The sequence below is a fragment of the Alcanivorax xiamenensis genome (assembly GCF_009846745.1).
Lineage (GTDB): Bacteria > Pseudomonadota > Gammaproteobacteria > Pseudomonadales > Alcanivoracaceae > Alloalcanivorax > Alloalcanivorax xiamenensis.
Window position 1 is genome coordinate 1 of sequence record NZ_AQPF01000019.1, and the last position, 57438, is coordinate 57438.

The following is a 57438-nucleotide window of genomic DNA, read 5'->3' on the forward strand; positions in this document are numbered from 1 at the left end:
CGGGTTTTGACTTTAGCGTCTGGCGTCCGGCTCATTTACTGAACCGTCACGCTCTCGCTGCCTTCTTTCTGCTGTTCACGCTGCTGCTGGTACAGAGCATCGAAATTCAGCGGCTGCAATACCATTTGCGGGAAAGACGCCTTGGATACCAGATCCGACACCACTTCGCGCACGTACGGGAACAGCAGGTTGGGGCAATAAGCGCCGAGCAACTGGTTGCGTTCCTCACCTTCGATACCGACCAGAGTGAAGATGCCGGACTGTTTTACTTCCACCAGGTAAAACGTCTTTTCTTCCGCCTCGTCCTTGGCGGTCACGGTTACCGTCACTTCCACTTCATACTCATTGGAGTCACCGAGCCGGCGGGCGTTGTTATTCAGTTGAACATTGACCTTCGGCTTCCACTCCTGCAGGAAAATCTCCGGCGCGCCCGGGCACTCGAAGGAAGCATCCTTCAGGTACACACGCTGCAGTTGAAATACTTTTTCCTGTTGATCCGCCATCATTATCTCCATGGTTTGCAGGGCCACCCCCGGCGACCCGTGTTATTCGGCATGCCCGGCATCGCCTGGCCAACCCTTACCCTTCTAGCGACTATTGGTTAAGCAATGCGTCCAACTCGCCCGCCCGTTCCAGGGCGAAAAGCTCATCGCAGCCTCCGACGTGACGCGTCCCGATCCAGATTTGCGGCACGGTACGCCGGCCGCTGCGTTCCATCATCTCCTGGCGCCCTCCGGCGACATGGTCCACGTCGATTTCATGAAGCCGCGCCGCCTTCGACACCAGTAAACTTTTGGCCCGCCGGCAGAAAGGACACCAGGAAGTGGTGTACATTGTCACCTCGGTCATAGTGTCACCCCGGCCATCAGGCTTTCACCACCGGCAGGTTATCATTGCGCCAGGCGTTGATGCCGCCCTGAATACGGTAGAGGTTGGGAATCCCCTTGCCGCGCAGTTGACGCCCCAGGTGTGACGACTGATTGCCCATTTTGCAGGCCAGAATCACCGGCCGGTCCTTGTAGGCCTGCAGCTGCGAGAGCTGGTCCATGACCTGACCGGCGGGGATATTGACACTACCAGCGATGTGGCCGGCGCGGAACTCCTCGCTGTCACGCAAGTCGATGATCACGCCCTTTTGCTGGTTGATCAGATTGGTGGCCAACTGCGGGCTGATGGGCTTGCCGCCGCGCCGGGACTCAATCGTGAAGAAAACAGCCCACAATAGAAAGAAGGCGGAGACCAGAAGGTAATGGTTGCTGGCGAACTCGATCAAACGATCCATGGTTACGTTCCTGCCGAGGTAAAATCGGCGCCAAGTATACACATCGGGGGCCGGTTACGGTAAAACCCGCTGCCATGAGACGTCTTTTTCCCCTGCTCCTGCTGTTGAGCCTGGTGGCCCGGGCGGACGATCCGTCCCCCGAGCAACTGGAAGCCCTGAAGGAGCGCATCCGCGAGCTGACCTCGGCTCAGAATCAGGACCTGGAGCGCCGCGACGATCTGCAGGCGAAGCTGCGCGACACCGAAAAACGCATCGGCACCCTGGGCCGCGAACAACGCCACCTGGACCGGGAAGTTCAGGACGCGGAACAGCGCCTGGCCGAGACCGAACAGCGCCAAGCCGAACTGGCGGCGGAGAAAAAGGTGCAATTATCATGGCTGGCCCGCACCGTGCGGACCAGCTACCAGGCCGGCCGGGAGGAGCGCATCAAGCTGCTCCTCAACCAGGAAGACCCGGAGCGGGTAGCCCGGTTGTTACGCTACCAGGAATACTTCCAGCGCGCGCGGCGGGATCGCCTGGTCAATCTGGAAGGTGAACTGGTCGACCTGCGTCAGGTGGCCCGGGAAGTGGCCGAAGCCCGCGCCGACCTGCTGGACCGGCGTACCGCCCTGGCCCGGCATCGCGAGGAGCTGGAGGCCGCCGGCCGTGAACGGGAGAAGGCGCTGGCCGCCCTTGGTCAGTCATTGGAGAACCGCGGCGGCCAGTTGAGCAGCCTGCGCGCGGATCAACAACGCCTGGAGCGTCTGCTGGAGCAGATGCGCCAAGCCGCCGAACAGGCGGCACGGGAGAGCGCCCCAAGCGGGCCTAGCCGCCCCGCCGCGAGCAGCGGCACCCCCTTCGGCAAGCTGGCGGGCGGTTTGCCCTGGCCGGTGCACGGCCCGGTGCTGACCAGCTACAACAGCCGCCGGGAAGGGGAACTACGTTGGACCGGCGTGATTCTGGGCGTGGACGAAGGCACTCCGGTGCAGGCCGTACACCCGGGACGAGTGGTATTCGCCGACTGGCTGCGTGGCTTCGGCCTGCTCATTATCCTCGATCACGGTGACGGCTACCTGACACTCTATGGCTACAATCAAAGCCTGCTGCGCCAGGTCGGTGACCAGGTCGCCACCGGCGATGTGCTGGCACTGGCGGGCCGTTCCGGCGGCAACAGCCGCAGCGCGCTGTACTTTGAAATCCGCCATCGCGGCAAGGCGGTGAACCCGGCGCGCTGGTGCGACCGCCGTGTTACACTGCCGCCCATTGCCCGTAACGACTGATCGACCGTAACAACTGATCGCCCGCGCCAACTGACGCCAGGATTAGAGCCTCATGTTGAAACTGCCTCACGCTGTTCTGCGCCATACCCTGCTCGCTCTTGCTCTTTCCGTTCCCACCCTGCACGCCGCCACTCCCGAGTCCCTGGACGATCAGGCCCGCGAAGCCGGCGTACCGGTGACCCAGTTGCGGGCCTTCGCCGAAGTGCTGGAACGGGTGCGCGGCGCCTATATCGAGGAAGTGGACGAGAAGGAGCTGCTCAACGCCGCCATCCGCGGCATGCTCTACGAGTTGGATCCGCACTCCGCTTACCTGACGCCGGATCAGTTCGAGGACCTGCAGACCACCACCACCGGCGAATTCGGCGGCCTGGGCCTGGAAGTGACCATGGAAGACGGCTTCGTCAAGGTGGTCACCCCGATTGACGATTCCCCCGCCGCCCGTGCCGGCATCCGCGCTGGCGATCTGATCCTGAAAATCGACGACACTTTCGTCAAGGGCCTGAGCCTGGAAGAGGCGGTGGAGAAAATGCGCGGCGAGCGTGGCTCCAAGGTGTCCCTGTCGATCCTCAGCGAAGGAGAGGAGCAACCGCGCACGGTGGTACTGGAGCGGGACCGCATCAAAGTACAGAGCGTGAAACAGGAAGCCCTGGAGCCCGGCTACGGTTATATCCGCATCTCCCAGTTCCAGAACAACACCGGCATGGAGACCGGCAAGGCGCTGGAGAAGCTACAAAAAGAAGGCAATCTCAAGGGACTGATCCTGGACCTGCGCAATAACCCGGGCGGAGTTCTGGACGGCGCCGTGCAGGTGGCGGATCTGTTCCTCAACAAGGGGCTGATCGTTTACACCCAGGGCCGTGACGAGGCCAGCCGTAACGATTACCGCGCCCACGCCGGTGACCAGCTTCAGGGCCTGCCGCTGGTGGTGCTGGTGAACGGCGGCTCCGCCTCCGCTTCGGAGATCGTCGCCGGCGCCCTGCAGGATCAGGGGCGCGCCGTGATTGTTGGCAATCGCACCTTCGGCAAAGGCTCGGTGCAGACGGTCCTGCCGATCAGCGGCGACAGCGCGCTGAAACTGACCACCGCCCGTTACTACACCCCCGAAGGACGCTCGATCCAGGCGGAAGGCATCGTTCCCGACATCAAAGTGGAAGTGGCCAGCGTCAAATTGCTCAAGGAACACCTGCCACGGGAGGCGGACCTGCCCCACCATCTGATGAACCAGAATGGCGAGAACGGGCCAGCGGAAGAACCGGAAGAAGAACCCCTGGCCAGCCGCGACTATCCACTGTCCCAGGCGCTGTCGATTCTCAAGGGGATTACGCTGGCGGGGAAACGCTAGAGAAGACCCTTCCCACAGACTGGCCTACGAAGCCGCTGTGGGAAGCGGCCTTGGCCGCGAATGCCCCCCCATTCGCTTGCAAGCAAGCTTCCCACAGCGGCTTCGTGGCAAGCTCTGAATTCATCTTTCCAGTCACCCGATATCATTTCAGTGCCAGCCAGCGCACCACCGAATCCGCCCTCCAGGCGTCATCACCGGCCGGCACCCAGGCCAGCACATCGGCGGCCATCAGGTTGGACAGCATATGCGACGCCTGACGCGGTAACGGCGCCAGTGCCGTGGCACCGGTGAGGGGGTCGGTTTGCAACCGCATACGCAGCCACTGATCGCGGCGATCGTCCGGACGCGCGTCTTCGAGTAAGCGGGCATGGCCCCAGGGCGGCCCCGCCGGATCGCCTTCCAGTACCCGCAGCACTTCCGCCACGTGCACCGTCAGCCCCACCAGCACCGCCGCCGGATTGCCCGGCAACCCGATCAGCGCGGTGCCTTCCCGGGTCCCGAACCACAGCGGCTTACCCGGCTTTTGCGCCAGCTTCCAAAAGTGCCGTGTCACCCCGAGCCGTTCCGCCACTTCCGGCACATAATCCCGGTCGCCCACGGACACGCCGCCAGTGGTGATAATCACGTCCGACTCCGCCAGCGCCTGCTCCAACGCCTGGCAAACGTCTTCGAAACGATCCGCCACCGCCTGGCAGCGCACCAGCGGCTGCCCTCGCTGCGCCAGCCAGCCACGCACCAGCGGACCGTTGGCGTCATAGATTTGCCCAGGCCTCAGCCGCTCCCCCACCGGCCTGACTTCGTCGCCGGTCACCAGCACCGTCACCCTGGCTTTCGGATACGCCTTCACGTTCGCCACGCCGGCCATGGCCAGTGCCGCCAGCCGGCCGGCGTCCAGCCGTGTGCCGGCCGCCGCCAATTCGGTACCGACTTGCAGTTCCTCACCCTGGTGTCGCAGATCCGTGTCCGGCGCCACCACGCGATCCACGCGGATGGCGTCCTCCTCACGGACCACCCACTCCTGACGCACGATGGTATCGGCCCCCGGCGGTACCGGCGCGCCGGTCAGAATGCGCATGGCGCAACCCGGCGCCAACGCTGTTTCCGTGCTTTGCCCGGCGGGAATGTCGCCACTGAGGGTCAATCGCACCGGACTATCCTGCGTGGCCACGGCCAGATCGACGCTGCGTGCGGCATAGCCGTCCACCGCGCTCTGATCAAACAACGGCAGGTCCACCACCGCCCTCACCGGGGCCGCCAATACCTGGCCCAACGCCGCCTCGACCGGTTGCTCCCGGGCCGGCAGCGGGGTCAACACGCGCCGGTACGTGGCCAGAGCCTCGGCCACCGGCAGCAGTCCCGGCGTGGTACCGCATCCCATCAGAGTGTCTCCTTCAATCTGGTCTTGGGGATAGGAATTCGGCCATATTCGCTGCCAAGGCAGCTTCCCACAGAGACTGTGGGAAGCTGCCTTGGCAGCGAATATGGCTCTCTTCCAGGAAAAGACCTCGATCTCTTTGCGGCCGGCGTCAAACGTCCCGCGCCGCGTGCCTTAATTACTGATAACCGCCCGGATGCGGGCGGCCGGCCCGGCACACTTCCAGCAGATGCACCAGCCCTGGCAACAGCGCCGCCAGCGTCTCCTCCGCGCCGCGCCGGCTGCCCGGGAAGGTCACCACCACGCTCTCTCCGGCCAGGCCGGCAATGCCTCGGGACATCATGGCGTAGGGAGTGCGACGCTGACCAAAGTCCCGGGCCGCTTCCATTACCCCGGGCAGTTCGGTGGTCAACATGGGTTGCACCGTGTCCACGGTGCAATCGCGGGGACCAACGCCGGTGCCGCCGACAGTCACGACCAGCGCCGTGCCTTCGGCCAGCCGTGCCCGCACCGCCTCGCGCAATTGCTCCGGCTCATCCGGCAACACCTGATAGTGCACCGGCTCAAAACCAGCGGCGGCCAATCCTTCTTCCACCGAGCGCCCGGCGGTATCCGGTTTGCGGCCCGCGGCCACGGTGTCCGACAGCACGATCACCGCGGCGCTCATCGGCGCACGCAGATAGCGACGGAACTGGGACTTGCCACCGGTTTTTTCCAGCAAGCGACCGTCGGTAATTTCCAACTGATCCGGGCGGCAATGTGGCTTGAGCATGTCGTACAAGGTGAGCGCCGCCATCTGCGCGGCGGTAAGCGCTTCCATCTCCACTCCGGTGGGGCCAATGGTTTGCACTTCGGCCAGGACCGTCACCTGCTCCTCACCCAGTTCGAACTCCAGTTCAGCGCGGTGGATCGGTAGCGGGTGGCATAGCGGCAGCAATTCGTCGGTGCGCTTGGCGGCAAGAATGCCGGCGATGCGAGCGGTCTTCAGGGCATCGCCTTTGTCGGTGTCGCCACGGCGCAGGCGCTCGATGCAGTCCTGAGGGGCCCGCAGCCGACATTGGGCGCGGGCGCTGCGAAACGAGTCCGGTTTATTACTGACGTCTTTCAAGAATGGTCTCCATCACAATGGTGGACCCGGTGATGGTCCGGGTGAACGTCACGCTGATTGTCCGAATGAGCATCGGAATGGGTGTCCGGGCGAATGCAGCAACCCTGGACATAGGCGCTGCTGCCGTCGGTATAAAATTCTTCTTTCCAGATCGGCGCCTGATGCTTTACCTCATCGACCAGATAACGGCAGGCCTCGAACGCTTCCGCCCGGTGCGCGGCTCGCGCCACGCAGACGATCGCCACGTCACCGATACGCAGTGCGCCCAGGCGATGCACTACCCGGCAATAGCTCAGCCCAAAACGCTCACGGGCCTGCTGCTCGATCTCGGCGATGCGTTTCTCCGCCAACGGCACGTAGGCGGTATAGCGCAGGCTCTCCACCGGCAATCCCTGATGATGGTCACGCACGGTGCCGGCGAACAGCGCCAAACCGCCGCACTCCGGGTACTGATCCAGCGCCAGCAACGCGTCGATGGCGATCGGCTGTTCGGTCAAGTGCGTCCGGTTACTCGAATCCGTCATGGTCATCCCCCCGCCACCGGCGGCAACAGCACCAGGTGGCCGTTTTCCGGCAGCGGGTCGGAACGCAACAGGACGTCGGTATCGCGCACCGCCGCGCACTGCTCCAGGCGCGGTTGCAGGGCCGGACACTGATCGGCCAACAGCACCAGGGCCTCGGCCACCGTGGCCGGCGCCGTTTCCGCGGCCAGCGTGATACGTTCCCCGCCCGCCAGCGGGATCAGCTCACCGTAAAGTTCAAAGGACAGATTCATCAGCCTCCCATCCCGTGCATGGTGATTGGTCGGTCCACCGGCCCCGGCGTCGCCGAGTAGCCGGCGTCCTTGTACCAGACGCGTTGTTCAATGCGATGCCGCAGCCGCGCCTCGCTCTCCCCGCCGCGCAGCGGCGTCAGCAGATCATGCCCCTGGCGGGCGAACAGGCAAGTGTAAAGGTGCCCGTTGGCGGTCAAACGCAGCCGGTCGCAGTCGGCGCAAAACGGTTTGGTCACCGTCGAGATCACGCCCACGGTGTAGTCGTCATCGAGCCGGTATTCGGTGGCCGGGGCGGCGCCTCGCGCTCGAGCCTGGATCCGATAGTGATCAGCCAGGGTAGCGAGGATCCGGGCCTCGGACACCACCTGGTCCTCACGCCAGCGCCCCGGTTCATCCAAGGGCATATATTCGATGAAGCGTAGCGGCAGGCCCCGGACTTTTGCCCAGTGGGCCAGCGGCAGGATCTGGTCGTCGTTATACCCTTGAATCAGCACCGCGTTCAGTTTCACCGGCAGGCCGCTGTCGCGGGCCTTTTCGATCCCCGCCAGCACCGGCGCCAACCGGCGCCCGGTGAGCGCCTGGAAGCGGCCCTCGTCCACCGCGTCCAGGCTGATGTTCAAATCGTCCAGGCCCGCCTCGATCAGGTCATCAAGCAGCTCCGGCAAACGGGTACCGTTGGTGGTCATCGACAGCCGTTTCAAACCACGCTCACGCAACCCGGACAGTGCCGCCACGCATGCCACCACATCCCTGCGCAGCAGCGGCTCGCCACCAGTCAGGCGCAGTTCTTCAATGCCGTTGTCCACGAACAGGGTCGCCAGCCGCAGCAGCTCCTCCCGGTTCATCAGTTCCCGCCCGGGCAGCCATTGGGGATGTTCCGGCATGCAATACCGGCAACGGAAGTTGCAGCGATCGGTCAAGGACAAGCGCAGCTTGCGTTTGATACGGCCGAAACGGTCCTGCAATGGCTCTTTTACTGACAACGGCTCAAAGGCTACGCCCATGATCAGTCTCCCCGGCTCAGACGGGCACAAGCGTCGGCCACTTCCGCGGGGTTGTTCAAACTCCACAGCGGCTCCGGCTGCACGTCGGAAAAGTCCACCGGCCACGCGCCGATGGTGGCGAACCAGTGACGTGGCGCCCGCTCACCAAGCTCCAGCGCTTCGGCAAGCCCGCTCTCCAGATCGCGATTCAGCAGGCAGCACAAGTACTGCCCCTGACCATGCGCCTCAGCATACGCTGCCCGCAAGCCTTGCAGCTTGGCCTGGATCATTAAACGGGGCAGCAGATCGTCGGGCAAGGTCACCGCATCACAGGGGAGAATAAGAACCCACCGAGTGGAGGCAGTGCGTAACGCGGCCAGAATACCGGCCAGGGGCCCACGAAAATCCGGCCAGGGATCACTGACCACCGGCACACCCAATGCCTGATAGGCACGCAGATTACGATTGGCCACGATCAGTCTCGCCGTTCCGGCGGGCACCGCTTGCAGCACCCGCTCCACCAGGCTGCGACCCAATACCGGAATCAGGCCCTTGTCCACACCACCGAGCCGGCGTCCCTGGCCACCCGCGAGGATCGCAACGGTCACGTCCTCCATCACGCGCCCTCCGCCAATCTTGCCCCTTCGATCAGGGCGCGGATTTCCGGCTGGCAGGAGCCGCAATTGGTGCCCGCCCTGACGCAGCGCCCAACGCCCTCCACCGAGGTTAACCCGTTATCGCGAATGGCGTCGAGGATGGTATTCCGACCCACCGAGTAACAAGAGCAGACCGTGGCACCGACATCGTCGGCCGGATCCACCGACCGTCCCAGCTTGAGCCCGACGACATCCGCCTCGGAGACATCCTGCTTGCCGAAAACACGACTCAGCCAACTGCGTGAAGGCAGCTCCGCGCGCGGTGACAGATAGGCGCAGGCCAGCAAGCGTCCTTGCTCCAGAACCACGGCGCGATAGTCGCCGGCACTGTCCTCACCTACTTCCAGCCACTGCGTCTGCTCACCGAGCCCCAACAGCGCCCGGCTCCACAGATGCGGCGCCTCGAGCCGGCCCCGGCCGGCCAGTTCATAGCGCAGAAAACCGTCACCCTGGATACAAACCCAATAGGCCGGTGCCTCGCGGCCTTCAAATTGGAGCGGGGAACGGCTATGGACCACCCCGTGCCAATCCACCGGGAACGGCGACACCATCACTGGCGTGTGTTTGAATTCCGGTTCTCCGGAGAGCGGATCCACCACCGGGTTGACCAGCGCGCCAACGCGGGCATCCGACGCTCGCTGGTCATTCCAGTGAATCGGCACGAACACCGTCCGGCGAGGCTGGTCAGCGGTGCAACGCAACCGCGCCACCATCGCGCCCCAACGACTGGCCACGCGCACCAGGGCGCCATCCTGCACGCCGCACAACATCGCTTCGTAAGGATGCATTTCCACGAACGGCTCGGGCAGGTGGCTGGCCAGACGCGGGGCGCGGCCGGTGCGCGTCATGGTGTGCCATTGGTCGCGAATACGGCCAGTGTTGAGCACCAGCGGGAACTCGTCATCCACCGCATTGACCGGAGCACGGGGTGCGGTAGGCACCAGCCGGGCCTTGCCATCCCCATGGAAAAAGCGGCGGTCCTGGAACAGCCGGGGGGTATGTTCACCAGCTTGCGGCACCGGCCACTGGCACGGGCGCAGGCGATCATAGCCCTCGGCGTCGAGGCCCGCCAAACCGCCAATATGGAAAGCACGCCGCACGCCATCGTCGTCATTGCGCCAGGCCGACAGCCGCGCGTGTTCATCGAAAATTTGATGGGGTTGCTCATAGGCGAAGCCATCGAACCCCAGCCGCCGGGCCACCTCACTGACCGCCCACCAGTCCGGCTTTGCCTTTCCCGGTGCCGGCAGAAAGGCTTTTTGCCGGGACAGGCAGCGTTCCGAGTTGGTCACGGTACCGTCTTTCTCGCCCCAGCCCAGAGCCGGCAGAACCACGTGGGCCTCGGCGGCGGTGTCGGTATCGGCGAACAAATCGGACACCACCAGCAGCTCGCATCGGCGCAGGGCCTCGCGGACCCGGTCGGCGTCCGGCAGGCTCACCACCGGGTTGGTGGCCATCACCCACAACGCTTTGATACGGCCTTCGTGTACCGCCTCAAACAAGTCCACGGCTTTCAAACCCGGTTCCCGGGCAATGCGCGGACTGCCCCAGAACTCCTGCACCAGTTGCCGGTGCGCCGGTTCATCCAGTTCCAGGTGCGCCGCCAACGTATTGGACAGGCCGCCCACTTCCCGGCCGCCCATGGCATTGGGCTGGCCGGTGATGGAAAACGGCCCCATGCCGGGCTCGCCAAGCCGTCCGGTGAGCAAGTGGCAATTGATGATGCTGTTGACCTTGTCGGTGCCGCTGGACGATTGGTTCACGCCCTGGGAAAACACCGTCACCACTTTACGGGTGCGCGCGAACAGGGCGTAAAACGCCTGCAATTGCGCCACCGGCACCCCGCAGGCCTTGGCGACCGCTTCCAGGCGGCCGCCACTGCCGCGGGCGACGGCCAGCGCTTCGGCGGCACCGCCGGTGTGGTTGGCGACAAACCCGGTGTCCACCACGCCGTGCTCTTCCAGATAGGTGAGCAGCCCGTTGAATAACCAGACGTCGGAGCCGGCTTTCACCGGCAAGTGCAGATCCGCCTGCTCGCAGGTGGCGGTGCGGCGCGGGTCCACCACCACGATGCGTTTCTCCGGCCGCTCGCGCCGGCTGCGCATCAGCCGCTGATAAACGATCGGGTGACACCAAGCGGTATTGGAGCCCACCAACACCACCAGATCCGCCTCTTCCAGATCCTGATAATTGCCGCCCACCAGATCTTCACCGAAGGCGCGTTTGTGGCCGGCCACCGCCGAGGACATGCACAGCCGCGAATTGGTATCGATGTTGGCGGTGCCAAGCCAGCCCTTCACCAGCTTGTTGGCGACATAGTAGTCCTCGGTCAACAGCTGGCCGGAGACGTAGAAGGCCACCGCCTCCGGACCATGCTGGTCGATGATACGGCGTAAGTCCGTGGCTACCCGGCCCAGCGCCCGGTCCCAGGACACGGTTTGCTCCCGTCCGGCCTGATCCCGCATCAGTGGCCGCAACAGGCGCCCTTCCAACCCCACCGTTTCCGCCAACGCCGACCCTTTCACACAAAGACGGCCATGGTTCGCCGGGTGATCCGGATCACCTTCGATGCGTAACCGGTTCGGCGCGCTCTCATCCCCGGGCGTGGCGATCACGCCACAGCCCACACCACAGTAGGGGCAGGTGGTGCAGGTCATGTTCCCACCTCCGCCAGCCCATCCGCCTCGACGCCGAAAGTGTCCAGCAGCGTCTGAACCATGGGCTCGCAACCGCCACAACCGGTGGCGGCGCCAGTACACTGCTTGATCGCCGCCAGATCACAGTGCCCCTCGGCGATGGCCTGGCACAAGGTTCCCTTGGTCACATTCTGGCACTGGCACAGCGTGGCGCTGTCCGGCAACCGGGTGACATCGAGGGCCGGCGCGGCCCCCTGGGCGGCGGGCAGGATCAATTGCTCCGGCGTTTCCGGCAACGCCATGTCATTGAGCATCAGTTGCAACAAGGTGTTGTATTCCCGTGCGTCGCCCACCAGCACGCCGCCCAGCAGGCGACGACCGTCCTCGCTGACCACCAGCTTCTTGTAAATCTGCTTGCGCTCGTCCTCGTAGCGATAACAGCAGGCTCCCGGCGTGCTGGCATGGGCATCCCCCAGGGACGCCACGTCCACGCCCATCAACTTCAATTTGGTGGACATATCGGCGCCGGTGAACGGTAGCGCCCGTGTTTCATCACGCCGATGCCGCAAATGACTGACGGCGGCGCGCGCCATCTCGTAACCGGGCGCCACCAGGCCATAGATGCGCCCGCCCCAGAGCGCGCACTCGCCGATGGCGTAAACATCCGGATCGGAGGTACGGCAGTGATTGTCGATGATGATCCCGCCGCGCTCGCCCACCGCCAGACCGGCGTCGCGGGCCAGCGTGTCCTGGGGGCGAATGCCGGCGGAAAATACCACCAGGTCCGCTTCCAGGTGCTCGCCATCGGCGAAGTTGAGACGGTGACGGTAGAACTCCCCGTCAATGATTTCCGTGGTGTTCATGCCGGTATGCACGAACACGCCGAGCTGTTCGATCTTGCGGCGCAGCAGCGCGCCGCCGCCATCGTCCACCTGCACCGCCATCAGGCGCGGCGCGAATTCCACCACATGGGTTTGCAAGCCGATATCGCGCAGGGCTTTGGCCGCTTCAAGACCGAGCAGGCCACCGCCTATCACCGCGCCCACTTCCGCATCCCGCCCGGATGCCATGATCGCTTCCAGATCCTCGATGGTGCGGTACACCAGGCAACCGGCGCGGCCACGCCCCGGCACCGGCGGCACGAACGGGTAGGACCCGGTGGCCAGCACCAGCTTGTCGTAGTCCAGCGTGGCCCCCTTGGCGGTCCGGATCGTCTTGTTCTGCAGATCGATGCTGTCGGCGCCCTCACTCAAACGCAGCTCAAGGCCGTGGCGTTCAAAAAAACGCTCCGGCACCAGGGACAAGTCCTCGCTGCTGCGTCCGGTGAAAAATTCCGACAGGTGAACCCGGTCGTAGGCCGGGCGCGGTTCCGCGCATAACACCGTGACCTGATAACGGTGATGCAGCCCGTCCGCCACCAGATGGTCCAGATATTTCTGCCCCACCATGCCGTTCCCAATCACCACCAACCGTTCCTGTTTCATCACCACCTCCATCGGATCCGGTGTCTCAGGCGTTACCGCCGACAACCTGGGCGGACCGCTGTGCCAGGGCTTCCTGGTAAAGTTCTTCTTCACGGGCTTTATGCGCGGCGGAGAAACGCACGGCGATGGCGCACAGGGCGCTGACCAGCACCAAAGCGCCAAGGATGAACAGGGTGTGCTGTACTTCCCCCACCCACAGCAGCAGGAAACCGGCGGCCACCGCGCCCACATTACCGCCGGCGCCGATAATGCCAGCCACGCCGCCGAGCGCCTGGCGGTCGATGAACGGCACCAGAGCGTAGGTGGCGCCGCAGGCCGTATGGGTGAACAGGCCGAAGGCGAGCATCGACAGCACCGCCAGTTGGAAATTGTCCATCAGTGAGAACAGCAGCAGCCCCAGCCCCTCGCCAACGATGAGCACGAACAGCACCAGGGCACGGGCATCCAGACCACCCCGGCGTGCCACCTGATCGGAAACCCAGCCGCCGAGCGCGCGGGCGAACAGGGCCAGCAAGCCGAAGCTGCCCGCCACCAGCCCCGCGCTTTTCAAGGACAAGTCGAAGTTATCGAGAAAATAGGTGGCGACCACGTTGTGCATGAAAATTTCGACGCCAAAGCAAGCGCCGTAGGTGACGAACAGCATCCATACACGATAGTTGCCCGCGGCCAGTTTGAAGCTGTCCCAACCGCCTTTCTTCCCCGTATCCGGAACCTTGCCGGCGGCACGCAGATCGCTGTAATTGCCGTCCATGCAATCCTGGGTGAAACGCCAGTAAAGAAACGCCATCACCAACATCAGAACCCCGGGCACCAGCAAGGCCAGACGCCAGCCGAACGCTTCACCAACGCCAAACATCAACACCGCGCCAAGCACCAATGGCATCAGCGCCTGCGCCGCGCCACCACCGGCATTGCCCCAGCCCGCCGCTGCCGCATTGGCGGTGCCCACCACGTTGGGCGCATACATGATCGAAGTGTGGTACTGGGTAATCACGAAGCTGGCGCCCACGGCACCGATGAGAAGGCGAAAGAACAGAAAGCTCTCGTAGCTCTGCGCCGCCGCCACGCCGAACACCGGAATAGCGCCAAGCAACATCAAGCCGGTGTAGGTCTTGCGCGGCCCATACCGGTCACAAAGCGGGCCGATGATCAGCCGGACGAGAATGGTGATCGCCACGGCGGCGATGTTGATGTTGGCGATCTGCTTGGTGGTCAGACCGAATTCACCGCGAATCACCGGCATCAAAGGGGCGCAGGCGAACCACGCGAAGAAGCAGACGAAGAACGCCATCCAGGTCAGATGGAAGACCCGGGTCTGTACCAGGCGCAGATCAAAAAGTTGCAATCGGGTTGCTTTATCAGTGTGCATGGTCTGAATTCCTCACCAGAACACACCGCAACTCGCAAGGACCATGCCACGGCCGCCGACCGCCCGAAAGGGCCACCGTGAGCGGACGTCCGCGCGCCCCGACTCCCGTCTTTTTTATTTATAAAACAAGAAACTAGGGCGGCCGCATCGATAGCCGCCACCCCGACTTATGGTGCCGGTGAGACCACCCGGCGGCGTCAATCCGCCCCGCGCCATGCCCATATCGGGTGCAGATTTAATGCACCCGGTGCGTGCACCCGGTGCATCACCATCCTCTACACCACTGTCCGGGACCGACCGATCCCGGTAAGCCGGCTGTAGCCCAGCATCAGGAAGCCGAACAGGAACATCAGCACGCCATACACCGCCGCCGGTACCGACATCGCCTCGGATTGCAGCAAGGTCAAGGTGATCATCAGCCCCAGGGTCCCGTTCTTGATCCCCAGTTCGATCGCCACGGTGAACGCCTGCGGCCGGTCCAGACCGATCAGGCGGCCTCCCAGCATACCCAGCGCCAGACCAATGATGTTCAGCAAAACCACCGCCGCCCCGCCCTGTTTGAGCAACACCAACGCTTCTTCTCCGAGATCAATCAGCAGCAGGGCAATCACCGCCACCAGCACCAGCAGACCAAACACGCTCACCAGTTTTTCGCCTTTCTCCGCCCAGTCACGACGGAAATGGCGCAAGGTCATGCCCAGAATCACCGGGACCAGGATGATGACGAACAAAGTGATGACGGTACGCAGCACCGGTAATTCCAGCACCTGTTCGCTGTCCTGGAAATGGCCGAGAGCCCAACTGGTGAACATCGGCAGGGTGACAATGGTGATCAGACTCGCCGCCACCGTGAGGACAATGGACAGCGCCACGTCGCCTCGGCCGAGAAAGGCAAACAGATTGGAAGTGGTACCACCAGGACAGGCCGCGATCACCACCAGCCCCACCGCCAGCGCCGGCGACAAGTCCAACCACAGCGCCAGTCCCACACCGACCATCGGCAACAACAGAATCTGGGCCACCAAGCCATACAAGGTGGCCCGGGGCGCCACCAGCACTTCGCGAAAATCCTTGGGGGTAAGGGTCAGCCCCATACCCACCATGATCAGAAACAGGGCAGCCGGCAGCCCCACCGCAATCAATGTCGCCTGGTCCATGCGCTCGTCCTCTTTGTCATTATTAGGACGATCGTACATTGTCTCCACTGATGCGGCTATCGGCCCCATGCACTTCCGTTCACTCAACAGCGAAGGCTGAGAACAGGCTCTAAGTCTTGACCTTGCCGCGCAGCGACTTCACCTGACCGCGATGGCTTTTCTTGTCCATGCGTTTGTTGCGTGCCGATTTCGATGGACGAGTGGGCTTGCGCTTCTTGTGTACCACCGTGGCTTCGAGAATCAGCGCACGTAAGCGCTGCAACGCATCATCCAGATTTTTTTCCTGGGTCCGATACCGCTGAGCCTTGATCACAATGACCCCGTCAGCGGTGATGCGCTGATCGGACAAGGCCAGCAAACGTTCCTTGTAGAACTCGGGCAAGGTCGAGGCACGCACGTCGAAGCGCAGGTGGATGGCGGAAGACACTTTATTGACGTTCTGGCCGCCCGCGCCCTGGGCGCGGATGGCATGCCATTCGATCTCCGCTTCGGGGATAGTCACGTTGTTGGAGATTTTCAGCATGGGAGCGGGCTCTCAATTTGTCTTTGGCGATTACCACGGAAAGGGCGGCGGGCCGCCGCAAGCGAATCTCTTGAAGCCCGAAAACCCACGCTCTTGCAGGCAAGCGCCTACAACAGCCTTATCGCGCGGTGGCCAGGAACCGGTCAAGGGCGTTGGCGAACGCCTGAACCTGACGTTTATCCAACGCCGAGGGGCCGCCGCTGGCGAGGCCGGCGGAGCGCATCTCTTCCATGAAGTCCCGGCGATTCAAATGCTCACGCACGGTTTCCTTGGTGTAAAGGGTGCCGCGCGGATTAAGACCGGTGGCGCCCGCCGCCACGATCCGGTCCGCCAACGGCACATCGGCGGTGATCACCAGATCACCGGGGCTCACTTGGCCGGCGATGTAATCATCGGCGGCATCGAAACCGGAGGGGACCTGGATCAAACGGATAAACGGAGAACGGGGCACGCGCATGGCGTGGTTCGCCACCAGCCGGGTGTGCAAATGGCGGCGCTGGGCGGCACGGAACAACACTTCCTTGATCGCGCCGGGGCAGGCGTCCGCGTCCACCCAGATCGACGGCGCCGTCTCGGTCACAGGCGCATCTCAATGCCGGCTTGCTGCATGTATTGCTTGGCTTCGGCAATGCTGTATTCGCCGAAGTGGAAAATCGACGCCGCCAGCACCGCATCGGCGCCACCCTGGATCACGCCGTCCACAAGATGCTGCAGATTACCGACACCGCCGGAGGCAATCACCGGCACCGGCACGGCATCGGCAATGGCCCGGGTCAGGGCGATATCGAAACCGTTTTTGGTGCCGTCACGGTCCATGCTGGTCAGCAGGATTTCGCCGGCGCCGTAATCAGTCATGCGTCGCGCCCATTCCACCGCATCAAGGCCGGTGGGTTTGCGGCCACCGTGGGTGAAAATCTCCCAGCGATTGTTCTCGCTCTCGCCGCTGACTTTCTTGGCGTCGATGGCCACCACGATGCATTGGGAGCCGAACCGCTGCGCGGCCTCATGGACAAATTCCGGGCTCTTCACCGCCGCCGAGTTGATGCTGACCTTGTCGGCGCCGGCGTTAAGCAGATTGCGGATGTCTTCCAGGGTGCGCACGCCACCGCCCACGGTGAGCGGGATGAACACCTGGCTGGCCATGCGCTCCACGGTTTCCAGGGTGGTGTCCCGCCCTTCGTGGCTGGCGGTAATGTCCAGGAAGGTAATCTCGTCCGCCCCGGCTTCGTTGTAGCGGCGCGCCACTTCCACCGGATCACCGGCATCGCGGATATCAACGAACTGGACGCCCTTGACCACGCGGCCGGCGTCCACGTCGAGGCAGGGGATGATGCGTTTGGCAAGGCTCATGATGGTCTCCGCGCTCAGGCGCCGGTGAGCTGGTCGGACAGCGCCTGGCCTTCGGCGAAGTCCAGGGTGTTCTCGTAAATGGCACGGCCGGTGATGGCGCCGCTGATGCCCTGGTCCGCCACCGCGCACAAGTTGCGCACGTCGTCCAGATTGGTGATGCCACCGGAGGCGATCACCGGGATGCTCATGGACCGGGCCAGCCGTACCGTCGCGTCCACATTCACGCCCTGCAACATGCCGTCCCGGCTGATGTCGGTGTACACGATGGCGGAAACACCGTCGTTCTCGAATTGCCGGGCCAGTTCGATCACATCCACATCGGTGACGTTGGCCCAGCCATCGGTAGCCACCTTCCCGTCCTTGGCATCCAGACCGACAATGATATGGCCCGGAAAACGCTGGCACATTGCCTTGACGAAAGCCGGTTCGTTAACCGCCTTGGTACCGATGATCACCCACCGCACCCCGGCGTCCAGGTAGGCCTGGATGATCTCCGGGGTACGGATGCCACCGCCAATCTGGATCGGCAGGTCCGGGTGGGTCTTGGCGATGGCCTTGACGATCTCGCCATTCACCGGCTCGCCAGCAAAGGCCCCGTTCAGGTCCACCAGGTGCAGGCGGCGGGCGCCCCGTTCCACCCAGTGAGTGGCGACGGCCACCGGGTCTTCGGAGAAGACGGTGTCGTCTTCCATGCGCCCTTGCTTGAGGCGTACGCACTTACCGTCTTTCAGGTCGATGGCGGGAATCAGTTGCATCAAAGTCTCTTTCTATCAACGTGTATCGGCGGTTTGTTCGGCCGGACGACGACCTCAGGGCTGCCAGCGCAGGAAATTTTCCAACAGTTGCAGGCCAGCGTCGGCGCTTTTTTCCGGATGGAACTGCACCGCGAAAACATTCCTTTTGATCACCGCGGCGGCGAAGTCCCGGCCATAGTGGCAGATCCCGGAAATATTCTCTTCCGGCACATCCACGGCACAGTAGCTGTGCACGAAATAAAAGCGGGTGTTGTCGGCGATGCCGGCCCACATCGGGTGCGGGTGCGTCTGGCGCACTTCGTTCCAACCCATGTGCGGCACTTTCAGGCGGTTTCCGGTTTCCCCGTACTGCTCACCGAAATGGGCGACACGGCCCTCGAACACACCGAGGCAGTCGACGCCATCGTTTTCCTCGCTGTGATCCAGCAACGCCTGCATGCCCACGCAGACGCCAAGCAGCGGTTTGCGCGCATCGATCACATCGAGAATGGCCCGGTCCAGCCCGGTCTCGGTGATCACCCGGATACAGTCACGGATGGCGCCGACACCGGGAAACACCACCCGGTCCGCGTGACGGACCTGGTCCGGATCCCCGGTGATCACGATGCGTTGACCGGAAGCCACTTTCTCCAGCGCCTTGCCGGCGGAGTGCAGATTCCCCATGCCGTAATCGACCACGGCGACGGTTTCACTCATACCTGGATTCCTCATTTTGTCCGCCGGTGATGACAATTGATCAATGACCGTCGGATGGCGCGGCCCCGGGAGACCGGGGCGCCCGGGTTGGTCATTCAGGATTACTCGGTTTCCGTCAAGGTGCCCTTGGTGCTCGGGGTGATATCCCCCATGCGCGGGTCCCTCTCCACCGCCACGCGCAGAGCACGGCCAAAGGCCTTGAACACGGTTTCCGCCTGGTGGTGCGCGTTCTTGCCACGCAGGTTATCCACGTGCACGGTGATCATGGCGTGATTCACCAGGCCCTGGAAAAACTCGTGGAACAGGTCCACGTCGAAGCCGCCGATCATGCCACGGGTAAACGGCACATGCATTTCCAGGCCGGGGCGGCCAGACAGGTCGATCACCACCCGGGACAAGGCTTCGTCCAGCGGCACATAGGCGTGGCCGTAACGGCGAATGCCTTTCTTGTCGCCCCAGGCCCGGGACAGCGCCTGCCCCAGGCTAATACCGATATCCTCCACGGTGTGGTGGGCATCGATATGCAAATCCCCATTGGCGACGATGTCCAGGTCGATCAGACCGTGACGTGCCACCTGATCCAGCATGTGCTCCAGAAACGGCAGGCCGGTGTCCAGCTTACAGGCGCCAGTGCCATCCAGATTCACGGCTACCCGGATCTGGGTTTCCAGTGTGTTGCGCTCGACAGTGGCGCGACGTTCGCTCATCGGTACCTCCAATATGAGAGCCTGTTTATGATCTCTACACCGCCGCGTTGCCGCTGGAAAAACCGCCAGACGGCGTTGCGGACTGCAGGCTCTGGTGGGCCAAAGTCAAAGGCCGCAGCGTCGTCTGGTGACTTTTCCAGCGCAACCCGAAGGGCCGGGCTCCCCTGTGCCCTCCGGGTATTTTGCCGCCAGGCCGCGATTACGCTTGTTTATGTAGATGGGCTACACCGCACAATCGGAATCACACCCTGACGACACTTTCTACCAGGTGAGAAGAGAACTCCGGCGCGGTGGCGTAGAGATCATAAACAGGCTCTTAGACGGGTAGTATACTAGGGAACCGACCCTTTAGCCTACGTGACCCGCCGAGATCGGCCGGGCACGGACGTTTTTTCACCGTCTCCGGGAGACCGCATGCCGATTCAGCTCCAGATTCACGCCGCCAGTGACACCCTCAACGACACGTTCGCCAAGACCCTGCGCGAGGATCCCGATCACGCCCGGGCGCTACGCCAGGCCATCGCGGCCGGGCACACCATCGCTGGCGCCCATTTCAACGGTCAGCCGGTGGCGGTGGCCGCCGTGGACGACGGGACCCTGCTGTGGATGGTGGTGCACCCGTCCACCCGGGGACGGGGCGTCGGCACGGATTTTCTGCGGCTGCTGGAACAGCACCAAGGCGGCCCTTTGTCGCTGCCGCCGGAGTGCCGCCGGCCAGGCTGAATCGCCGCCGCGGGACAGCGCTGAATTTGCTTGCCGAGCCTCCGATTTAGCCCTATAAAATCGTCCGTTACGGCTGAATGGTGCTGTCCCGCGTTGAAACTGATCACCTTTGATCCCTTCCGCACCCTGGGGCTGGCTTCGGTTCGCTACATCAAACCGGAACACGCCGCCGCCCACGTGAGCGAATTGAGCGAAGCCGACTGGTTGCTGTTCCCCGCGTATTGGCAGTTGCACGGCCTGCACTACGTACTGCGGCGGCCCATTTTTCCCAGCCCGGCCTCCTATCATCTGGGCCACGACAAGATCGAAATGACCCGGGCTCTGGAGTTGGCCTGCCCCCAGCATCTGCCAGCCACCGAGGTGCTGCCCTCCGACAGCGTTTCGGTAAGCCGTATCCTGGACACCTGGACATTCCCGTTCGTGGGCAAACAGGTCCGCTCCAGCCGTGGCGAGGGCGTGTTCCTGATCGAGAACCGCCCGCAATTACAGGCGTTCGCCGCGCAAAACGATGTGCTCTACATCCAGAGGCTATTGCCGATCGTGCGCGATCTGCGCGTGGTGGTGGTGGGCCGGAAGGTGATCGCCGCTTACTGGCGCGAGGGCGAGGGCTTCCTCAATAACGTGGCACGCGGCGGCCGGGTACGCCATGACCTGCCGGTGCCGGAAGCCGCGGTGGCACTGGTGCACGACCTGGCCCTGCGGCTGGGCATCGATTACGCCGGCTTCGACGTGGCCTGGGTGGACGGTCATCCCTATGTGCTGGAGTTCAACCGTCTGTTCGGCAATCAGGGCATGCCCGACCTGCCCCAGCGCATCGCCGTGGCGATGAATGATTACCTGCTCGGCGAGACACCGTCCTCGCCCGCCGGGCCGGAGCCCAACCCGTCGCCCATCACCGCTTCCGCCTGACTGCGCAGCAGCGCCTGGTAACGGTAGGCCAGCTGCTCCACCGGCTGCAGCCGCACCTGGCGCTCACCGGCCATCACCGTCAGTGCCCGCTCCGGCTGGTACAGAGCTTTCACATCCAGTTCTCCTCGGGTGAGCTGGCTTTCCGGCACCTGTAACCGGCCCGGTACGCCGGCCACGCACAACGCCCAGCTCTCCTCTTCCCCGAAGTTGTCACAGACCAGGGCTTTGAATTCCAGCGCCGGCGCCTGGTGGGATTTGCGGCGGGGCCCCTGCAGGCGCACCAGGCGCAGGAACAGCAGGCCCGCGCACAGCGCGGCGAAGGAAGTGGACGACAACGGCTGTCCGGGGAAACGCACCAGCGCACGATCCCCCAGCCCACGCTCCACCTGGCCACCGTACAAGTGCGCCACTTCACTCAACAGATGATGATAGTCATCCAGCAAGGCCCGCAGAGCCTCGGCCGTATAGCGCTGCCGGAAGTGATCAAAATTGACGATACTCAGGCGCAGATCGCTGCCGTCCGACCCGCCACTGCTTTGCGGACGCTGGAAAACGATGGACGGCGGCGCACCATCCAGCGCGTCGGCGTCGTCACATCCGCCACTGCTGCCCGGCGCCTCATCGTCCCTCCTGGCCGGCAGTCCTCGCTGGATTCGACGCCACATGACTTCACCGGCCACTCTCAGCAACAACACGCCAAGCACCACCAGCACATAACCGGATTCCAGCCCCTCGCGGGCGGTGCTCGGATGGGCCGCCAGCACCAGGGCTCCGGCCGGCTCGCCGTCGGGCAGCGCCACCGGCACTTCCACTCTCACCGTGGCCGCCGAAGGCGGTTCCCCTCCCGCCAGCGGTTGCCGGGCCACGCTAAGGAAACGCGCCTCGCTGACGGTATCCAGAGCGCGGGTTTCACGGGCGATGACATTGAGACTGATAAGATCGTCACCGGCCATGGACTCAGCCGCGCGCAGGGCGGTCTGTCTGGCCAGGGAGGCCAACTCCCGCCGCTGCTGTTCTTCCAGACGAGTGGAAAAATGCTCCAGAAAGTAGACTCCGATCACCAGCGCCATCAGCAGCATGGTGGCCAGTTCCACCAGCAGAACGCGCTCCTGACGCAGCCACGGGCGCCATCGTTGCCAAAGGGACATGTTCCGTATTTCCTGTTGGGTGAATCGCGGGGCCGAGTATACCTGTTTAGAGCCTGTTCATGGCGCCAAACCGGGCTGCCGCTGGCCCGCGCTTTTTGCTACGCTACGCCGACCTTTCACCAAGGACCATAGTTAGTGCGCGAGATCATTCTGATCCAGGTGTCCGGCAACGACCGACCTGGCTTGACCGCGGCCTTCACCGCGATACTGGGCCGCTACCAGGTGAACGTCCTGGATATTGGCCAGGCGGTGATCCACGACACCCTGTCCCTGGGCATTCTGGTGGAGGTACCACCGGAGGGGGAAGCGTCGCCGCTACTCAAGGATCTGTTGTTCGAGGCCCACAAGCGCAATGTTTCGGTGCGCTTCCGGCCAATTGATGAGGACCGCTACGAGGAGTGGGTGGCCGGCCAGGGCAAGGACCGCCACATCATCACCCTGCTGTCGCGCAAGATCACCGCCGAACAACTGGCCGAGGTCACCACCGTGGTGGCCGACAACGGTCTCAACATCGACAGCATGACCCGCCTGTCCGGCCGGGTTCGCCTGGAAGGCGAGCAGGAGAATCCGGACACCCGGGCCTGCGTGGAAATCTCCGTGCGCGGTGAGCCCCGGGACGCGGCGTCCATGCGCGCCGCTTTTCTGTCCATCGCCAACGAACGCAATCTGGACATCGCCTTCCAGCGTGACAGCGCCTTCCGCCGCAACCGGCGGCTGGTGGTGTTCGACATGGATTCCACCTTGATCCGCTCGGAAGTGATCGATGAGCTGGCCGCCGAGGCCGGCGTGGGCGAGCAAGTGGCCGCCATCACCGAGCGCGCCATGCGCGGTGAACTGGACTTCAATGAAAGTTTCCGTTCCCGCGTGGCCCTGCTCAAGGGGCTGGACGAAGGCGCTCTGGAACGGGTGCGCGACCGCCTGGAACTGACCGAAGGCGCCCAGCGTCTTATCCCCACCCTCAAGGCACTGGGCTACCGCACCGCGATCCTGTCCGGCGGCTTTACCTGGTTCGGTGAATGGCTCCAGCGCACATTGAACATCGACTACGTCTACGCCAACGAGCTGGAGATCGAGGACGGCAAGGTCACCGGCCGGGTGGTGGGCCAGATCGTCAACGGTGAGCGCAAGGCGGAACTGCTCAAACAGATCGCCAGACAGGAAAATATCAACCTGGAGCAGGTCATCGCCGTGGGCGACGGCGCCAACGATCTGCCCATGCTGGGCGCCGCCGGTCTTGGCATCGCCTTCCGCGCCAAGCCGCTGGTGAAAAAGAACGCCGAGCAATCGATTTCCACGCTGGGCCTGGACGGCATCCTCTATCTGATCGGTGTGCGCGACAAGGACCAGGCGGAACTGCTGAACTAGTCCGTATTCGCTGGCAAGCCAGCTTCCCACAGCAGCTTTCTTGGACCTCCGTGTGAAGCTGGCTTGCCAGCGAACAACTTTGCACCTGGCCTCCACGGCTCTTCATACTGAAAAGAACCGCGTTGGGCCGTTGCTATTGCCCCCTTGTAATGAGACTGATTCGCGTTTAATGTGTGTTTTCAACGCCTGCTTCCAGGCATCGCACTTTCGCCAACCACCCGTCTCCGTCCCATGCCCGCCACTGAAATCGATCCGTCCCATCTGGCCGAGCTGTATCGTGACCACCACGGCTGGCTGCATCTTTGGTTGCGGCGCAAGCTGGGTTGCACCGAGCAGGCCGCCGACATTGCCCAGGACACCTTCGTGCGTGTGCTGGTGCGCGGAAAGCCGGTCACCGGCGAAGCGCCGCGAGCTTTTCTGGGCACTATCGCCAAGGGGCTGGTAATCGATTTCTGGCGCCGCGGCGCTCTGGAAAAAGCCTACCTGGAAGCATTGGCACAGTTGCCTCAGGGATACGCACCCTCCGCCGAAACCCGTAACGAAGCCCTGCAAATGCTGGAGCGGGTGGCGGCCATGCTGGACGGTCTGAAGCCCCGGGTACGTCGAGCCTTCCTGCTTTACCAGTTGGGTGGCCAGAGTCATCGCCAAGTGGCCGAACAGCTCGGCGTCTCCACCCGCACCGCCGAGCGTTACGTGGCCGAAGCCCTGATGCACTGCTACCGGCTGCGCTTCGAGCAGGGCGGCGCCTGACCATGACCCACGAGCGGACTCTGCCGGAATCGGTGGTGCACACCGCGATCCAGTGGCAATTGCGTTTGGACGGCACCGATGATCGCCAGGCGGCCTGGCAGGACATCCTCGAGTGGTGCGAACACCATCCCGACCATGCTCTGGCCTGGCAACGGCTGTGCAGCCTGCGTGGCGAATTCCGTTCACTGCTGGAGACTCTGCCGGACAGGGACATGGCCTTACCGGTGCTGAACAATGCTGGTGCCGATCTGCATCGGCGCCGCGCGCTGAAGAGCCTACTCGCACTGTTGGTGGGCACCCCCGGTGGTTGGCTCGCCTACCGATACTCACCACTACACGCTGACTACCGTACCGGTGCCGGAGAACAGCAGCGTCTGACGCTGGAGGACGGTACCCGCATCCAGCTCAATACGCGCTCTTCCCTGGACGTGCGCTATAGCGACAACGAGCGGCGTCTGGTGCTGAATCACGGCGAAATGTGGGTGGAAAGCGGAGCGGATGCAGGCTATGCCTTGCCTCGACCGCTACGGGTCGAGCATCGTTTCGGCCATTGCGAAACCAAGCGGGCCCGGTTTCTGTTACGGGACCACCAGGGCGATTTCGCCACCCTCTGGGTGGAACAAGGCGAGGTCACCGCCATCACCGCCACCGGTCAACAGCAGCGTTGCGCCCCCGGTGAGCACTGGCGGCTGGGCGACTTCGCCGCCACCCCTCTGGCCACACCAACGCAACCGCCAACGGCCTGGACGAGCGGCATGCTGGTGGTGGACGACATGCGCCTGGAAGAGTTCGTCGCCGAACTGGCCCGTTACCGTAGCGGGCACACTGGTTGTGATCCGGCGGTGGCGGATCTGCGTCTCTCCGGCGTATTCCAGTTGGACCATCCCGACGCCTTGATGGAGGACCTCGGCCGCCTGCTGCCGGTGGAGGTAGTCTGGCGTACATCCTGGTGGGTCCGGGTGATGGCCCGGGCATGACGCCGGAGCACCGCCGGGACGACAAAGAAAGCCGCCGTGGGAAGCGGCCTTGGCCGCGAATGCCCCCGGGCCGTTGGCCATTCGCTTGCAAGCATGCTCCCACGGCGGCTTCGTAGCATGATCCGTGAGAGCCAGCCTGCTGGCGAGTGGCGCACTAGCGAGCTTGCAAGGCACCAGAGAAGCTCCCACGGCGGCTCCGTGGCAATCGCCGAGTCGCGGTCATCAGTGTTAGCAGGAAATCAGAAAGTGTGTCGGTTTTTCCCCTGTCGTTCGGTTAACGGGATGACACGTCCTTAAACGATAGCGGAACGACACCATGCTTTTCTCTTTTTCTCACCACCCCAGCCGCCCATGGCGCCGGCGTACGCTCGCCTCCGCGCTGGCGCTAACCCTGGGCTGCGGCCCCGCCCTTGCCACCCCACCCGCCGAAACAGCACCGCCCCCCGCGGCCCTGCGCGACATCCGTATAGACGCCGGCCCGCTGGCTCCCGCTCTGAGCCGGTTCGCCCAGCAAACCGGCATCACCCTGTCCTTCTCTCCGGATCTGGTCAAAGCACGGCGAACCCACGGACTCCGCCAGCCCACCTCGGTGGCGCAAGCCCTGGCACAACTGCTGGCCGGCACCGGGCTCACCGTGGAGCAGGGCCGCGGCGGCTACGTAGTAGTTCCGGTTCAACAGGGTGCCCCCGAGCACGTATTGGACCCGGTCACCGTGCGAGGTCAGCCCGGCGGCACCAACGGCGTCGACCCGGTGGACGGCTATCAGGCCGGTTACAGCCGTACCGCCACCAAAACCGATACTCCTGTCCTGGAAACGGCGCAGAGTATCAGCGTGGTCACCTCCGATCAGATCGCCGACCGCAAAGCCTCCAGCGTCGAGGAAGCGGTGGCCTACACCGCCGGGGTCAGCGTCGGTGGCGCTGGTCTGGATCCCCGATTCGACCAGATCAAGGTGCGCGGCTACCCGGCCACCACCAACGCCGACTTCCTGGACGGGCTGCGCCAACCCAACACCGGCTGGCTGTCCTACTACATCAGTGAACCCTACGCGCTGGAGCGGGTGGAAATCCTTAAAGGTCCGGCCTCGGTACTGTATGGACAGATCAGTCCCGGCGGCATGGTCAACCGGGTGAGCAAAAGGCCGAGTTTGTCGGCACGCAAGGAGGTGGAATTGCAGGCCGGCAACAATGATCACCTGCAAGGCCAGTTCGATGTCGGCGGCAAGCTGGACCGGAACGCGGATGTGCTTTACCGGCTGGTCGGTGTCGCCCGCGACGCCGAGACCGATATCGAGCAGGTGGACAACGATATTACCCTGCTGGCCCCATCACTGAGCTGGCGCATCGACGAGGACACTCAATTGACGTTGCTGGCGCAGTACAGTGACCGTCTCACCAGCGGCTCGCCGCGGCCCTACCAGCAAGGCGACACCCTGACCCGTTTCTGGCCCGGCGACGAGGCATTCGACAAACTGGAGCAACAGCAATGGAGTCTGGGTTATGAGTTCGAGCACGCTTTCAATAACAACGTCCGCTTCCAGCATAATCTGCGTTACGGAAACGTTGATACCACCAACCAGTATCTCGGAGTCACTGGCGCCGACAGCAGCAACCCGAATCTGCTGCGGCGCTCCAGCTACGGCATTTACGAAACCATGGAGTCGGTGACTTCCGATACCCGTCTGGTCACCGAACTGAGCACTGGCCCGGTCCGCCATACCCTGCTCACCGGTATCGACTACACCTGGCTGAACTACGATGTGGTCTACGCGTCCGGCACGGCACCGGCCATCGACATCACCAACCCGGACTATCATCAGCCGGTCCCCAAACCGACCACCGGCACGGTGTTCACCGATCAAAGCGGCATCTCGCATCGCGGCGGCCTGTATCTGACGAACCAAATGGCGTTCGGTGGCTGGCGGCTGTCCGCCGGACTTCGTCAGGACTGGAGCGCCACCGACAAGAAGAATCGCCTCAACGGCAGTCACGACAAGAGTCACAATGACAAAACCACCGGGCAGATCGGTGCTCTCTATCTGTTCGATTCCGGCGTCGCGCCTTACGTCAGTTATGCCCAGTCCTTTCTTCCCGAGAATGGCGCCAACATCCACGGTGAGGATTACCAACCCACCGAGGGAGAACAGGTCGAACTCGGGGTAAAATACCAGCCACCGGGCAGCCGCACCCTGCTCACCGCGTCGCTGTATCAGTTGACGCAAACCAATGTGCTCACCCGCGATCCGGACAATGCCCTGAATCACTTGCAGACCGGCGAAGAACGTTCCCGTGGCATCGAACTGGAAGCGGTTTCCGACATCAACGAGGCCCTGCGCATGACCGCCAGTTATGCGTTCAACGACGCCGAGGTGACCAAAAGCAACGACGGCGACGAAGGCAGGGATCCGATCAACCGGCCCCGCCATCTGGCCAGCCTGTGGTTGGAATACCATCAGTACGGAGGCGTTCTCGATGGCCTCGGTGTGGCCGGTGGCGCCCGCTATGTCGGCAGCAACTACAGCGACAGCAATAACGACAAAAAAAACGAGGCCTACACGTTGGTGGATCTCGGCGCGCACTATGACCTGCGTGGCGCGCTCACCGGATTCCGTGTCGGCGTCAACGCCAAGAATGTGCTCGACAAACAATACATCGCCTGCGAGGCCGGTTATTGCTATCGCGGCGAAGGCCGCAGCGTGATCGGCAGCGTCAGCTATCGTTGGTAGGAGCCCCCCATGTCCATTGTCTTCACTGCCCGCTGGTTGATCACTCTGTTTTTCTGCGGCATCACCATGCCACTGATCGCTGCCGCCAAAGACACTCCGGTGACGTTGAGTGGCACCGTGGAATGGCGGCTCGTCAACGCCGAAGGCCACTCCTACCGCATCATGATCAGCGAACCGGAAGGGGAACCGCCCTACACCGGCGGCTATCCGGTGCTGTATGTGCTGGACGCCAACGCCTATTTCGCATCGCTGCACGAAGCGAAACGGGCGCAAAAGGCGTACCGGAAAGCGATCATCGTCGGCATCGGGTACCCAGGAGATGAACCGCTCAACTTCCTGCGCCGGTCCTATGATTTTTCGCCGCCGGTCCCCGAGGATCGCAACGACCCGCCCCAGGGTGGCCAGGACCAGTTGCTGGATTTCATTGAGAGAACACTGATGCCGAAGGTCGCGGAACACTACACCGTGGACGAGGATCAACAAAGCCTCTATGGCCACTCGTTCGGCGGCATGTTCACGGTTTACGCGCTATTCACCCGACCGGAACTGTTCGATCACCATATTTCCGCCAGTCCCAGCCTGTGGTGGCACGACCATTATCTACTGCCCCCCGAGCGCCGCTTCACCGAACAGGTCACCAGTCGCGAGATCGATGTGACACACACCAGTCTGGCACTGATCGTGGCGGAGCGGGATTCACCCCAGGAGGTGCAGAACACCGTGGCATTGCAAAAGCGTCTTCAGCCGTTATCCGCCTGGGGACTGCGCAGCAGCGTCACCGTGATCGGGGATGAAGATCACATGTCGTTGCCGTTTCGCATCGAGAATCGGGTATTACGCGAAGTGCTGACCGCGCGGCGGCGGTAAGCGTTGCTGCTTTGGCATAACCACTTGCCTACGGCACGCTATTCGCGAGTAAACTCGCTTCCCACGGACGGGACGACAAAGCTCCCGTGGGAAGCTGCCGGGACGGCGCTCCGCTTGCCGGCGAAGGGCGCCGCCTGCCTGTAGGCGAATTGTGAGACACCAATAGCCCTCTCCATGCCGGAAAGGAGCGCGTCATCGGCCCGTCAGCTCCGCAACATCGCCAGCAAACCACCACGGCGACGGCTGGCCGGAGCCGGTGAGAACTCCAGGGTGTCGTCCTCGATCCGCCCGAACCGCAGCGCCGGCAAATCCTTGAAGTAGTTGTTCAGCACCTGCCAGGGCGCCTTGTTGCCCTGGCGGGGCAGACGGTCGGCGGCGCGCTGCACATAGCCGGATTGCAGGCCGACGAAATTGTCGTCGGTATCGCAACCTTCCTCGTCACGCGGCGTCACTCGTTCAATACCATTGCGCGCCATGTAATTGAGCAGGCGGCACACATACTCGCTGACCAAGTCCGCCTTCAGGGTCCAGGAAGAATTGGTGTAGCCGAACACCAGCGCCATGTTGGGCACGTCACGCAACATCAGCCCGCGATACACCAAAGTATCCTTGGGCACCACTTCCTCACCGTCCACGGTCAGGCTGGCGCCGCCCAGCAGTTGCAGGTCCAGACCGGTGGCGGTAATGATGATGTCGGCCTCCAGCTCCTTGCCGGATTTCAAGCGAATACCGTTCTCGGTGAACGTGTCGATATGGTCGGTCACCACATCCGCCTTGCCCCTGCGCAGTACCTTGAACAGATCACCGTTGGGGACCGCGCACAAGCGCTCGTCCCACGGGTTGTACTGAGGCTTGAAGTGGGTCATGTCGAATTCGGTGCCCAACTGACGACGGGCGGCGGCCAGCAAGGCGCGGCGCACCAGCTTGGGCCGCTGCTTGGACAGCTTGAACACCATGCGTTGCAACGCGATATTGCGCGCCCGGGCCAGACGGTACACCGCCATCTCCGGCAGGAACCGGCGCAGATTGGCGGAGATCGGGTCTTCCTGCGGCACCGTGGCCACATAGGTAGGCGATCGCTGCAGCATGGTGATGCTGCCGGCTTTGTCCGCCATCGCCGGCACCAACGTCACGGCGGTGGCGCCACTGCCGATCACCACCACCTTCTTGCCGGAATAATCCAGGTCCTCGGGCCATTTTTGCGGATGGACCAGTTGGCCTTTGAAGTCGTCCACGCCGGGGAAGTCCGGGGTATAGCCGGCATCGTAATTGTAGTAACCGGTGCAGCAGTACAGGAACTGACAGGTGATCTGTTCGGTACCGCCATCTTCCTCGCGCACCAGATCCACGGTCCAGCGGTTCTGTGTCGAGGACCAGCGCGCCCCGGTCATCTTGCGGCCATAGCGGATCTTGTCCTCGACCTTGTATTCCTTGGCGGTGTCGACGATGTAGTTGCGGATCGACGGCCCGTCCGCCAGCACCTTGGCTTCGGTCCAGGGGCGGAAGTTATAGCCGAGCGTGAACATATCCGAGTCGGAACGGATCCCCGGATAACGGAACAGGTCCCAGGTGCCCCCCATGCGCTCACGACGCTCAATGATAGCGTAGCTGCGCTCCGGGCATTGGCGGCTCAAATGACAAGCGGCGCCGATACCGGACAGGCCGGCGCCAATGATCAGAACATCGAAGTGGTTATTGGCCATGATTCTCTCCGCCGAATGGGCTGAGCCGCCATCCTCGCGTGGTCGGCGGCTCGTGACATTGGCCCATAATGCGGGGGTCCCGGGGTGACCGGAAGGTCGGATGGTGCCGAATCAGCGGCGCTACGGCCAAGCGGATGGCTCAATCAGGGCGCTGCGGCCAATGTCCATGACATTGACCGATGTAAAGGACGTTTGCGCCTTCGAAGCGCCGGGCCCGGACTGGCGCGAGGGTCATTCCAGCGCTTGTCTCCGGTGACGCTCAGGCGGGAAAAGAAAGCTGCTCCAGGGCCTGCCGCAACATTTTCGGCTTCAATTCAAACACACGGCGGGTACGCTGCCGGCACTCCGTCATCACCCTCTCTTCGCGGCGGGCGGTCAGTTGGCGCGCGCAGACCAGCGCTTCACGGAGTTCAGCGTCCGAGGTTTTCTTGAGGCGGCGTTTCAGATGGTCATCCAGCATGTGCAAATCGTGCAGGTCACCAAGGCAACTGCCCAGCTTGCGGATCCGTTTTATATCCACATCGGCGTCCGCCAGCGTGCCGCCCAGAGGCTCCAGTTGATAAAGCATATATTTCACGTCGCGGCGCAAACGGTGCCAGTCCTCGTCCTTGCCCTCGGACAGGGTCTCCAGGGCCTGCTGACGTAATTGCCGGTACAGCGTGACGTACCCCTTGCGGATGACCTCCTGATCCTCCCCCTTGCGCTTGAGCGCCTGCCAGGCGTCCAGGTCTTCCTGGAACACCAGAGGCAATACTTCCGGCACTGGCGGTGCCACCGGCTCGCCCTGCTCCTCCGTCAGCCAGGCAATCACCCGCTCCAGTGCCTGCAGCTCATAATCCCGGCGTGTGGTCAGCTTCAATGAAGCCAGCGTCTCTTCGGTGACCTGGCGATCACGGGAAGCGGCCAGCAGTCTGGCTCCGGTACGCAACGCCTTGTCCTGCTTCTGGCCGCGCTTGCTTTCACCCTGGGTGGACATCAGCTGCCACAACGCGCGCTGACGTTTGATCAGCACACGCAGGGAATGAACCTGTTCCGGTGTCAATTGCCGTTGATCCATCAACGATGCGAGAGCCTGGCAATCCTGGTCACAGGCCACGGCCACCAGCCGTTCCAGCATGGGGGAACTCATGGATACCTCCGGGGTGCGAAAAGCCGCTCGATTATGGCAGGCCCCCAGCGGGATTACCGTGACAAGGAAATGACAGCGGATTCTCGTTGGCGAATCGTTATCGCATACGGGACCGTCTCAAGAGTGAGTTGAGCTGGGCCGGACGCTTTAGAGCACTCTGTCTGAAAGCTTCGCGGATACAAGTCCAACTACTTTGAGCGTTTGCAGGGGCGCAGGTTCAGGTTCTCCTCTTTTGGCGTCCGGCGTCCGGCGTCCGGCGTCCGGCTCAATACTATCGCCTCATACCTCGCCGCCGCCCAGCGTATTGTGTGCTTACCATTTTTCTTGATCATCATCAAAAGCCTCTCCTCCCCAGTGCCCTAGGCTGAAGGGTCCAATCAGCGAGGAGCGCCCCATGGAGTTCGAATTCTCCGAATACAGCCGCCAGGTCCAGGACGTGATGCAGCAGTTCATGCAACGCCGGGTGCTGCCCCGCAACGCGGAATGGCACCGGCTGGCCAACGCCGGAGAATACCCTCTCCCGGTGATCGATCCGCTCAAGCTTCAAGCCCGGGAGGATGGCTTGTGGAATATGTTCCTGCCGGAACTGCGCGAGGACGAACCGGGAACCCGTCTGGATAACCTGGATTACGCCCCGCTGGCGGAAATCATGGGACGCATCCCGTGGGCCGCGGAAGTTTTCAATTGCAGTGCCCCGGACACCGGCAACATGGAATTACTGCACCGCTTCGCCAGCCCGGCGCAGTACGACCGCTGGCTGCGCCCTTTACTGGAAGGCGAGCTAAGATCCTGTTTCGCCATGAGCGAACCGGACGTGGCGTCCTCCGATGCCACCAACATCGCCACCACTTTGCGCCGGGACGGCGATCACTATGTACTGGACGGTCGCAAGTGGTTCATCACCGGCGCAGCCCACCCCCGCTGCGACTTCGCCATCGTGCTGGCACGCTGCGATGATCATGAAGGCGGCGGCCCCCACCACCAGCATTCCATGATCATGGTGCCTCTCGATACCCCGGGGGTGAGTGTGGAACGCAACATTCCCATCCTCCAGCACCACTCCCCGGAAGGTCATTGCGAGTTGCTGTTTCGTCAGGTGCGGTTGCCCTTCGAGTTTCTGCTTGGCGAGCCCGGCGCCGGTTTCACCATGGCCCAGGCCCGGCTTGGCCCGGGCCGCGTGCACCATTGCATGCGCACCATCGGGCAATGCGAGCTGGCCCTGGAGATGATGTGCGAGCGGGCGCTGGAACGGCGCGCCTTCGGCAAGTTCCTGTGCGATTTCGACAATATCCGTGACTGGATCGCCGAGAGCCGGCTGGAGATCGACCAGGCCCGTTTGCTGGTTCTTCAGGCCGCCTGGCGGATGGACCGCCATGGCAACGCCGCCGCCAGAGTGGCGGTCTCCGCGATCAAGGTGGTGGCCGCGCGCCTGCAAACCCGGGTACTGGACCGGGCCATGCAGATTTTCGGTGCCATGGGACTCAGCCCCGACACACCGCTCGCCTATCTGTGGACCTGGGGCCGCGCCCTGCGCTTCATGGACGGTCCGGATGAAGTGCACCTGCGCACCGTGGCCCGGGATGAACTACGCCGGGCGCGGGAAAACCGTGGTGCCACGGCGGTGTATTTCACGCTGTGATGCCTGGCGACGGCGGAGTGCTCCGCGGTCAGCGCCTTGTATGCGCATTTCAATGCGCATACACTTCAGGAACGTTACCCACAGCGCTCATGGAGGCTGCAATGCGCGAAATCTACGACACCACCGCCCCCAAGAAAGCAGCTAATTTGTCCATTAACAGTGACCTTCTCAAGAAGACCCGAGCCCTCAATATCAATCTGTCAGCCACTTTGGAGCGGGCACTCAGGGAAGAACTGGCCCGGCACGAGGGCGCCCGCTGGGTCGAGGAGAACCGGGCAGCAATCAGGAAGTATAACGAGAGCGTTGAGCAGCACGGCTGTTTCGGAGATGAGTTTCGGGAATTTTGATGGCCCAGTTCGACGTTTACCGCAATCCGAGCAATACCAGCAGCACCCTCTATCCCTACCTGGTGGATATACAGAGTCCCATTCTGGAGGATCTGGCGACACGCATCGTCATTCCGCTGGCCAGGCGCTCCGCCTTTGGCGACCAGCCCATGCGGGGCCTGACCCCGGAAATCCATTTTGAAGATGAGGTGCTACTGTTGCTGACACCTCAGATTTCTTCCCTGCCGGTGAAGCGTCTCGATGCTCCCGTCGGTTCTCTTGCGCATTTCAGGGAAAACATCATCGCGGCCCTGGATTTCGCGGTTACCGGTATTTGAGTGGGACATTCGAATCAGGTGAACTGGTCTATGTGCGTTTCCCGCCGGCAATGGTGACAGCGGAAGAACGAAATTTCCCGCAGGGATTCCGGAGCCCCGTCTCTCCTGAAATCACGGCGATAGGCGGTGAGTCCCCGATCCCAGGCGCGGGATTGCTCGTGGCGCTCGATCAGACTCTGGTGGTTTTCCGCGCAACCGACAAACTCACACCAGTCGCCGCAACACAAAGGCCAGTCGAATCCCTGCAGAAACAACGGTATTTCCGGCAACTGCTGAAACTCCCGCCACAGCCGCTCGACATCGGAGAGTTTGTCGACCACGGCGCGCAAACGGTCATCCATGTCACGAACCACGTTCCCGCCGAGAATACAGTCGGCACATAACTCCGACACTTCCGGCTCCTCCTCGGCCAGCGCCGGATCGGCGGCCAGCTTCGGATCAACGATCCGGCCGGAGTATTCGAAGATCGGACGGTCCTCACACTCGCAATGATGACAGACCGTACCTTCACAGGGTTCCAGAGCACTGTCCGCAATGTGTTTGAAGCGTTGTCCCATGTGCTCCATCCTGATGCCTGTTCTCGTATCAAGGCCCGTTAGCGCGGTGTTTCAGAGAGTATACGTAAACCGCTTATAACCCTCGAACGGGCATTGGCGAACCCCTGCGCCGATTCGCTGCCAAGCGGAGCGCCGCCCGGGCGGCCCAAACGGCGGCTCCGAGGCTCTCCCTCTGTGGGAAGCTGGCTTGCCAGCGAATAACAGCGCGAGTTCTTCTCTCGGGACCCATTCGCTGCTAAAGCAGCTTCCCACAGCGGCTTCGTAGTCCAGGGTTGATTCGGAGCGAAGAGTTTCAGAGCTCGTGGAGAGCCAGCGGTCGGTGTTCCAGGGCCGTGCTTCTCCGTGTCCTGGAACACCGACCGCCGGCTCTCCCTCCCTGATAAGCGTCCCCGACTCACGCGCTCCCGCTTTGCGGCACCCGCCGATAGTGCTGATCCACGAACCGGGCCATCTGGCGGCGGTACTGGCTGGCGAAGCCCGGGTACATGGTGGCGTTATAGCCATCCTCCGTCAGATACCAGCTTTTACACCCGGAGTTCCAGTTGGTCCGGGCCAGCCGCTTTTGCAAATGACGATTATGGCGCTGCTGCACACTCTCGCGCACATCAAGGATCTTCAGGTCATGATCGAGAATGCGGCGAATACCCTCTACCGCATAGTCCAGTTGCGCTTCCATGTACACCAGCGCCGAATTATGGCCAGGACCGGAGTTGGGCCCGAAGGTAAAGAACAGGTTCGGATAACCGGCCACACTGACGCTCTTGTAGGCCCGCGCGCCGCCGGACCATTCCTCCCCAAGCTCGCGACCATTGAGACCACGGATCGGGAACGGCGTGCCACTCTTGGGCACATCAAAACCGGTGGCGAAGACGATGCAGTCGAACTGGTGCTCAATGCCGTCACAGGTGCGGACGCCGTTCTCCGCGATGCGGGCGATGGGCCAGGTGATCAGGTCCACGTTGTCCCTCTGCAGAGCAGGGTAGTAATCATTGGAGAGCAAGACCCGCTTGCAGCCGATGCGGAAATCCGGCGTCAATTGCCTGCGCATCCAGTCGTCCTTCACCTGGCTACGCAGGTGCGTCAGGCTGAGCCGCTCCGCCAGACGGGTCAGCGGCGAATTCCAGATCACCGCCAGCGCCATGGTTTCATGCGTCCAGTACAACGCCTGGCGCATGGCCTTACGGGTCAGCGGCAGTTTCTCGAACAGCGCCTTGTTCCAATCCGGAGTGGCGTAATCCGGGCGTGGAATCACCCAGGCCGGAGTACGTTGAAACACTTTCAGAGTACCAGCGGTTTTCGCCAATTCCGGAATGATCTGCACCGCGCTGGCGCCGGTGCCGATCACCGCCACCCGCTTGCCGGAGAAATCGTAATCGTGGTCCCAGCGGGCACTGTGGATGCGCTTGCCTTTAAAGTCCGTCAGACCTTCGATGTCCGGGAAGCTGGCATTGGAAAGCGGCCCCTGAGCCATGACCACCGCCCGCCCCTGCCAGACATCACCCTGGCGGGTATCCACGCGCCATTGGCCTTTCGCTTCGTCGAAGCGGGCATCGGTGACGTCCTGCTGAAAGTGAATCTTGTCGCGCAAACCGTACTGTTTCACCAAGTGCTCGATGTAACCCAGGATCTCGGCACTGCCGGAAAAATGCCGGGACCAATGCGGATTCGGCGCGAAAGAGTAGGAATAAAGGTGGGAGGGAATATCACAGGCGGCGCCGGGGTAGGTGTTGTCGCGCCAGGTGCCGCCCACCTCGTCGGCCCGCTCCAGCAACACGAAATCGTCTACCCCGGCCTGACGAAGCCGGATCGCCATACCCAGACCAGCAAAACCGGCGCCGACGATAACCACGGACGCTTTCTTCACCGTCTTGCGTTTGCCTTGGTCAACGCTACGGCGGCTGGGTTTGGCGGCAACGGCTTTCTTCCGTGCCGTGCCTTTACGTTTCACCGCGGCTTTTTTGGCCGTCGGCCTGGCTGCTGTCTGGCGGATGGCGGCCTTTTTCTTTTTCGCCGGTGGCGCCGACGCGGTGGTGTCCTGATTCTGCTCGTTCTCGTTGCTCATGGCGGTCCGTTCAGTGTGTCAAACAATCGGATAGCGAATAGCGCATCCAGGCTCAGGCGGTGGGCCGGTAGCTGATGCCCTTGACCCAGGTGGGCACTCGCGAGGGCATGAGCCGCTCGGGGATGTAATCCGTCAACCGCACCATCAGATCCACCGGCGCGTGATAAACACGGTTTTCGCGGTTCACCACCATACGGCCGTGGCGGCTGATGATCTGATACCAGGGATTGCGGCGCCCCTGGGCGGTGCGCCCGCCGATGCGCTCGAACTTCTTCATGCAGGCATAGAGCTTTTCTTCGCTCAACCCCATGGCCACCACGTTGTCGCGCATACGATTCAGCAACGGTACGTAGGAGGCGATGCCGAGGATCAGGCGCGGATCAAGCACCGTGGCCACGGTTTTCAAAGCCTTGATATAGAGATCGCCGCGCCCCTGCATTTCCAGAACATGGAAACCGACCCCCAGGTGCCGGGACTCATCGTCGTTGATGCGAGCAAAGGCCTGGTGGCATACCGGATCGTCCACGGTATCCAGCAGGAAGGTGCACAGTGCCCCGTCCAGGGCGATTTCCAGCATCGGAATCACCGACCCCAGCACTTCCAGCGGCATCTCGTCGCTGTACTTGTCCAACCACTGAATCACCAGTTTCAGGTTTTTGTTGGGTTCCGGCAGCTCGTCGCCATCCAGCATGCCCCAGCGTTTCATCAGTGCCATTTCCGCATTGGCGTGACGCTGCTCCTCGGCATGGAAATAGGTATAGATTTGCTTGAGGGTGTCATCGGGCGCCTTCTTGGCCATGGCGGCGAAACCACGGGCGCCGACGTGTTCGATCCACATCAGGTCGGCCATGAACGCTTTCAGTTTCGGCCACTGTTCTTCGGTGATCAGCTCCGCGCCAGGGGCATCCCAGTCAATGTCCGCCAGCGCCCACTGGCTGCTTTTCACCTTGGCCAGCATTTTATCCAGATCGATATTCGCCATTTTGGCTCTCCTGTTACTGAGTGGGCCTGTTACTGAGCCGGATTGGTTTTGAGGCGTTCGCTGACCAGCCTGCCGAGCAGGCTGGCGCCACGGGTGTAGGTCACCGGCAGGAAGCGTTTGGCACGCCAGATCAGCCGGGCATCGAGTTGCGGCATGACGTAGAAGCGGCCTCGGTCCAGGGCTTTCAGCGTCGTGGCCGCCACGCTTTCGGCGGAGACACCAGTGAGCGAGATAATCCGGTCCATGAACGGGGTCAACGCCTGGTCGATGCGGCCGGCGCTGAAGATGTTGGTTTTCACCACGGTGGGGCACAGCGCGGTCACGCGCAGACCGCTGCCGGCGTTTTCCGCCGCCAGGGTTTCCGACAACGCCAGCACCGCGGCCTTGCTGGTGTTGTAGGCGCCCATGCGCGGCGCGGCGGCGAAGCTGGCGGTGGAACAGACATTAATCACGCCCGCCCGCGGCAGCTCGCGCAGCAGTGGCGTGAACACGTGGCAACCGTGAATCACGCCCCACATATTCACATCCAGCACCCACTTCCAGTCCGCCATGGACATGTCACCGATGGCCTTGCCGCCGGCGCCGACGCCGGCGTTGTTGATCACCAGATTGGGAGACTCGCCGAACCAGTCCACGGCCTCGGTGGCAAGGCGTTCCACCGCCGCCAGCTCGGACACGTCGCAGGACACGGCCAGACCGTGGCCACCCGCCTGCTCGATGATCGCCACGGTATCCTCCGCGGCGGCCAGGTTCAGATCGGCGCAGACCACGGAGCCTCCCCGCCTGGCCAGTGCCAGCGCGAACGCGCGACCAATGCCGCTACCCGCTCCGGTTACCACCGCGCGAGCGCCATGGGACAAATGTTGTTGGGGCATACCGGCTCCTCGCGACAACGATGACAAATTGACCGTTACATTCAGTAATGGCAAATTAAACCGACTGTTTGTTCGGATTCAATTCGGATTCCCGCCGTCAGCCAGGAGCTCAGATGCCACGCACGCCCCGCCAACCGCGCGCCAAAGCCACCGTCAATGCCATCGTCGAAGCCGGCTTCCTGTCTTTGTCGGAGCACGGTGTGCAAGGCACCACCACCCGCCATATCGCGGATCTGGCGGGAGTGAGCGTTGGCTCACTTTACGAATACTTCGCCAATAAGGAGGAGGTGTTCGAAGCCATGCATCACCACATGGTGGCGGAGGTGGTGGCCATGGTGGAACCGATGACACCGGCGTTGGTGAAGATGGAAATCCGCGACCTGATCAAGGAGCTGCTGTTCGGATTCCGGGATCTGCTGGAAAAAAACCACGGCCGCTACCTGCGTTACATGAGCTACGCCGCCTACTTCGCGCCCCGCAATCACATGGAACCGATCCAGCGGCTACTGATGAACCTGCTACTGCAGTATGTGATCCACAACCCGCGGCTGGCGCGTCTGGGTAACCTGCCGGCCATGGGCTACATCATGATCAACGGAGGGGTATTCACGGTATTGCGCTATCTCAGCGAACCCAATCCCACCATCGGTTTCGAGGAGCTGGTCAAAGGGTTGGGTGACATGGTCGCGCACTTCGTGGAAGGGGAATTAAGGAAGGAGGGCTGACCGAAAAGCACGGTCGGTAAACACATCATTCGCTTCCAAGGCAGCTTCCCACAGAGGGGAGGAGCTACGAAGCCGCTGTGGGAAGCTGCCTTGGCAGCGAATGGCGTGTTGCCGATATTACTGCAGAAACTCCTTCTGCAGGTGCGGCGCGCTTTCATCGATGCGGTGCCAGGTCTGGCTGCGGCCCAGCAGGCTGACACCAATATAACCGCGCACCTTCAGTGTATCCTGATCCTTCAGTTCGGCGCTCAGATCGTAGGTCTTGCCGTTATCCGGCGAGTAGACCTCACCATCGTCCCAGCGATCATCACCGTCGTACTTCAGGCCGGTGACCACATCCACGCCGAGCAACCGGCGCCCGCGCAATTTCTCATCAGGGTTCTCGTTATCGAAACGGTGCACACCGTCCCGTGACCCCACCGCGGTACCCACCCAGGTATCGCCTTCCGGGTGGATATAGACGTAGCCGCCGTCTTCCGTCTCCCAAATACCCTGAATCGCATCAGCGCCAGCGTAGGCATACACACTCATGAGCAGCAAAACACTGCTGGTCAGGACTTTCAGCATATTGGAACCTCCGCACGCGTATACAAAGTGCAATGAAGAGTATACCAATTACGCTGACTTGTCCTTGCACGACATCATGATTACCGCATCGGATCGTTAAATGTTGTCCAACGCCTCGGCCAAACGCTCCACCGCCCGGTCCACGTCGTCCAGTTTATCCAGGCCGAACAGGCCCACGCGGAACGTCTTGAAAGCGGCCGGTTCATCGCACATCAGCGGCACCCCGGCGGCGGTCTGCAAACCCTTGGCGATGAACTTGCTGCCGTTATGCATGCCGTCGTCGTCGGTGTAGCACACCACCACGCCCGGCGCCTCGAATCCCGGCGCCGCCACGCTGGCCAGTCCCCGTTCCGCGAACAATTCCCGCACCCGGCGCCCCAATTCCCACTGCTTCTCCCGGACCACTTCAAAACCGGTGTCCCTGGTTTCCAGCATGGCATCGCGGAATTTGCGCAAGGCATCGGTTGGCAGGGTGGCATGGTAGGCGTGCCCACCATTTTCGTAGGCTTCCATGATCCGCCGCCATTTGAGCAAGTCCATGGCGAAGCTGGTGCTTTGTGTCCGCTCCAGACGCCTGGCCGCTTCTTCACCGAACATCACCAGGGCGCTGCACGGCGAGGAACTCCAGCCTTTTTGCGGCGCGCTGATCAGGATATCGACGCCGTTGGCGGCCATATCCACCCACAAAGTGCCTGACGCAATACAGTCCAGAACAAACAGCCCGCCGTGCTCATGCACCGCGGCGGCCACCGCTTGCAGGTAGTCGTCCGGCAACAGCAGACCGGCGGCGGTTTCCACGTGAGGAGCGAACACCAGATCCGGCTTTTCGCCGCGGATACGCGCCACCACTTCGTCAATGGGAGGCGGGGCGAACGGCGCCTGGGGCTGATCGGACACCATCCGCGCCTTCATCACGGTCTCCTCGGCGGGAATCGCGCCCATCTCGAAGATCTGGCTCCAGCGATAGCTGAAAAATCCGTTCCGGATCACCAATACCTTCTTGCCGGTGGCGAATTGACGGGCCACCGACTCCATGCCGTAGCTGCCCCCGCCCGGCACCACCGCCACCGCGGCGGCGTTGTAGACTTGCCGCAGGGTCCCGGAAATATCCCGCATCACGGCCTGAAAGGCCTGGGACATATGGTTCAGGGAGCGGTCGGTGAAGACCACGGAGTACTCCAGCAGGCCCTCCGGATCGACCTCGGTTTTCCGTTCTGACATAGGCCGTTCTGACACAAGCTCTCTCCGCTATCGTTATGCAACAGCCCCTCGTTATAGAGCATTCGGCGGGCGGACGGAACCCTGAGACGGCCCGACACCGGACGCTTGACGCCGGACGCTTGAAAACCAGGTTCTGGACGCTCATTCGCTGCCAAGGCAGCTTCCCACAGAAAGGGAGGCCAGGAAGCTGCTGTGGGAAGCTGCCTTGGCAGCGAATGCGGAACGAATTGATATATTCAGAGCCGACGGCCAACAACCTATGCCTCTCCGGCCCCACCCCCTACAATGGAAACCCTATTGCCCTATCACCTCCAAGGGAAACCATCATGACCACTCTGGACATCAAAACCCTTGCCCTGCCCACTTCCTGGCATATGGATACTCTACGGGACGTGGCGGGACCATTGCGGCTGGTGAAGTGGGATTTGCGCGATGATCCTCCGGTGTCGCCGGAAGAGATCGACGCGGTAGTGTTTCATCATCCCGCCGGCAGCACCGGACTGGCACGCCTGGGGCAGCTTCCCAATCTGAAACTGGTGCAGACTCAATCCACCGGGTACGACGGCTTTGTCGAGGCCGCCGGCGGCGCCACCGTGGCCAATGCCTATGGCCTGCACGCGGAAGCCACCGCCGAATTGGCGCTGAGCCTGATTCTGGCGGGCCAGCGGGCCCTTTATGATTTCGCCGTGGACCAGAAAGCCCACCGCTGGGCCCCGAAACAAACACCGGGGCTGGTGGACCGCACCGTATTGATCATCGGCGCCGGCGGCATCGGCCGCGCCATCGCCAAGCGTTTGCTGCCATTCGGCGTGACCCTGCTGCGGATGGGACAAAAAGCCCGGGAAGATGATCTTGGCATTGTCCACGCCAATACCGAACTGCCCACGCTGCTGCCGCAAGCGGAAATCGTGGTGCTGATCACCCCGCTTAATGACGCCACCCACCATCTGGTGAACGCCGATTTTCTGGCACGCCTACCCGATGGCGCACTGGTGGTGAACGTGGCACGAGGCCCGGTGGTGGACACCGATGCCCTGCTGGCGGAACTGCGAAGCGGACGGCTGCGTGCCGCTCTGGATGTGGTGGAGCCGGAGCCCCTGCCCGAGGATCACCCTCTTTGGGACGCGCCAAACACCTTGATCACACCGCATGTGGGCGGCCGTAGCGAGGCACTGAAACCCCGGCTGTCGGCGTTCCTGCGCGATCAGGTGGGGCGGATCGCGCGGGGGGAGTCGCTGTTGAATATAGTGGGTTGAAGATAAGGACGCTGGCACGCGTGCACGCAACACGCTGGCACGCGAAAACATCAACACCAAAGTCGATGGATCGCATGCCAGCGTACCCGGGCAAAGACTTGTGGTCGCCCAGCGTTGCCGAGCAGTGTGGCGTTTCCGGGCTCCGCTCATATTCGTTGCAAGTATGGCGTGCCAGCGAGCAAGCGTGTTGCGTGCCAGCGCTTCTTTTTACCACGTATCAATCATCGGCCGCCGCTTGCCGGCGATCGGCGCCATGCCTTCCGGCGGCTGAGCCCGCAGGCCGCGCATCACCCAGGCACGGGTATCCACCGGGTCGATCACGGCGTCGATTTCCAGGGCCGCGGCCATGCTCAGCGCCTGCCCTTTCTCGTACAGCTGGGCCACCAGCTTCTCATACAGCGCCTGACGTTCTTCCGGCGTTTCCTGGGCATCCAGTTCCTTGCGATAAGCCAGATTCACCGCACCCTCCAGTCCCATGCCACCAAATTCACCGGTGGGCCAGGAAGCGCAATAGAACGGTGCATGGAAAGAGCCACCGGTCATGCCCTGAGCCCCCAAGCCATACCCCTTGCGCAGCACGATGGAGAACAGCGGCACGGAAAGACTGGCGGCGGTGACGAACATGCGGCAAGTGTGGCGCACGGTGGCGGTCTTTTCTTCATCGGGACCAACCATGAATCCAGGGGTGTCGCACAAACTCAGCATCGGAATACCGAAGGCATCGCACAACTGCATGAAGCGGGACGCCTTGTCCGCCCCCGGTGCGTCGATGGCGCCACCCAGCACTTTCGGGTCGTTGGCGATCAGTCCCAGCGGACGACCTTCGATGCGGATGAACCCGGTGATCATGCCCGGCGCGAAATCCGGCCGCAGTTCCAGGTAGGAATCGCTGTCCACCAGAATGCGAATCAGGGAGCGCACGTCATAGGCGTGCAGACGATTTTCCGGGATCGCCCGGCGCAGCCAACGCTGATCCTCGCAGTCCCAGTTGTCCACCGGCCCCTGGAAATAGCCCATCAGTTTCTTCGCCAGGGCGGCGCCTTCTTCCTCATCCTTGACCACGCAATCGATCACGCCGTTGTGGCGCTGCACCGACACCGGCCCCACTTCCTCGGGCCGGAACGAACCCAGGCCGCCCCCTTCGATCATCGCCGGGCCGGCCATGCCGATGCAGGCGTTCTCGGTGGCGATCATCAGATCGCTGCAACCGGCGAACACCGCGTTGCCGGCAAAACAGCGTCCGGACACCACGGCGATACGCGGCACCAGACCACTGAGCCGGGCGTATTGCAGGAAGCTGGGACCGTCCAGACCCGCCACCTTGGTGGCGTTGTCGGTATCGCCGGGACGGCCACCGCCGCCTTCAGCGAAAAAGATCACCGGCAGACGGTGCTTTTCCGCCACTTCCAGAATCCGATCCGTCTTCTTGTGGTTCATGGTGCCCTGGGTGCCGGCCAGCACGGTGTAATCGTAGGCCAGCACCACGCAGCGGCTCTTGCTGTCGTCGAACAGGTCACCATTCACCGATCCGATGCCGGTGACCATGCCATCCGCCGGAGTATTCTTGATCAGATCCTCGACACTGCGGCGGGCTTTCTGGGCAGCGATGGTCAGACCACCGTATTCAATGAAGCTGTCTTCATCGCAAATCGCCGCCACGTTTTCCCGGGCGGTACGCTGGCCGGTGCGACGGCGTTTGGCCACCGCATCGGGGCGGTTCTCATCCTCCAGCAGCGCCAGCCGCTGTTTCAGCCGCGCCAGATCGGGACGGATGTAATCCAGATCAATGTCCTCTTCCTCGGCACCCTGCTCGTTGCCGACCTCCGCCGGCTCCACGAACAACAGCGGCTCGTCCTTACCGACGGCATCGCCTACCTCCAGCGCGCACAAGCGCACGATACCGCTCACCGAGGCCACCACCTGGTGCTGCATTTTCATCGCCTCGACAAAGGCCACCGGCTGCCCGGCCCGCACCGTGTCCCCTTCCGTCACCAGGTATTCCACCAGCACGCCCTGCATCGGCGTGATCACCGCTTCGCTGCCCGCCGGCCCCTCCACCCGTTGAGAGGCGGAAGCCTGTTCCTCGGCGCCGCTGCTGAAGTGCAATTGCCGGTGCTCGGCATCGCCCACCAGTTCCGCCATGTGCTCATCCACGAAACGGGTGTGCAGCGTGTTGCTCACCACCTCATCGCGTTGCAGCAGGTTCTGCAGAAAGCCGATGTTGGTTTCCACGCCTTCGATACGGAACTGACACAAGGCCCGATAGGCCCGCCCCACGGCGTCGGCGTAATCCGCGCCGCGACTGTGCACGATCAGCTTGGCCAGCAGGGAATCGTAGTGAGGGCTGGTGCGGTAACCGCGGTAACCGAAGGTATCCACGCGCACACCCGGGCCGCCGGGGGCCTCGAAGGTGGTCAGGGTACCACCGCTGGGCTGGGTGTCCCCGTTGGCGCTCATGGTTTCCATGTTGATGCGCAACTGGATCGCGTATCCCGTCGGCGCGGGCTCACGCCCGGACACCAACCCCAGCTCGGCCAGGGAGGAACCGCCAAACAGGCGCAGTTGCGTCTGCACCAGATCCACACCGGTCACCTCCTCGGTGACGGTATGCTCCACTTGCAAGCGCGGGTTCGCTTCGATAAAGGCGAAGCGGGATTCATCCGCGTCGACCAGAAACTCAAAGGTACCGAGGCCGCGATAACCGACCTGGCCGGCGATACGCCGGGCCGCGTCCAGCAATTGCCGGCGCATGTCCTCCGAGAGCGTGGGGCTCGGCGCGATTTCCAGCAGTTTCTGGTTGCGGCGCTGCACACTGCACTCGCGCTCCCACAAATGCACCGGCTCGGCCCCGCCATCGCCGACAATCTGAACTTCAATGTGACGGGCCCGCGCCACGAAGCGCTCCACGTAAACGGCATCGTTGCCGAATGAGGAGGCGGCCTCCGCCTGACAGCGGCGATAGGCTTCGTCCAGGTCATCATCCGGGCCGACGATACGCATGCCGCGTCCACCGCCACCCGCGATGGCCTTGACGATCACCGTGCCCTGCTCACCCAGTTCCGCACGGAACGCCCGGGCCTGCTCCAATGAAGTGGCGCCATTGGTGCCCGGCACCACCGGCACATCGCATTCCTGCGCCAATTCCCGCGCCCGGGCCTTGTCCCCCAGCAGCGACAGGGTTTCCGATGAAGGACCGACGAAAGTGATACCGGCCTGTTCGCACAGGGCGGCGAAGGTGGGGCTTTCGCTAAGAAAGCCGTAGCCGGGATGGACCGCGTCGCAACCCTGCTCCCGGGCCACTTTCAGCAATTGCTCACCGTCCAGGTACGCCGCCACGCCGCGCCCTTCCAGGGCCACCGCCTGATCCGCCAGGCGGGTGTGCAAGGAGGTGGCGTCGTCCTCGGGGTACACCGCCACGGTGGCGATGTTCAGGTCGGCGGCGGCTCGGGCAATGCGTACCGCCACCTCTCCGCGGTTGGCAATCAGCAGTCTGGAAATGGTCATGGGGCTGGTCCGTCCTGTTATTCGAATGGGTGCGCAAACCTGGTTGCACCGGTCACGGGGTACGACGATAGCGATTTACTTACTTACACGTCAATTAGTATTGACAGGGTTTTTATTTACTTGCAGATTAGGAACCCAATTTGGACCAGTCGGAGACAGCCCCCGTGGGACGCCCGGAGAAAAAAGCACGACTCGGCCAGCCGCCCATGAAGACACAGATCAAGCAGGCGGCCCGGGAGCTGTTTATCCAGCGCGGCATCGGCGACGTCAGCTACGGCGATATCGCCGAGGTCGTGAATACCACCCGGGCCAACCTGCATTACCACTTCGGGAACAAGGAAGCGCTGATTGAAGCGGTGTTCCAGGAGACCTTCGACAGCGTCGAGAACACCTTCCAGGAAATCTGGGCCAAGCCCGGCCTGACCCTGGACCAGCGCATCGAACTGGCCGCGAAGGACAGCGCGGAGCGCTTCTACCAGTTCAACGATCACGAAAAAGGCCGCCGGCCCTGGAGTCTCTCCGCCCAGGCCCGCTTCACCAGCCAGCATATTTCCACCAAGGTTCAGGCCGGCATTTCGAACATGTCCCGAAGTTTCGAGGACTATGTGACTCACGCGGTGAAACTGGCCATCGGCAATGGCGAGCTGCGTCACGATGCGCCAGTCCGCACCATCGTGTTAATGATTTCACCGATATGGAATTTCGGTTCGCTGCTGACTCAACACAGCGGCCTGAAAAAACTGATGGACCATTACGCCGCGGTGCGCACCACCATCAAAGCGGCTTATGGCGCACCTGACGACGCGTGATTTCACGCACGACAGGGCCCTGCACACATTCAGATAACAACAGACCCGCGACAACACATCATGCGGGCCAGTGCCGGAGGCAAACATGGCGCAAACGCCGGAAGCGCGCACCAACAGCCCGCTGTTGGAAGTGCGTGATCTGAGTATTTCCTTCGCCCGACCCGGTGGCGAAACCTCGATCACACGCAACGTGTCGTTCGATGTGAACGCCGGCGAGCGAGTCGGCGTGGTCGGCGAAAGCGGCTGCGGCAAAACCGTCACGGGCCTTGCCCTGCTGGGCCTGCTGCCAAGCCGCACGGCCCGGATCCGCGGCCGGATTCTGTTCCAGGGCCGGGATCTGCTGACCATGCCGGCGCGGGAATTCCGGCGCCTGCGCGGCCGCGACATCAGCATGATCTTTCAGGAACCGATGAGTGCTCTGGACCCGGTGTTCACGGTCGGCGAGCAACTCACGGAAACGCTGCGCAGCCACGAAAAAGTCAGCCGCGCGGAGGCCCGCGAGCGGGCCATCGCCGCCCTGGAAGAGGTTGGCATTCCTTCCCCCCACACCCGCATTGACGAGTACCCCTATCAGTTCTCCGGCGGTATGCGGCAACGGGTAATGATCGCCATGGCGCTGATTTGCCGGCCGAAGCTGGTCATCGCCGACGAACCCACCACCGCTCTGGACGTCACCGTACAGGCCCAGATCATTGATCTGCTGCGCTCGCTCAGCGACAGCCACGGCACCGCTCTGCTGTTCATCACCCACGACCTGGGCGTGGTGGCGGAAACTTGCTCTCGACTGCTGACCATGTACGCCGGCGAGGTGGTGGAAAACGCGCCGGTGGACGATGTTCTGATCCGCCCGGGCCACCCGTATTCCTCCGGCCTGCTGCGTTCCCTGCCCGGGCTGAGCGAGCGTGGCAGCCGCTTGCCTTCGATTCCCGGCCGGGTGCCGGCACCGGATCACATGCCCGCGGGCTGTCGCTTCCAGCAGCGCTGCCCGCACGCCGCGCCTTTATGTGAACAGCATCCGGAGCTGGAGCCGTTCCAGGACCTTCGGGAAGTGCGCTGCTGGCGCAAGGATGAACTGACGCTGACGGGAGCGGTATGAACATGAACGCTTTGGCTTCCCAAACCGTCGCCGACCGTGACGATGCCGTTTCGGTGGACGACCTGGTGATTCATTTCCATACCCGTGCCGGTACCGTGAAGGCGGTGGATGGCGTCAGCTTCCATATTCGTCCCGGTGAAACCTTCGGCATCATCGGTGAATCCGGTTCCGGCAAAACCACCCTGGGCCGGGCCCTGGCCGGTTTGCTCAAAGCCACCGACGGACACATCCGCTATCAGGGCCGGGAGCCGGCGACGCTGTCCAAGGCCGAGCAACGCCAGATTCGCCGGGATTACCAGATTATTTTTCAGGATCCCCATGCCGCGCTGAACCCGCGCATGAGCATTCTGCAATCGGTGATGGAACCGATGGAGATCCTGCGCGAGGGCGACGCCCGCCAGCGCCAGCGGGTCGCCAAGGAAGCGCTGGAGCGAGTGGGTCTGCCGGCGGAAATCGGCAGGCGCTACCCACACGAACTGTCCGGCGGCCAGAAGCAACGGGTGAACATCGCCCGCACTCTGACCCTGAAGCCCCGCTTCATTGTTTGCGATGAGGTGGTGGCGGCGCTGGACGTGTCCATTCGCGGATCCGTGCTGAATCTGTTCGCCGATCTGCAAAAAGAGCTGGGTATCACCTACGCCTTCATTACTCATGACATCTCGGTGGTATCCCACGTCAGTGATCGCGTTGGCGTGCTGTATCTGGGCCGCCTGATGGAAGTGGGGCCGGCGGCGGCGGTGACCAAGAAACCGATTCACCCCTACACCCAGGCACTGCTGTCGGCGGAACCTCTGCCGTTGCCCAGCGGCCAGCGCGACCAACGCCGCGCCATCCGCCTGCAAGGGGAAATTCCCAGCCCGCTGGCGCCGCCTTCCGGCTGCCGCTTCCGCACCCGTTGTCCGGCGGCCCAATCCCGCTGCGCCGAACAGGAGCCAGCCTGGCGGGAAGTCGCGCCCGAACATTGGGTGGCCTGTCATTTCGCCGACAGTGAAGGCGGTCCACTGGACCGGGAGCAACCGATCTCGTTTGGACGGGAAAGCGCCACCGAAACGGTCTAGCGCGCCCGAATTTGAGCACAACAACAACAGGTAGGGCATCATGAACCATCACGATAACAACGACGACGATTTGATCATCAACGGCGTGCCCATGGGCCGCCGCGCTTTCCTCGGCATGCTGTCCGGCGCGCTGGCGGCCGGCACCTTGATGTCGCCCTCATGGAGTTGGGCGCAGGCCGGAGGACAGGCCACCCTGACCGTGAGCGCGCCAGCCAATCCTTCCAGTCTGGACCCCGCCACCGGCGGCTCCGGTTCCGATCATGCGTTGCTGTTCCCGATGTACGACACTTTGGTCAATTGGGACCCGACCACCCTTAGCGCCACCCCCGGACTGGCACAGAAATGGTCTTTCCCGGATCCCAAGACCCTGGTGCTGGAACTGCGCCCGGGCGTGACCTTCCATGACGGCACCCCGTTCAATGCCGAAGCGGTGAAAACCAACCTCGACCGCAGCCGTACCGCCGAGTTTTCCAACATTCGTCAGGACCTGAGCTCGGTGGATCGCGTCGAGGTCAACGGTGAGCACGTGGTCACCCTGCACCTGAAGAACCCGGACAGCGCCTTGCCGCTGATTCTTTCCGACCGCGCCGGCATGATGGTCAGCCCCAAGGCCCTGGCCGACAACAATAACCGGGTGGACCGCAACCCGGTGGGCGCCGGCTTCATGCGCTTCCAGAAGTGGGACGATGGCAGCGAAGTCGCGATGACCCGTTACGCCGACTACAACGGCCCCAACAAACCCGCGGTGGGCGCCATCAGCTTCAAGATCATCACCGACAGCGCCACCCGTCTGCGCTCGGTGATGTCCGGGCAGGCTCAGGTGGCCTACCACCTGGACGGCCGGCAGAAACAGATGATCGAGCGACTGCCCACCCTGCAGGGCTTCGCCGATCCCACCATCTACTGCTATCAGTTCTACATGAACATGGCACGCAAGCCATTGGATGACGTACGGGTAAGACAGGCCATCAACTACGCGGTGGATCGCGAGGCCTTCGTCCGCGTCGCCATGGCCGGCGCTGGCGAACCGGCCTTCATGAACCTGCCGAAAAGCCACTGGGCCTATGATCCACAAACCGCCAAACTCTACCCCCATGATCCGGACAAGGCGCGGGCCCTGCTCAAGGAAGCCGGACACGCCGACGGCATCGAGCTGGACCTGCGCGGCTATAACGATCAGTCCTCGGTGCAGATGCAGGAAGTACTGATGGAGCAACTCTCCAAGGCCGGCATCCGCGGCCGCTTCCGCACCGGTACCATCGCGGACATGTCCGCCGCCTATTTCGGTCAGCGCAAGGAAGGGCACATGCTGCTCTCGGCCTGGACCGGCCGCCCCGATCCCAGCCTGACTTACAGCCTGCTCTACAGCAGCACGTCCTACTTCAACGCCGGCCAGGTCAAAGCGCCGGAAGGCTTTGATCAGGCGTTGCTGGATTCACGCAGCAGCGATGATCAGGGTAAGCGCCAGGAAGCTCTGGCCCGGGCGCAACGCATCGCCATGGAGAACGCCCTGGTGGTGCCGCTGGCATTCCGCCAGAGCATCGTCGCCACCACCGCCGAAGTGCAGGGTTTCAAGAACAACCTGCTGGGCAAACCCAAATTCGACAACGTTTCCCTGAAAGCCTGACGTCCGTGGCGCGCGCCTTGGTGCGCGCGCCCGGGCGGGAGTTTCCCCATGGTTACTCGTGTAAAACAACGGATGGTGATGTCGCGTCTGCTGCAGGCGTTGCCCATCCTGGTACTGGCCACTTTTATTGTCTTTTGCCTGATGCAATTGATACCGGGTGACATCGCCGTCACCCTGGCCGGAGAAAACGCCTCCCAGGAGCGCATCGAACAGATTCGCGAAGCCTACGGTTTGAACCAGCCGTTTCTGGCGCAATACGGCCAGTGGCTGTGGCACGCCGTCACTGGCGATCTGGGCACCGCTCTGCTCTCCGGCGAACCGGTGGCGCAGACCATTGCCCGCACCTTTCCGAACACCTTATTGGTGGCGCTGTACGCCACGATCCTGTCGGTGCTGATCGGCGTGCCGCTGGGTATCCTGGCCGCCACCCGTTCCGGCTCCAAGCTGGACGGCGCCATCATGGGCACCGCCTCACTCGGCGTGGCCCTGCCTAATTTCTGGTTCGGCATGATCCTGGTACTGTTCTTCGCCTTGACCCTGCGCTGGTTCCCGGCCACGGGTTTCGTTTCCCCATTCGAGGACTTTAGCCAGGCGCTGTGGTACGCCACCTTGCCAGCGCTGGCACTGTGCACCAATGGCATCGCCGAGGTGGCGCGGCAACTGCGCAGCTCCCTGGTGGAAATCCAGTCTTCCCAACATGTACGCACGCTACACGCCAAGGGGCTGAGCCCGGCGCGCATCCTCTGGCTACACGGTTTGAAGAACGTCAGCGTCAACCTGCTCACCGTGGTCGGGCTGCTGTTCAACAAGATTCTCGCCGCCACCGTGGTGGTGGAAGCGGTGTTCGCCATTCCCGGCATCGGCAGCAGCATCGTCAAGGCGGTATTGGAAGGCGACTTCCCGGTGGTGCAAGGCGCGGTTCTGGCAATGGTGGTGACGGTCATCCTGATCAACCTGGTAACCGATCTGCTGTGCACCCTTCTCGACCCGAGGATTAACGCATCATGACCCATCTGACGCTGTCCGAAGCGGAACCCTTGCCGCACTGGGAAGAGCCGGCGCTACCGGTTCGCCTGCTGCGCTGGCTGCGCCGCGATCCGCGCGCCGCCATCAGTCTCGGCATTCTGGTGATCATTCTTGGCGCCGCTTTGCTGGCGCCGTGGATCGCGCCCTACTCGCCCACGGACCAGAACGGCGAGCTGATACTGGCCGGCCCCAGCGCCGCGCACTGGCTCGGCACCGACGACCTCGGCCGGGATGTGTTGAGCCGTCTGATCCATGGTGGCGCCAATTCCCTCTACGCGGCGCTACTGGCGGTTTCCGTGGCACTGGTGATCGGCCTGCCGCTGGGACTGATTGCCGGCTTCGCCGGCGGCTGGGTGGACACCGTCATCAGCCGCCTGATCGATACCTTCCTGTCGTTCCCGGCCATCATTCTGGCGGTGGCGGTCACCGGCGCCATGGGCATCGGTCTGACCAACGCGATGATTTCCGTGGGGCTGGTGTTCGCACCGCAGATCGCCCGGCTGATTCGCGCCCGCACCCTGGTGGTACGACAGGAACTGTACGTGGACGCGGCGCGCTGCTTCGGTGCCTCGCCGGCACGACTGCTGATCAAACACGTACTGCCGAACGCGGTTCAACCGGTGATCGTGCAGAGCACCTTGCTGCTGGCGGTGGCGTTGCTGGCCGAGGCGAGTTTGAGCTTTCTTGGCCTCGGCGTGCAGCTGCCCGAGGTGAGCTGGGGCTCGATGATCGCCCGGGGTTACCTGTACATGTCCATCGTGCCCGAGCAAATGTACGCCCCCGGGGTGCTGATCATGATCACCGCGGTGGCCTTCAACACCCTGGGCGAGTCCCTGCGCGCGGCACTTGATCCCACCACCCAGGGTCACGGGTGATGCCTTTTTATGACCGCCGCCCGCGGTCACCCGCGGGGCCATCGCTGAAGCGACGTTAAAAAGGGCGCCCGGCCATTTTTTTAGCGCCCCGCCGTCAGAGGCAGGTCGGGGCGCTCTTTGTATTGATCGAGGCCGATGAGGCCGATAAGGAGAGCAACCTGATGTCCAGCCAGACCCAAGCCGAGTTCAATCCGGTCGCGGTCCCCGGTTCCGCCTGGGCCGGAGAGACCGTGGAATACCTGCGCGGCGAGAAACCTCTGCATGAATACCTGCAACAGCACGCCGAGGAAGTGCCCGATCGCCGCGCCTACATTTATTACGGCACCGAGCTGACCTGGGGCGAGGTGGGCGACAAGGTACGCCGCCTTGCCGCCTACCTGAGCCAGCAAGGCGTTGGCGAAGGTGACCGGGTAGCGCTGTACATGCAGAACTGCCCGCAGTACATCATTGCGCACTACGCGGTTCAAAGCCTGGGCGGTATCGTGACACCGGTGAACCCGCAGTACAAAGCGGCGGAAATCGCCTACCAGTTGAGCAACGCCGAGGTTTGCGCGCTGATCGCCGCGCGCAATCTGTACCCCAATGTCGCTCAGGTTCGGGATCAGGTCCCGACCCTGAACACAGTTCTGACTCTCGCCTACGGCGACTACCTGCCGGCGGAGCCGACCCTGGAAATCCCCGGCGAACTGCTGGACGAACCGGACCAGGCGCCGGCGGACACCGTGGATCTCAGCCTGGTATTACGCGACACAGTACCGCTGACCGAATTGCCGTCCGCCGATCTTTGGAACGGTATCGGCCTGATGACGTTCACCTCCGGCACCACTGGCCGCCCCAAGGGGGCCATGCTCAGCTACGGCAGCAGCCTGTTCAAAATGGCGGCGTCGTTCCAGGCCAACCGCCTGAAGGCGGATGGCATTGGTCTGGCCATCGCGCCTCTGTGCCATATCGCCGGCATGAACATGGGCGTGTACATGCCGGTATACGCCCGGCGCACCACCGTGATCCTGGCGCGCTTCGATCCGGAAACCACCGCCAGGGCGTTGCACCAATACCGTTGTGACATGTGGTACTCCATCGCGCCGATGAACCGGGCGCTGCTGGACATGCCCAACATCCGCGACTACGACCTGAGCAGCCTGATCAATAACCCGGCCACCAGCTTCGGCATGCCGGTGACGGAAAAGCTGGCCGAGGAATGGAAGGCGCTGACCGGCTGTCAGATGCACGAAGCCTCCTATGGCCTGAGCGAAACCCACACTTCCGATACCTTCATGCCCAAGGATCGCATCAAGTGGGGCAGCTGCGGTGTGCCGGTGGCGGGCAACGAGATCCGCATTCTCGATATGGAAAACAAAGCGCCACTGGGTCCCAACCAGAGCGGAGAGATCGTGGTGCGCAATCCAGCGGTGTTCAAAGGCTACTGGAAGCGGGACGAAGCCACCGCCGAGACGCTGCGTGACGGCTGGGTGCACACCGGCGATGTCGGTTACCTGGACGAGGACGGCTATCTGTTCTTCACCGGCCGGGTAAAGGAAATGATCAAGTGTTCCGGCTACAGCGTTTTTCCGGAAGACGTGGAAGCACTGATGCAGGATCACCCGGCCATTGCCCAGAGCGCGGCCATTGGTATTCCCGATGACAAACGCGGCGAGACCGTCAAACTGTTCGTGGTGCTCAAACCCGACCACAAAGACAAGGTCAGCGAGCAGGATCTGATCGATTGGGCCAGGGAGCACATGGCGGCGTATAAATACCCACGCCACATCGCCTTTGTCGATAGCCTGCCGGCCACCCCCGCCGGCAAAGTGCTGCGCCGCTTACTGAAGGATTAAGAGCCTGTTCACGAGACCGCCGTCATGCGGCGGTCACCGTTTCGTCACACCAGTGTCATCGCCGTTCTGTACACCCCAAGGGCAACCAAAATGACAACGGGAGACGATTCATGGCGACTTGGCGACTTCTGGCCACCACTACGGTATTGGCCGCCGCCCTCAGTGCCTGTGGGGGAGACAGCGACAACAACGACAACCCGGCGCCGCCGGTAATCACCCCGGAAAGCATCAGCCTGCAACTGCTCGGCCGCTACAGCAGCGGCGAATTCGGTGTCAGCGCGGCGGAAATTCCCGCCTACCACGCCGGCACCAAGCGGGCTTTCGTGGTCAACGCCCGGAAAGGCGCGGTGGATGTATTGGATCTGAGCGACCCGGCCAACCCGGTGCACGCCGACACCCTGACCACCGAAACCATTGGCGAGGGCACCGTGGTCAACAGCGTCGCCGTGCACGGCGATCTGGTGGCGCTGGCGGTGGAGGCACCGACCAAGACCGACCAGGGCCATCTGGCGCTGTATGAGGCCGACACCCTCGAGCTGATCTCCACCACGACGGTTGGCGCTCAACCGGACATGGTGACCTTCACCCCGAACGGCCGGTACGTTCTGCTCGCCAACGAAGGCGAGCCCAGCGACGATTACAGTGTGGACCCGGAAGGCTCCATCAGTGTCGTCGATATTACCGAACCGGCCAGCCCGCAGCCCGCTATCGCGGATTTCACCGCCTTCAACGACCGCAAGGACGAGTTGTTGGCCAACGGCGTGCGCATTTTCGGCCCCGACGCGTCCGTGGCCATGGACCTGGAACCGGAATACATCGCGGTTTCCGCCGACAGCAGCAAGGCCTGGGTCACTCTGCAGGAAAATAACGCACTGGCCATCGTCGATATCGCCAGCGCCACCGTCAACGACGTGGTCGCACTGGGCGCAAAGGACCACGGTGAAGCCGGCAACGGGCTCGACGTCTCCGATGACGACGGCGCCATCAACATCACCACCTGGCCCGGCGTCAAAGGCCTGTACCTGCCGGATGCCATCGCCGCCTACCCATCCGGTGACGCCACCTATCTGGTCACCGCCAACGAGGGCGACGCCCGCGCCTGGGGCGAGGACAATGCCGCCTATTTCGGCACCGAGGACGCCGTGCCCTGCGACGGCGATGCGAGCCAGGGCTTCGTCGAGGAATGGCGCGTAAAACATCTGGTCCACGCCAACGGTTTTGATCGCCGCTGCGGCGACGATCTGCCGGCCCACCTGCGCGCCCTCGCCGTCGGCGCCCTGCTCAATCCGGAAACCTTCGCCTACTGCGGCGCCACCGCCGGCGATCCTGGCGACTGCCGCGATGATGAGAAACTCGGCCGTCTCAACATCACCTGGACCGAAGGCTATCGCACCGACGAGGCTGGCAACCCGGTGATGTTCAACGAGCAGGGTCTGGAAGACGCCAACGGCGACCGCCTCATGTATGACGACCTCTATGCCTTCGGCACCCGGTCCTTCTCGATCTGGAACGAGGACGGCGCCCTGGTATGGGATTCCGGCGACGCCATCGAAACCTTCCTGGCCAGCGACGAATGCAAGCTGGGCGCCGAACGCGCCCTCGACTGCAAGACCTTTTTCAATAGCAACCACGAAGAAGGCAGCACCTTCGACGACCGCAGCGACAACAAAGGCCCGGAGCCCGAAGGCCTGACCATCGGCCAGATCGGTGACAAATACTTCCTGTTCCTGGGCCTGGAGCGGATGGGGGGCATCATGGTGTATGACATTACAGACCCCGCCGCGCCCCTTTTCCAGGACTACCTGAACACCCGCGAGGAATGGGTGGCTGAGGACGTCTCCTCCGGGGACGTCGGCGACCTGGGCCCGGAAGGCCTGGCGTTCATCCCCGCGGATCAGTCGCCCAACGGCGAGGCACTGCTGATCGTGGGCAATGAAGTGAGCGGCACCACGGCCATTTACCGGGTTCTGTCCGAACTGGCGGACTAATACCTGATCCTGCCCGGGGCGGCGTCCGGCGACTACCGGCGCCGCCCCTGTTTTTATCCGCGCACTTCATTAATATCGTATTATTTACTTGTCGGCGCGCGCGCCCGACTTATCTTTTAGCCCCAATCGGGTTGCATAATACCCCCAAGAAAGTCAATCATTCTGACCAATGACCCTCAGCCAATCGAGACAGTGAGTCGATGATGACAGAGAGCCTTTCCCCCGAAGACCTGGACGCCACCCTGGAGACCCTCCATTTCGCCTTTCGCGGCCTGGTCGCCGAACCGGACGCCATCCTCAAGAACTATGGCCTGTCCCGCATCCATCACCGTCTGCTGTTCTTCATCAGCCGCTACAATGACCTCAGCGTCAATGAGCTGGTGGAAGCCATGCGCCTGACCAAGCAGGCCATTCACAAACCGCTGAAGACCCTGGCCGAGCAGGGTTACGTGAACGTGCGCCGGGACGACAACGACAAACGCATCAAACGCCTGTCCCTCACCGAGCAAGGCAAGGCCCTGCAGGCTCACCTCACCGGCATTCAGCACAAGCTGTTAAACGAATCCTTCGCCGAAACCGGCAATGATCACGAGGGCTGGCGCCGCGTCATGGAGGCCATGGCACGGCGGCTGGGCGGCTGAGCCTGAAACCCGGGCTCTTTGCCTGGCAGGCATCGCGGCATGCTCTGTTGAGGTAACTTGCCCCCCTACACCCAAGTGATAGATTGAAAACCCACCAAATGATTTCACCAGGACCCGGTGATTGTAATGAGTTCCCCTGATACTGAAGGCAATGCCGCCCGCGTCCATGCCCGCTTCTGGAAAGCCGTGGGAATCCCATCCCGGGGGGCTAAACTGCATAAAACGCTGCGGGACGGGATGCCTTACACGGTGTACATCAAACTCGCCGCGGAAGCGGGTTTGGAACAGAAAGAGCTGGCCCGGTATGTGATCATCCCTCCCGCTACCCTACAACGCCGGGCCAAGACCAGGCGCTTCAAGATGGAGGAAGGCGACAGGTTGTACCGGTTCGCGGAGGTGCTCAAGTCGGCGACGGACCTGTTCGAGGGAGACAAAGCCCGGGCCCGGCAATGGTTACTCAATCCCGTTCGTGGCCTCGGTGGACGCCGCCCGGTCGAGATGATCGCCACCTCGGCGGAAGCGGAGGCCGTGCTGAATCTGATCGGCCGCCTGGAACACGGCGTGGCCGTATGAGTTCGATTCCAGCGTATCGCCTGGTAAAGAAGAAGTGGCAAGCAACCGCCTTCGACGGCGAGGGAGCCCGTCTCTACGGCGGGTGCTGGAACAGCCGGGGGCGGT

Annotated in this window: 54 protein-coding genes (1 of these 54 only partly in view); 25 read left to right on the top strand and 29 right to left on the bottom strand. The window is 62.8% G+C overall.

Annotation, left to right across the window (positions count from 1 at the left end; genetic code table 11):
* Positions 1-35 precede the first annotated feature (35 nt).
* The 3 genes from secB to A6D6_RS12355 all read right to left on the bottom strand — a co-directional run bounded on the left by secB (position 36) and on the right by A6D6_RS12355 (position 1282).
* Positions 36-503, bottom strand: coding sequence for a protein-export chaperone SecB (secB, locus tag A6D6_RS12345; protein ID WP_159660926.1), 468 nt, complete (start codon positions 501-503; stop codon positions 36-38).
* Between the two features lie 91 nt (positions 504-594).
* Positions 595-849, bottom strand: coding sequence for a glutaredoxin 3 (grxC, locus tag A6D6_RS12350; protein WP_133491596.1), 255 nt, complete (start codon positions 847-849; stop codon positions 595-597).
* Positions 850-865: 16 nt separating this feature from the next.
* Complete coding sequence (locus A6D6_RS12355; RefSeq protein WP_133491595.1) at positions 866-1282, bottom strand: rhodanese-like domain-containing protein; 417 nt, start codon at positions 1280-1282, stop codon at positions 866-868.
* Between the two features lie 74 nt (positions 1283-1356).
* On the opposite strand from A6D6_RS12355, the gene A6D6_RS12360 reads away from it, so the two are divergent.
* Together A6D6_RS12360 and A6D6_RS12365 are read left to right on the top strand one after the other, a co-directional pair.
* On the top strand, positions 1357-2541 hold the full coding sequence (locus A6D6_RS12360; RefSeq protein ID WP_159660897.1) for a murein hydrolase activator EnvC family protein: 1185 nt from the start codon (positions 1357-1359) through the stop codon (positions 2539-2541).
* A 52-nt stretch (positions 2542-2593) separates the two neighbouring features.
* Positions 2594-3883: a S41 family peptidase gene (locus A6D6_RS12365; RefSeq protein WP_133491593.1), complete on the top strand. Its 1290-nt coding sequence runs from the start codon at positions 2594-2596 to the stop codon at positions 3881-3883.
* Between the two features lie 142 nt (positions 3884-4025).
* On the opposite strand, the gene A6D6_RS12370 is transcribed toward A6D6_RS12365, so the two are convergent.
* The 16 genes from A6D6_RS12370 to hisB all read right to left on the bottom strand — a co-directional run bounded on the left by A6D6_RS12370 (position 4026) and on the right by hisB (position 19457).
* A complete protein-coding gene (locus A6D6_RS12370) occupies positions 4026-5261 on the bottom strand; it encodes a molybdopterin molybdotransferase MoeA (RefSeq protein ID WP_159660898.1) in 1236 nt (411 codons plus the stop codon).
* Between the two features lie 175 nt (positions 5262-5436).
* The gene (gene moaCB / locus A6D6_RS12375; RefSeq protein WP_159660899.1) at positions 5437-6366 is read right to left on the bottom strand and encodes a bifunctional molybdenum cofactor biosynthesis protein MoaC/MoaB; all 930 of its coding nucleotides are present in this window, start codon (positions 6364-6366) and stop codon (positions 5437-5439) included.
* A complete protein-coding gene (locus A6D6_RS12380) occupies positions 6363-6890 on the bottom strand; it encodes a molybdenum cofactor biosynthesis protein MoaE (RefSeq protein WP_236564097.1) in 528 nt (175 codons plus the stop codon). The genes moaCB and A6D6_RS12380 overlap by 4 nt, the downstream gene beginning before the upstream one ends.
* 2 nt (positions 6891-6892) lie before the next feature.
* The gene (locus tag A6D6_RS12385; protein ID WP_133491590.1) at positions 6893-7141 is read right to left on the bottom strand and encodes a MoaD/ThiS family protein; all 249 of its coding nucleotides are present in this window, start codon (positions 7139-7141) and stop codon (positions 6893-6895) included.
* Positions 7141-8145 carry a GTP 3',8-cyclase MoaA gene (gene moaA, locus A6D6_RS12390; RefSeq protein ID WP_159660900.1) on the bottom strand — a complete coding sequence of 335 codons (1005 nt, stop codon included), beginning with the start codon at positions 8143-8145 and terminating at the stop codon, positions 7141-7143. Before moaA ends, A6D6_RS12385 begins: the two co-directional genes overlap by 1 nt.
* Before the next feature lie 2 nt (positions 8146-8147).
* Positions 8148-8741 (bottom strand): molybdenum cofactor guanylyltransferase MobA, encoded by a 594-nt coding sequence (gene mobA / locus A6D6_RS12395; RefSeq protein WP_236564099.1) that lies wholly within the window; start codon positions 8739-8741, stop codon positions 8148-8150.
* The gene (locus tag A6D6_RS12400) at positions 8741-11437 is read right to left on the bottom strand and encodes a nitrate reductase (protein ID WP_159660902.1); all 2697 of its coding nucleotides are present in this window, start codon (positions 11435-11437) and stop codon (positions 8741-8743) included. Before A6D6_RS12400 ends, mobA begins: the two co-directional genes overlap by 1 nt.
* The gene (nirB, locus tag A6D6_RS12405) at positions 11434-12900 is read right to left on the bottom strand and encodes a nitrite reductase large subunit NirB (RefSeq protein ID WP_159660903.1); all 1467 of its coding nucleotides are present in this window, start codon (positions 12898-12900) and stop codon (positions 11434-11436) included. The genes A6D6_RS12400 and nirB overlap by 4 nt, the downstream gene beginning before the upstream one ends.
* 25 nt (positions 12901-12925) lie before the next feature.
* A complete protein-coding gene (locus tag A6D6_RS12410; RefSeq protein WP_159660904.1) occupies positions 12926-14269 on the bottom strand; it encodes an MFS transporter in 1344 nt (447 codons plus the stop codon).
* Between the two features lie 275 nt (positions 14270-14544).
* The gene (locus A6D6_RS12415) at positions 14545-15465 is read right to left on the bottom strand and encodes a bile acid:sodium symporter family protein (protein ID WP_133491584.1); all 921 of its coding nucleotides are present in this window, start codon (positions 15463-15465) and stop codon (positions 14545-14547) included.
* 70 nt (positions 15466-15535) lie between these two features.
* Positions 15536-15949 (bottom strand): alternative ribosome rescue aminoacyl-tRNA hydrolase ArfB, encoded by a 414-nt coding sequence (gene arfB / locus A6D6_RS12420; RefSeq protein WP_133491583.1) that lies wholly within the window; start codon positions 15947-15949, stop codon positions 15536-15538.
* 118 nt (positions 15950-16067) lie between these two features.
* A complete protein-coding gene (locus tag A6D6_RS12425; RefSeq protein WP_133491582.1) occupies positions 16068-16529 on the bottom strand; it encodes a YaiI/YqxD family protein in 462 nt (153 codons plus the stop codon).
* Positions 16526-17299, bottom strand: coding sequence for an imidazole glycerol phosphate synthase subunit HisF (gene hisF / locus A6D6_RS12430; RefSeq protein WP_133491581.1), 774 nt, complete (start codon positions 17297-17299; stop codon positions 16526-16528). The genes A6D6_RS12425 and hisF overlap by 4 nt, the downstream gene beginning before the upstream one ends.
* A gap of 14 nt (positions 17300-17313) precedes the next feature.
* Positions 17314-18054, bottom strand: a complete 741-nt coding sequence (gene hisA / locus A6D6_RS12435) for a 1-(5-phosphoribosyl)-5-[(5-phosphoribosylamino)methylideneamino]imidazole-4-carboxamide isomerase (protein ID WP_159660905.1) — start codon at positions 18052-18054, stop codon at positions 17314-17316.
* Positions 18055-18108: 54 nt separating this feature from the next.
* Positions 18109-18750: an imidazole glycerol phosphate synthase subunit HisH gene (gene hisH / locus A6D6_RS12440; RefSeq protein WP_159660906.1), complete on the bottom strand. Its 642-nt coding sequence runs from the start codon at positions 18748-18750 to the stop codon at positions 18109-18111.
* Between the two features lie 101 nt (positions 18751-18851).
* The gene (gene hisB / locus A6D6_RS12445; RefSeq protein WP_133491578.1) at positions 18852-19457 is read right to left on the bottom strand and encodes an imidazoleglycerol-phosphate dehydratase HisB; all 606 of its coding nucleotides are present in this window, start codon (positions 19455-19457) and stop codon (positions 18852-18854) included.
* A gap of 414 nt (positions 19458-19871) precedes the next feature.
* Between hisB and A6D6_RS12450 the strand changes: the two genes are divergently transcribed.
* Positions 19872-20180 carry a GNAT family N-acetyltransferase gene (locus A6D6_RS12450; RefSeq protein WP_133491577.1) on the top strand — a complete coding sequence of 103 codons (309 nt, stop codon included), beginning with the start codon at positions 19872-19874 and terminating at the stop codon, positions 20178-20180.
* A gap of 93 nt (positions 20181-20273) precedes the next feature.
* Complete coding sequence (locus A6D6_RS12455) at positions 20274-21089, top strand: ATP-grasp domain-containing protein (protein WP_133491576.1); 816 nt, start codon at positions 20274-20276, stop codon at positions 21087-21089.
* On the opposite strand, the gene A6D6_RS12460 is transcribed toward A6D6_RS12455, so the two are convergent.
* Positions 21014-22237, bottom strand: a complete 1224-nt coding sequence (locus A6D6_RS12460) for a hypothetical protein (RefSeq protein WP_159660907.1) — start codon at positions 22235-22237, stop codon at positions 21014-21016. The genes A6D6_RS12455 and A6D6_RS12460 overlap by 76 nt on opposite strands.
* Before the next feature lie 135 nt (positions 22238-22372).
* Here A6D6_RS12460 and serB point away from each other — a divergent pair, with 135 nt between their 5' ends.
* From serB to A6D6_RS12485, 5 genes are all read left to right on the top strand, one after another.
* Positions 22373-23602, top strand: a complete 1230-nt coding sequence (gene serB / locus A6D6_RS12465; RefSeq protein WP_159660908.1) for a phosphoserine phosphatase SerB — start codon at positions 22373-22375, stop codon at positions 23600-23602.
* Between the two features lie 231 nt (positions 23603-23833).
* Entirely contained in the window at positions 23834-24352 is a 519-nt protein-coding gene (locus tag A6D6_RS12470; RefSeq protein ID WP_133491573.1) for a sigma-70 family RNA polymerase sigma factor, read from the top strand.
* A gap of 2 nt (positions 24353-24354) precedes the next feature.
* Positions 24355-25329 carry a FecR domain-containing protein gene (locus A6D6_RS12475; protein WP_159660909.1) on the top strand — a complete coding sequence of 325 codons (975 nt, stop codon included), beginning with the start codon at positions 24355-24357 and terminating at the stop codon, positions 25327-25329.
* Positions 25330-25645: 316 nt separating this feature from the next.
* Positions 25646-28054: a TonB-dependent siderophore receptor gene (locus tag A6D6_RS12480; protein WP_133491571.1), complete on the top strand. Its 2409-nt coding sequence runs from the start codon at positions 25646-25648 to the stop codon at positions 28052-28054.
* Between the two features lie 9 nt (positions 28055-28063).
* Positions 28064-28921, top strand: a complete 858-nt coding sequence (locus A6D6_RS12485) for an alpha/beta hydrolase (RefSeq protein ID WP_159660910.1) — start codon at positions 28064-28066, stop codon at positions 28919-28921.
* A gap of 203 nt (positions 28922-29124) precedes the next feature.
* On the opposite strand, the gene A6D6_RS12490 is transcribed toward A6D6_RS12485, so the two are convergent.
* Both A6D6_RS12490 and A6D6_RS12495 read right to left on the bottom strand, forming a co-directional pair.
* Positions 29125-30624 carry a flavin-containing monooxygenase gene (locus A6D6_RS12490; protein WP_133491569.1) on the bottom strand — a complete coding sequence of 500 codons (1500 nt, stop codon included), beginning with the start codon at positions 30622-30624 and terminating at the stop codon, positions 29125-29127.
* Between the two features lie 259 nt (positions 30625-30883).
* Positions 30884-31753: a CHAD domain-containing protein gene (locus A6D6_RS12495; protein ID WP_133491568.1), complete on the bottom strand. Its 870-nt coding sequence runs from the start codon at positions 31751-31753 to the stop codon at positions 30884-30886.
* Positions 31754-32147: 394 nt separating this feature from the next.
* Here A6D6_RS12495 and A6D6_RS12500 point away from each other — a divergent pair, with 394 nt between their 5' ends.
* The 3 genes from A6D6_RS12500 to A6D6_RS12510 all read left to right on the top strand — a co-directional run bounded on the left by A6D6_RS12500 (position 32148) and on the right by A6D6_RS12510 (position 34056).
* Entirely contained in the window at positions 32148-33392 is a 1245-nt protein-coding gene (locus A6D6_RS12500) for an acyl-CoA dehydrogenase family protein (protein ID WP_159660911.1), read from the top strand.
* A gap of 101 nt (positions 33393-33493) precedes the next feature.
* Positions 33494-33739, top strand: a complete 246-nt coding sequence (locus tag A6D6_RS12505) for a type II toxin-antitoxin system CcdA family antitoxin (RefSeq protein ID WP_133491566.1) — start codon at positions 33494-33496, stop codon at positions 33737-33739.
* A complete protein-coding gene (locus tag A6D6_RS12510) occupies positions 33739-34056 on the top strand; it encodes a CcdB family protein (RefSeq protein ID WP_133491565.1) in 318 nt (105 codons plus the stop codon). The genes A6D6_RS12505 and A6D6_RS12510 overlap by 1 nt, the downstream gene beginning before the upstream one ends.
* A gap of 14 nt (positions 34057-34070) precedes the next feature.
* On the opposite strand, the gene A6D6_RS12515 is transcribed toward A6D6_RS12510, so the two are convergent.
* The 4 genes from A6D6_RS12515 to A6D6_RS12530 all read right to left on the bottom strand — a co-directional run bounded on the left by A6D6_RS12515 (position 34071) and on the right by A6D6_RS12530 (position 38532).
* Complete coding sequence (locus A6D6_RS12515; RefSeq protein ID WP_159660912.1) at positions 34071-34613, bottom strand: CbrC family protein; 543 nt, start codon at positions 34611-34613, stop codon at positions 34071-34073.
* 394 nt (positions 34614-35007) lie between these two features.
* Entirely contained in the window at positions 35008-36675 is a 1668-nt protein-coding gene (locus tag A6D6_RS12520; protein ID WP_133491563.1) for a flavin-containing monooxygenase, read from the bottom strand.
* A gap of 52 nt (positions 36676-36727) precedes the next feature.
* Entirely contained in the window at positions 36728-37657 is a 930-nt protein-coding gene (locus A6D6_RS12525) for a ferritin family protein (protein WP_133491562.1), read from the bottom strand.
* Between the two features lie 29 nt (positions 37658-37686).
* Entirely contained in the window at positions 37687-38532 is an 846-nt protein-coding gene (locus A6D6_RS12530; protein ID WP_133491561.1) for an SDR family NAD(P)-dependent oxidoreductase, read from the bottom strand.
* 113 nt (positions 38533-38645) lie between these two features.
* Between A6D6_RS12530 and A6D6_RS12535 the strand changes: the two genes are divergently transcribed.
* A complete protein-coding gene (locus A6D6_RS12535; protein WP_133491560.1) occupies positions 38646-39257 on the top strand; it encodes a TetR/AcrR family transcriptional regulator in 612 nt (203 codons plus the stop codon).
* A 117-nt stretch (positions 39258-39374) separates the two neighbouring features.
* Here the strand turns inward: A6D6_RS12535 and A6D6_RS12540 are convergent, their stop codons facing one another.
* Positions 39375-39824, bottom strand: coding sequence for a DUF2147 domain-containing protein (locus A6D6_RS12540; RefSeq protein ID WP_133491559.1), 450 nt, complete (start codon positions 39822-39824; stop codon positions 39375-39377).
* Between the two features lie 96 nt (positions 39825-39920).
* Complete coding sequence (locus A6D6_RS12545; RefSeq protein ID WP_159660913.1) at positions 39921-41045, bottom strand: pyridoxal-phosphate-dependent aminotransferase family protein; 1125 nt, start codon at positions 41043-41045, stop codon at positions 39921-39923.
* A 326-nt stretch (positions 41046-41371) separates the two neighbouring features.
* Between A6D6_RS12545 and A6D6_RS12550 the strand changes: the two genes are divergently transcribed.
* Positions 41372-42301 carry a 2-hydroxyacid dehydrogenase gene (locus tag A6D6_RS12550; protein ID WP_159660914.1) on the top strand — a complete coding sequence of 310 codons (930 nt, stop codon included), beginning with the start codon at positions 41372-41374 and terminating at the stop codon, positions 42299-42301.
* 207 nt (positions 42302-42508) lie between these two features.
* On the opposite strand, the gene A6D6_RS12555 is transcribed toward A6D6_RS12550, so the two are convergent.
* On the bottom strand, positions 42509-45805 hold the full coding sequence (locus A6D6_RS12555; protein WP_159660915.1) for a carboxyl transferase domain-containing protein: 3297 nt from the start codon (positions 45803-45805) through the stop codon (positions 42509-42511).
* A 164-nt stretch (positions 45806-45969) separates the two neighbouring features.
* On the opposite strand from A6D6_RS12555, the gene A6D6_RS12560 reads away from it, so the two are divergent.
* The 11 genes from A6D6_RS12560 to A6D6_RS12610 all read left to right on the top strand — a co-directional run.
* Positions 45970-46614, top strand: a complete 645-nt coding sequence (locus A6D6_RS12560) for a TetR/AcrR family transcriptional regulator (protein WP_133491555.1) — start codon at positions 45970-45972, stop codon at positions 46612-46614.
* Positions 46615-46699: 85 nt separating this feature from the next.
* Positions 46700-47710 (top strand): ABC transporter ATP-binding protein, encoded by a 1011-nt coding sequence (locus A6D6_RS12565; protein ID WP_159660916.1) that lies wholly within the window; start codon positions 46700-46702, stop codon positions 47708-47710.
* Between the two features lie 2 nt (positions 47711-47712).
* Positions 47713-48768, top strand: coding sequence for an ABC transporter ATP-binding protein (locus A6D6_RS12570; RefSeq protein WP_133491553.1), 1056 nt, complete (start codon positions 47713-47715; stop codon positions 48766-48768).
* A gap of 40 nt (positions 48769-48808) precedes the next feature.
* Entirely contained in the window at positions 48809-50395 is a 1587-nt protein-coding gene (locus A6D6_RS12575) for an ABC transporter substrate-binding protein (RefSeq protein WP_159660917.1), read from the top strand.
* 48 nt (positions 50396-50443) lie between these two features.
* Entirely contained in the window at positions 50444-51403 is a 960-nt protein-coding gene (locus A6D6_RS12580) for an ABC transporter permease (protein ID WP_133491551.1), read from the top strand.
* On the top strand, positions 51400-52296 hold the full coding sequence (locus tag A6D6_RS12585; protein WP_201303779.1) for an ABC transporter permease: 897 nt from the start codon (positions 51400-51402) through the stop codon (positions 52294-52296). The genes A6D6_RS12580 and A6D6_RS12585 overlap by 4 nt, the downstream gene beginning before the upstream one ends.
* Positions 52297-52457: 161 nt before the next feature.
* The gene (locus A6D6_RS12590) at positions 52458-54131 is read left to right on the top strand and encodes a class I adenylate-forming enzyme family protein (RefSeq protein WP_236564098.1); all 1674 of its coding nucleotides are present in this window, start codon (positions 52458-52460) and stop codon (positions 54129-54131) included.
* A gap of 110 nt (positions 54132-54241) precedes the next feature.
* The gene (locus tag A6D6_RS12595; RefSeq protein ID WP_159660918.1) at positions 54242-56119 is read left to right on the top strand and encodes a choice-of-anchor I family protein; all 1878 of its coding nucleotides are present in this window, start codon (positions 54242-54244) and stop codon (positions 56117-56119) included.
* Between the two features lie 200 nt (positions 56120-56319).
* Positions 56320-56760, top strand: coding sequence for a MarR family winged helix-turn-helix transcriptional regulator (locus A6D6_RS12600; protein WP_133491548.1), 441 nt, complete (start codon positions 56320-56322; stop codon positions 56758-56760).
* A gap of 126 nt (positions 56761-56886) precedes the next feature.
* Positions 56887-57333, top strand: coding sequence for an Xre family toxin-antitoxin system antitoxin (locus A6D6_RS12605; protein ID WP_159660919.1), 447 nt, complete (start codon positions 56887-56889; stop codon positions 57331-57333).
* A protein-coding gene (locus A6D6_RS12610; protein WP_159660920.1) for an RES family NAD+ phosphorylase crosses the window boundary here: on the top strand, positions 57330-57438 show its 5' portion. It continues 362 nt past the right edge of the window; 109 of the gene's 471 nt are visible here — the first part of the coding sequence; the start codon lies at positions 57330-57332; its stop codon lies off the right edge, out of view. Before A6D6_RS12605 ends, A6D6_RS12610 begins: the two co-directional genes overlap by 4 nt.

Bases quoted from the DNA above. Each gene is read 5' to 3' on its own strand.
- A6D6_RS12415 (WP_133491584.1), bottom strand. From the start codon at position 15,465: ATGTACGATCGTCCTAATAATGACAAAGAGGACGAGCGCATGGACCAG.
- A6D6_RS12570 (WP_133491553.1), top strand. From the start codon at position 47,713: ATGAACGCTTTGGCTTCCCAAACCGTCGCCGACCGTGACGATGCCGTT.
- moaA (WP_159660900.1), bottom strand. From the start codon at position 8,145: ATGGGCGTAGCCTTTGAGCCGTTGTCAGTAAAAGAGCCATTGCAGGAC.
- arfB (WP_133491583.1), bottom strand. From the start codon at position 15,949: ATGCTGAAAATCTCCAACAACGTGACTATCCCCGAAGCGGAGATCGAA.
- mobA (WP_236564099.1), bottom strand. From the start codon at position 8,741: ATGGAGGACGTGACCGTTGCGATCCTCGCGGGTGGCCAGGGACGCCGG.
- A6D6_RS12400 (WP_159660902.1), bottom strand. From the start codon at position 11,437: ATGACCTGCACCACCTGCCCCTACTGTGGTGTGGGCTGTGGCGTGATC.
- A6D6_RS12580 (WP_133491551.1), top strand. From the start codon at position 50,444: ATGGTTACTCGTGTAAAACAACGGATGGTGATGTCGCGTCTGCTGCAG.
- A6D6_RS12495 (WP_133491568.1), bottom strand. From the start codon at position 31,753: ATGAGTTCCCCCATGCTGGAACGGCTGGTGGCCGTGGCCTGTGACCAG.
- A6D6_RS12600 (WP_133491548.1), top strand. From the start codon at position 56,320: ATGATGACAGAGAGCCTTTCCCCCGAAGACCTGGACGCCACCCTGGAG.
- A6D6_RS12355 (WP_133491595.1), bottom strand. From the start codon at position 1,282: ATGGATCGTTTGATCGAGTTCGCCAGCAACCATTACCTTCTGGTCTCC.
- A6D6_RS12585 (WP_201303779.1), top strand. From the start codon at position 51,400: ATGACCCATCTGACGCTGTCCGAAGCGGAACCCTTGCCGCACTGGGAA.
- hisH (WP_159660906.1), bottom strand. From the start codon at position 18,750: ATGAGTGAAACCGTCGCCGTGGTCGATTACGGCATGGGGAATCTGCAC.
- A6D6_RS12555 (WP_159660915.1), bottom strand. From the start codon at position 45,805: ATGACCATTTCCAGACTGCTGATTGCCAACCGCGGAGAGGTGGCGGTA.
- A6D6_RS12540 (WP_133491559.1), bottom strand. From the start codon at position 39,824: ATGCTGAAAGTCCTGACCAGCAGTGTTTTGCTGCTCATGAGTGTGTAT.
- A6D6_RS12360 (WP_159660897.1), top strand. From the start codon at position 1,357: ATGAGACGTCTTTTTCCCCTGCTCCTGCTGTTGAGCCTGGTGGCCCGG.
- A6D6_RS12460 (WP_159660907.1), bottom strand. From the start codon at position 22,237: ATGTCCCTTTGGCAACGATGGCGCCCGTGGCTGCGTCAGGAGCGCGTT.
- A6D6_RS12380 (WP_236564097.1), bottom strand. From the start codon at position 6,890: ATGACGGATTCGAGTAACCGGACGCACTTGACCGAACAGCCGATCGCC.
- A6D6_RS12450 (WP_133491577.1), top strand. From the start codon at position 19,872: ATGCCGATTCAGCTCCAGATTCACGCCGCCAGTGACACCCTCAACGAC.
- A6D6_RS12505 (WP_133491566.1), top strand. From the start codon at position 33,494: ATGCGCGAAATCTACGACACCACCGCCCCCAAGAAAGCAGCTAATTTG.
- A6D6_RS12590 (WP_236564098.1), top strand. From the start codon at position 52,458: ATGTCCAGCCAGACCCAAGCCGAGTTCAATCCGGTCGCGGTCCCCGGT.
- A6D6_RS12595 (WP_159660918.1), top strand. From the start codon at position 54,242: ATGGCGACTTGGCGACTTCTGGCCACCACTACGGTATTGGCCGCCGCC.
- A6D6_RS12525 (WP_133491562.1), bottom strand. From the start codon at position 37,657: ATGGCGAATATCGATCTGGATAAAATGCTGGCCAAGGTGAAAAGCAGC.
- A6D6_RS12365 (WP_133491593.1), top strand. From the start codon at position 2,594: ATGTTGAAACTGCCTCACGCTGTTCTGCGCCATACCCTGCTCGCTCTT.
- A6D6_RS12385 (WP_133491590.1), bottom strand. From the start codon at position 7,141: ATGAATCTGTCCTTTGAACTTTACGGTGAGCTGATCCCGCTGGCGGGC.
- A6D6_RS12545 (WP_159660913.1), bottom strand. From the start codon at position 41,045: ATGTCAGAACGGAAAACCGAGGTCGATCCGGAGGGCCTGCTGGAGTAC.
- A6D6_RS12470 (WP_133491573.1), top strand. From the start codon at position 23,834: ATGCCCGCCACTGAAATCGATCCGTCCCATCTGGCCGAGCTGTATCGT.
- A6D6_RS12535 (WP_133491560.1), top strand. From the start codon at position 38,646: ATGCCACGCACGCCCCGCCAACCGCGCGCCAAAGCCACCGTCAATGCC.
- A6D6_RS12370 (WP_159660898.1), bottom strand. From the start codon at position 5,261: ATGGGATGCGGTACCACGCCGGGACTGCTGCCGGTGGCCGAGGCTCTG.
- A6D6_RS12480 (WP_133491571.1), top strand. From the start codon at position 25,646: ATGCTTTTCTCTTTTTCTCACCACCCCAGCCGCCCATGGCGCCGGCGT.
- grxC (WP_133491596.1), bottom strand. From the start codon at position 849: ATGACCGAGGTGACAATGTACACCACTTCCTGGTGTCCTTTCTGCCGG.
- A6D6_RS12410 (WP_159660904.1), bottom strand. From the start codon at position 14,269: ATGCACACTGATAAAGCAACCCGATTGCAACTTTTTGATCTGCGCCTG.
- A6D6_RS12550 (WP_159660914.1), top strand. From the start codon at position 41,372: ATGACCACTCTGGACATCAAAACCCTTGCCCTGCCCACTTCCTGGCAT.
- A6D6_RS12520 (WP_133491563.1), bottom strand. From the start codon at position 36,675: ATGAGCAACGAGAACGAGCAGAATCAGGACACCACCGCGTCGGCGCCA.
- A6D6_RS12490 (WP_133491569.1), bottom strand. From the start codon at position 30,624: ATGGCCAATAACCACTTCGATGTTCTGATCATTGGCGCCGGCCTGTCC.
- hisA (WP_159660905.1), bottom strand. From the start codon at position 18,054: ATGCAACTGATTCCCGCCATCGACCTGAAAGACGGTAAGTGCGTACGC.
- A6D6_RS12565 (WP_159660916.1), top strand. From the start codon at position 46,700: ATGGCGCAAACGCCGGAAGCGCGCACCAACAGCCCGCTGTTGGAAGTG.
- A6D6_RS12475 (WP_159660909.1), top strand. From the start codon at position 24,355: ATGACCCACGAGCGGACTCTGCCGGAATCGGTGGTGCACACCGCGATC.
- A6D6_RS12515 (WP_159660912.1), bottom strand. From the start codon at position 34,613: ATGGGACAACGCTTCAAACACATTGCGGACAGTGCTCTGGAACCCTGT.
- A6D6_RS12530 (WP_133491561.1), bottom strand. From the start codon at position 38,532: ATGCCCCAACAACATTTGTCCCATGGCGCTCGCGCGGTGGTAACCGGA.
- hisF (WP_133491581.1), bottom strand. From the start codon at position 17,299: ATGAGCCTTGCCAAACGCATCATCCCCTGCCTCGACGTGGACGCCGGC.
- A6D6_RS12500 (WP_159660911.1), top strand. From the start codon at position 32,148: ATGGAGTTCGAATTCTCCGAATACAGCCGCCAGGTCCAGGACGTGATG.
- A6D6_RS12510 (WP_133491565.1), top strand. From the start codon at position 33,739: ATGGCCCAGTTCGACGTTTACCGCAATCCGAGCAATACCAGCAGCACC.
- hisB (WP_133491578.1), bottom strand. From the start codon at position 19,457: ATGAGCGAACGTCGCGCCACTGTCGAGCGCAACACACTGGAAACCCAG.
- nirB (WP_159660903.1), bottom strand. From the start codon at position 12,900: ATGAAACAGGAACGGTTGGTGGTGATTGGGAACGGCATGGTGGGGCAG.
- A6D6_RS12485 (WP_159660910.1), top strand. From the start codon at position 28,064: ATGTCCATTGTCTTCACTGCCCGCTGGTTGATCACTCTGTTTTTCTGC.
- A6D6_RS12575 (WP_159660917.1), top strand. From the start codon at position 48,809: ATGAACCATCACGATAACAACGACGACGATTTGATCATCAACGGCGTG.
- A6D6_RS12605 (WP_159660919.1), top strand. From the start codon at position 56,887: ATGAGTTCCCCTGATACTGAAGGCAATGCCGCCCGCGTCCATGCCCGC.
- secB (WP_159660926.1), bottom strand. From the start codon at position 503: ATGGCGGATCAACAGGAAAAAGTATTTCAACTGCAGCGTGTGTACCTG.